Below are 57,671 nucleotides of genomic sequence, written 5' to 3'. Positions count from 1 at the left end.
TCAGAATAGACTTTTCCCCCGTTCTTTCTTTGTTTAATAGAACCTCCCATAACAATGATATTATCGTTATAAGTCATGGATGCAAAGTTTGCTGCTTGATGAGGGTTTGTATGGTCTATAATAACTTCATTTGAACCCATTTTTAAAACCTCAATTTTTTCATCTAAGTATTCATATCTTCCAATTTTTGATAAACGTTTACCTCCTAAGACATAAAGTTCATTTCCGTAGGAATTAACATTGTGATTTGTACGCTTTCTAAATTTGGTTTCAGATACAAACCATGTATTATTTTCTATATCATAAATCTGTAGTAGATCACTGTAAGATTCTCGACTAAAGTCTCTACCTGCTTCTCTAAGGAACCATGCAAATGAAGGCATTTGCATACGACCTGCTTGTATAAGTGCTTTTTTAGATGCATCTTCTTTATATGAAGAATTACCAGCAATGGCATAAATTTGGTTACCGACTAATTCCGAGTCAAAAGCAAAGACTCCAGACTTTAGAGAAGCCAGTTTTTTATATCCTATTTCATCGTTTAATGTTTCGGATGCATTAACAACGACCTCATCAAGTTCTTCGAGTTTTTTAAAAAGTTTAATAGTATTCTTTTTTCTTCTGAATTTGGCAATGGTCATTTTTTTAGTGTAATAGCCTATTCGCGAGAATTGAATAACATCGCTTTTACTCACTTTAGAACTTGGAGTAAACTTAAATTTTCCATTACTATCAGAAGCTGTTCCGCTTTTATTTTTTTGAATATATACAGTGACATTTTCGAGAGGTTCTTTTGTTTTTGAATCTATAACGCTACCAGATATGCTTTGTGCAATCACAAATTGTGAGACAAAAAGAAATAACACAACTATATTTTTCATAGGATGAAATTGCTTAAAAAAGTCAACCTAACTAAGTTCGACTATTTTATTATAAATATCAAAAGCTTTAACTTTATGTATTAGTTTTGTCGTGATGAAAAAAGATATAAATATTCCAGAAGTAAAAGACGTCTACGTTGCTGTAGTGCAAGAAGAACATCCAGAATATAAAACCCAAGATTGGAATGCCTATATCATTAATAATAGTGATACTGATTTAGAAACCGTTCTTATAGTTTCACAAGGTTATAATGATAAAAAAATGACGCCTCCTATGCGTCATACCATTACAATGCTGCCATCAAGAAGTTATGCTAAAATTGAGTACTTACAAGAAAAGGTTTTAGAGCTCAATAACGAGTTTAAAATCACGTTTTTTGTAGGTAACCAAATGTTTGATAAGTCTTATCTATTTAGAAAGAATGCCATTAATGAAAAGGCTTTACAGACTATTTCTTTGATGCAATTAAAAGGTGTTTTGGTGAAGTAGAATTCCTGCGAAGGCAGGAATCTCATAATTAATTGCTACAACCACTAGTGTTGTCATTCTGAACTCGTTTCAGGATCTCAATAGATTGGATTCCGCATCAAGTGCGGAATGACAAACCAAAGTTTAATCCAACTTATCTGTCAATTTCTGAAACACTTTCTTAGGATTCTTATTCTCATAAAGAATCGAATAAACCGCATTGATAATAGGTAATTGCGTTTTCTTAACGTTTTTCTCATTCAATAGGTAAGCACTATTGGTCGCATAATAACCTTCAGCTACCATATTCATTTCCATTTGTGCAGATTTTACTGTGTAACCTTTACCTATCATGTTTCCAAACATTCTATTTCGAGAAAAGACAGAATAACCTGTTACTAATAAATCACCTAAATATGCAGAATTATTAATGTTACGTTTCATCTTATGCATCTTTTTTATGAAGCGTTTCATCTCTCTAATTGCATTACTCATCAATACACTTTGAAAATTATCTCCGTAACCCAAACCATGTGCAATACCAGCAGCAATAGCATATATGTTTTTCAGCATTACAGCATACTCTACACCAATTATATCATCACTGATTTTCGTTTTAATATAATTACTAGATAGATTATCTGCAATAGCTAGGGCTTTTTCAGCATCAGCACAAGAAATCGTGAGATAAGATAATCGCTCTAAGGCGACCTCTTCAGCATGGCAAGGACCAGCAATTACAGCAATATTTTCAAATGGAATATTATATTCATCATGAAAGTGCTCACCGACCAATTTTCCGGTTTCTGGTAAAATACCCTTGACAGCAGATACTATAGTTTTTTGACTTATATCTGTGGTCAATTTTTCTAATTCAGAATGCATAAATGCTGACGGAATTACAAAAATGAGTACATCTGCCCAATCCGCTATTTCGTTAATATCATTACTGAGTTTTAGTTGTTCTGTGTGAAATTCTACCGAACTTAAATAACTAGGATTATGCTGTTCTTTAAGGATGTGTTCCTTGGCATAAACGCTACGCATATACCAACCAACTTCATCTAAGTTCTCGCAAAGCATTTTAACAATAGCAGTTGCCCAGCTTCCGGCACCAAAGACAGCATATTTTGTAGTATCACTCATAGAATTAGTGTGAATTATTTATATCAAAAATACGTAAAATTTATAGATTTTTTTAATTCCTTATTGTCACACTAAGTGTGGTTCAAGCCACTTTAAACTAAGTACTCAGGCGCTTGGACAGCATTTAGCGTGTCTCTAAGTAAAACTATAAAAAATTTTTGGCATACGTTTTGAAACTGTAAAAGTAACAACCCTAAAACCGTTAGATTATGAGATGAGTATAAACAATTAAAATCATTTTTTTAATGATATGATTTTTAGCTGTTTTGCGAATTACATTCGACAATAGTCTTAAATAAATATAGAACAAATGAAAACATTAAAATTATTCTTAGGATTTGCACTTAGTGCAACGTTATTCACCTCATGTTATACAGAGGAAATAAATATAAATGATAATCAAGGAATTTCTTTAAATCAATTATTGAGTTCTTACGATTTGTGGTATGTAGATATTAATGCAACTCAAGGTTATGGTGAAACACCATTCTTACAAATTGCGTTCACTTTAACGTTTGATAATGGTCGTATGTATGCGAATAACAACTTGGTTGGCTTTGGTAGTCAAGGTGGAGGTTATGGTGTACAAATAGGTAATTACGATGCTTATGATATGATATTAGATGTAGATCATGTCATTGATGGCTTTGATAGCTTTGATGTGTATCAGGTAGATAATAATACCATTGAATTATACAACCCTTATAATGACACCTCTTATTTTTTAAATGGTTACCAGCGTTCAACATTTGATTATGATTTTGTGTTCTATGATAATATTCATTATTTCTTACAAGAATACGAAGCATGGGAGAAAGTATATACTAGTGATTTTGGAGCCTTAAATGAATTTGATAACGAAAACTATCTACAGTTTTTATCTGGTGGAAATGATGCTACATTTAGAAGCTCGCAAGATGAAAATATAAGCAATCCAGATAATTTATATTGGGATTATACTGGAGTTTATGGTGTAGGTGATATAACAGGAAATATGTATCTAAAAACATTAACATTAGATTATGATTTCTTTGACAATGAATTCTTCGAACTAAGCGTTATAGATGACGAAACTATAGAATTGTTACATGCAGATTCTGGTACTGTGTATCAATTTACAGGACGTGGTTATATACAATATTACAGAAATTCTGATTCGCAAGGGAAAGTTACTAAGCAAATGGATAAACCTAAAAAACGTAAACAAAAAACAAAAAAGTTAGAAAACAAAAGAACAAATAAAAGAAGCTAAATTTTGGTTGGTTATTTAGTTTCAAAACGCTCAGATGAAATTCTTATTTTACTGAGCGTTTTTCTTTTTAAAAAGAAGAATTTATTTCTACGTTGTTTTTTCGTTTTATCAGTTTGTTTATGACCTCACCCTCTATTCCATATCTTCTGAAATGACCAGTATTTTTATCAACGAAAGTTTTAATAATTCTGTCGCTAATTCTATTAACAAACAAAAAGTTAAGGATGTCTTTAATGATAGTAAATTGTGTTAGTAAAAATCCATGGCCTTGACTACAAGCCTACAAAAAAGGTAATTAAAATAATATTAATTTCCCTTTTTGCCCACAACTTCTGCATAGAATTAATTCATTTTTAGTTGTGTTCGAAACTATTAAGATAGTTTTATTGTATTGGTCTCAAACCCAAAGAGTATCTTTTTTGTTGAGCATTTTGGGATAATTTTGATTTTGTATTTTATTGAGAAGATTTTTGCCCTCAACTCCTTCAAAGGTTTTGGTTTCTGTATCTACCCAATTAATAAGGATTTGATTAAGATTTTGTATAATTATTTCGTCCTTAAGAATCTGAAGAACTTCTTTTCTTGAACCTTTCGATTCATTTTAGCTATGTTTTCGATTTTGGAATCGGAAAATCCGTTATAGTTTTCCTTTATTTCTTCAATACTATACTTATAAGAAACTATAAGTCTTTCAAAACGACTTCCAAATCTTTATAATCATAAGGCTTAGCCATAATAATTTTTGATGAACTCAGTAGAAAATACATTGGTGTGGCGGCAATTCCATAAGTTTTTACCATTGGGTTATCCCATTTTTCTAAACCAATTACATGTGTAAAATTTGGGTAGTTTTTTATTTCTTCAGACCATTTAATGTTATCATCTTCTAAACCGTAAGCAACCACTTTAAGATTTGGTTTGTTTGCAACGAGTTTTTTAACTTTTGGGAGCTCATTTAAACAATGGCTACAGCCACTACTCCAAAATATTACCAAATATTGTTCTGCGCCTTTTAGTTGATGTAAACTGGTTTTGTTTCCTGTTAATGGAATTTCAAAATTTGGAGCTTTTGTCCCAACTGAGGTGTTTTTGTAGGATGTAATGGTTTCTGCCAATACTTTATTATTAGTCTTATTGGCTAAGTCTAATAAGTATGTATCTGTTATGTAGTTTGCAAGATTATGATTTTCTGCAACAACAAAATGCTGCCATAGAATTTCCATAAGACTTGTTTTAATATTTAAATCGTCTTTGCTAATGGAGGTAGCAACATCATTAACATGAGTTTTATAGGTGTCGTCGGTTGGGTTTTGAACGATATTAAACACATAAGACGTGACACGATCTACCAAAAACGAAGAACTCTGTAATAAGTAATTACTAAAGTCAATTTGACTTAGGTATTGGTTTTTTAGGTTTTTAGAGTAAGTGTTTATGTCTTCATATTCAGTTGGAATATACGGTTTATTAGCAGTTATAAAGGCAGAAACCAACTTACTGTTTGCCGATTCTTCGTAAGCCAACTGCGTATCTTTTAAAACTTTAAAAATTGAATTAAAACCATCTTTATCTATAGTCTCTTTTGAGTAGTAATTGCTTATGGTCTGGTTTACCATATCTATACTTTTTAAATAGGAAGCCCAAAGTTTGTTTTCTTCAGATTTAGTAAAAACGACACCTTCTTCGTAATTAAAATTAAAGGCAACGGATTCTTTCCCATCATAAATAAAATCGAAGTTGTTCTCTTCAGGTGGAATAGCATAAACAATCTTATAGATTCCTGGAGTGACTGTTGAGTCTAATGGAATTTCAAAATTTCCTGTAGTATCTAATCTGCCTCTACTAACATAGTTAGCACCTTCTGGTGTGGCCTGATATAGAAAGGCATGCGAAAAATTTTCAGCTGGTGAAAATGTGCCTTTTACAGATTGAGATATTGTAATAGCTGGTATTATGAATAGAATGAAGATTAGTTTTTTCATTTTTTATATGTTTTTATACGCACAATAACCTCAATAATTACGCCATTATTATCCTATTTAATTTTATTGGATCGAATACTCTCAATAACAACTGTTGCTAATATCAAAGTGCCTCCAACAAATGTATGGATAGTTGGTATTTCATTCAAGAAAAAGTAAGCAATTATAATTCCGAAGACGGGTTGTCCACTTCCAATAATACTCGCTGTACTCGCCTTAAAATATTTTAGGCTTTTTACGAACAAGGTATGTCCAATAGCAGTAGTTAGCAACGCTAATAAAATTACATATGGAAATTGAGTTTTTATATTAGATGTATCCATTACGTATAGTACTGGTGCTAAAATAACAGCAATTATCGAAACTTGATAAAACATAAGCATGGTGCCATTATATGCTGTAATCAGGCGTTTAATAATTAGTATGCGTAATGCAAAACATAAGGCGGAAAGTAATCCAAAAAGAATCCCTTGTAGTTGATCGCTTTCTAAATCAAATTCTGGAGCTAAAATATAAATTCCGGTAAGCACCATAAATCCTAATGCGATATGTATTGGATCAAATTTTATTTTTGAAAATAAAGGTTCTAAGAGCGCTATAATAACTGGAAAAGTAAATAATGAGAGCATACCAATAGCTACATTAGATAATTTTAAGGCATAGAAATAAGTAATCCAATGGGCTCCTAAAAACACGGCTCCAAGAAAAAAGGTCCAACGGTCTTTTACAGTATGTACTTTTAGATTAATGCCTCTATAAAGACAAAAAATAAGTAAAAACAAGGCTGCTAGAGCCGAGCGCCACCAAATGACCACTGGTGTTGGTAAATCTATAAACTTTCCTAATGCACCCGAAGTACTAATAAAAATGGTAGCTATTGTAAGCCAAATCACATGTTTTATGTGACTTTGTTCTCTCATATTTGAGAAAGCGAATTAAGTGCTTGTTTTGTGGATCTAATACCTTCGAAAGTAATTAATAATCGTAAACCATTTCTAGTTTTCTTCTCCTTCATTTTGCACTTGCTAGCATTAATTTGTACAAATTGTAAGACTTTAGAAAAGTCATCACTTTGGTAGAATGCACTTTGTTGATCTTGTATAAAATAACCAATCAACTTACCTTGTTTCATTATGAGTTTCTCAATACCCATTTTGGTGGCAATCCATTTTAAACGCACACTATCTAATAAATCTGAAACCTGAGTAGGTAAGTCGCCAAAACGGTCAATTATTTCGCTTTCAAATATATTTAATTCTTCTTCAGTTTTTATATCGTTGAGTTTGGTGTAGAGATTTAACCGTTCTGTAATATTGTTAATATAATCATCTGGGAACAACAATTCAAAATCAGTATCTATAGTAATATCTTTGACATATTGTTTTGGCTTGCCATCGTCCTTATATAAATCCGAGAATTCCGATTCTTTAAGTTCTTCAATCGCTTCATTTAATATTTTCTGGTAAGTATCAAATCCAATATCATTAATAAATCCGCTTTGCTCACCACCTAATAAATCGCCTGCGCCACGGATTTCTAAATCTTTCATGGCAATGCTAAAGCCACTACCTAATTCAGTAAACTGCTCTAATGCAGTAATACGTTTACGTGCATCATTGGTCATTGCAGAATATTCTGGAGTAATAAAATAGCAAAAGGCTTTTTTATTACTACGACCAACACGTCCACGCATTTGGTGAAGATCACTTAAGCCAAAATTATTCGCATTATTAATAAATATTGTATTTGCATTTGGGACATCTAAACCACTTTCTACAATCGTTGTACTTACTAAAACATCAAACTCGCCATTCATAAAGGCAAGCATAAGGTGTTCTAGTTTTTTACCATCGAGTTGGCCATGACCAATACCTATTTTGGCATCTGGTACCAATCGCTGAATCATACCAGCAACTTCTTTAATATTTTCAATACGATTATGGATAAAGAAGATTTGTCCGCCACGTTGAATTTCATAACTCACTGCATCTCTGATGGTTTCTTCGCTAAATCGAATGACATGACTTTCTATAGGATAACGATTTGGTGGTGCTGTAGTAATTACCGATAAATCTCTCGCAGCCATTAAACTAAACTGAAGTGTTCTAGGTATTGGAGTGGCAGTTAATGTAAGAACATCGACATTTTCTTTTATAGTTTTGAGTCGTTCTTTTACGGCTACTCCAAATTTTTGTTCTTCATCAACAATAAGCAAACCTAAATCTTTAAATTTCACATTTTTATTAGCGAGTTGGTGTGTGCCAATGATAATATCTACACTCCCTCTTTCAAGTCCTTCTAGAGTTTTACGTTTTTCTTTTGCTGTCCTAAATCGGTTAACATAATCTACTGTAACTGGGAAATCTTTTAGCCGCTCTTTAAATGTTCTTGAATGCTGATAGGCCAAAATAGTTGTTGGTACCAAAACTGCAACTTGCTTGCCATTGTCAACGGCTTTAAAAGCTGCTCTTATGGCAACTTCGGTTTTGCCAAAACCAACATCGCCACAGACTAAGCGATCCATGGGACGTTCACTTTCCATATCTGCTTTAATATCTGCTGTTGATGAGATTTGATCTGGTGTATCTTCATATACAAACGAGGCTTCCAACTCATGTTGCATGTGACTATCTGGTGCATATTGAAAGCCTTTTCTAAGCTTTCGTTTGGCATAGAGTTTTATAAGGTTAAAGGCAATTTCCTTAACACGCGATTTTGTTTTTTGCTTTAAAGTTTTCCAGGCTTTGCTACCTAATTTATAAATCTTGGGCGGCTTTCCGTCCTTACCATTAAACTTGGTAATTTTATGTAATGAGTGAATACTCAAATACAACACATCACGCTCACCATAGACTAATTTTATGGCTTCTTGTTTTTTGCCTTCTACATCTATTTTTTGAAGTCCGCCAAACTTACCAATACCATGATCTATATGCGTAACGTAATCACCAATTTCGAGATTGGTTAGTTCTTTTAATGTAATGGCTTGCTTTTTGGCATAACCATTTTTAAGATGGAATTTGTGATAACGGTCAAAAATCTGATGATCTGTATAAACCGCAATGTGGTGTTCGGTATCAATAAAACCTTGAAACAGCGAAAGGACTACTGTTTTATAATGAATTTCCTCCTGTTCAGCATCATCAAAAATATCATGAAAGCGCTTTGCTTGCTGTTCACTTACGCATGCAATGTAATTGGTTATGCCATTCTTGTGATTTTCATTTAAATCTTCAATTAGCAAATTGAATTGTTTATTGAAGGCTGGCTGAGGTTTTGTATTGTGTTGAATAGTTTGGTTGCTTAGAACAGCCGAAGTACCAAATTCTACTAAATTATATTCTAAAAATTGACGTTTCAACAATTCTGAATTACAGAATAATTCGTCTGGTGAGGCACGTTTAATTTCAGTAGATAAGGCATTAAACGCATCCACAGCTTTTCCGTAAAACTCATCAATTCTTGCAAATAAAAGTGGAGCATTCTTAGCAAAAATCACTGTTTTATTTGAAATATATTTTAAAAAGCTTTCACGCTCTTCTGCAATAAGCTTATTAGCAACATTTGGTATAATGCTTACCTTTTTAATACGCTCAGTTGAGAGTTGGGTTTCTACATCGAAGGTTCTAATGCTATCCACTTCGTCACCAAAAAACTCAATACGATAAGGTTCATCATGTGAAAATGAAAACACATCAACAATACCACCTCTTACAGAGAAGTCACCAGGTTCTGTAACAAAATCGACACGTTTAAATTTGTATTCAAACAAAACTTCATTTACAAAATCGATACTTAAGTCATTACCAACAGAAATTTTAAGCGTATTCTTCTCTAGCTCTTTTTTAGTAACTACTTTTTCAAAAAGTGCATCAGGATAGGTAACAATTATACAAGGTTTTTTACGCGAATTAATTCGGTTTAAAACTTCTGCTCTTAATAAAACATTAGCATTATTGGTTTCTTCAATTTGGTATGGCCTGCGATAACTTCCAGGGTAGAACAATACATCCTTGTCATTAATGAGTTGTTCTAAATCATTAAGATAATAGGCTGCTTCCTCTTTATTATTAAAAACTAATAAAAAGGGTTTATCAGTTGTTTTAAAAACTTCAGAAATTACTATTGAAAAAGATGAGCCTACTAAGCCTTTTAAATGGACTTTTGTTTCGGCTTGGGTAATAGTCTTTTGCAGATTTTGCAGTTGCAAAGTCTGTAAATAAGTTTGTGCAATGAAGGCTTTACTCAAGTTCCTTTATTTGAAGGTGCAAATATAAAATTTTTGAAGTGTTATTAATTGAAATAATCTATTATTAGATTTATATTTGTCCATACATTAAAATATAATATATGTCATTTTCAGATTTATTCGAAAGCGGATTTAAAAAGCGAAATGAAGAACATTTTGCGGCTATTGTGAGAGTTGCTATGAGCGACGGAATTATTAATGAAGCAGAAAAAGCGTTTTTAGATCGTCTAGCTACCCGATTAGATATTACAGAACGCGAATACAAAGCTATTGTTAAAGATTATAAATGCCATCCAATAAATGCACCACACTCGTACGATTTGCGTTTAGAGCGTCTATATGATTTAGCACGCATGGTTTGGGCAGACCATATCGAAGGTCCTAATCAGGTTGGTTTATTAGAAAGGCTATGTATTGGATTAGGTTTTAATCAAGACAATGTAAAATACATTGTAGATAAAGCATTAACGCTAGTACATTATGAAGTGGACTTAGATGAGTTTACTGAGAAAATGAAAAAGATGAACCAGTAAGAGACTCTTCTTAAGCATAAAAAAAGCAAACAGAAATGTTCGCTTTTTTTATGCTTTTTAAATAGTGTTAGTCTAAATTTATTTCAGAATCTAAACTACTGAATCAAATTCAGCACAGGCAAATTCAAATTAACACATCAAGAGTTATTATGCGTTTTGCATAAACTCCTCAGCTTTTTTTACCATGTTTTTACTACCACAAATAAAGGGCACACGCTGATGAAGTTCGGTGGGTTCTACATCCATAATACGAATAAAACCGTTGCTTGCTCTTCCATTGGCTTGTTCTGCAATAAAAGCCATAGGATTACATTCGTACAACAAGCGGAGCTTACCATTAGAATTCTTAGAACTTTTAGGATACATATAAATACCTCCTTTTATCATATTTCTATGAAAATCTGAAACTAAAGATCCAATATATCTGCTAGTATATGGTCTATTTCCTTCCTCTTGCTGACAGTATTTTATATACTTTTTGATACCTGTTGGGAAATGAATGTAGTTACCTTCATTTACAGAATAGATATTCCCATCTTCTGGAAACTGCATATTAGGATGTGATAAATAAAACGACCCAATTGCTGGGTTTAATGTAAACCCATTAACACCATCTCCTGTTGTATATACCAACATTGTTGATGTACCATAAACTACATAACCAGCAGCAACTTGTTGATTACCTTTTTGTAAAAAATCTTCAAGAGTTACGGGTGTTCCTACAGGAGTTACACGTCTGTATATAGAAAAAATAGTACCAACAGAAACGTTTACATCGATGTTAGAAGACCCGTCTAAAGGATCAATTAAAACCACATATTTATTCTGGTGATTTTCATCTTGGCTGTTTATTGTGATAAAATCATCTTCCTCTTCACTAGCAATACCACAAACAATATTTCGTTTGGTCATTGTTTGAATAAACTTGTCGTTAGCATAAACATCCAATTTTTGCTGGTCTTCACCCTGAATGTTAGTATCGCCTGCAGCACCAATAATATCTACTAAACCAGCTTTGTTCACTTCATGATTCACCACCTTAGCCGCTAAACGAATTGAATTGATTAGTCGAGAAAGTTCACCTGAAGTATATTTAAAAGAAGATTGGTTTTCAATGATAAACTCACCTAAGGTTTGATTGCGTTGAGACATGAGGTATTATATTGATTAGTTGGCACAAATATCGCATTTTTTAACAAACTATAACGTTTTCGTGATCTAAATAAATTGTTGTGTAAAGTGAGTTTAGATTATATTTGATTTCTTTTTTAAACAAGATATGGGCCAACCAAGATTAGCTGCTAAGCAAGATATGCAAAGAGTCTTAGAACTCATTCAAGAGTTGGCAACTTTTGAGAAGGAAACAAATGCCGTAGAAGTTACACTAACTGATTTAGAAAAAGACGGTTTTAGTGAAAACCCAAAGTTTGTTTGTTTTGTTTTAGAAGTTAATAATTCTGTTGAAGGTATAGCATTAATTTACACAAGATATTCTACTTGGAAAGGCGAAGTTTTGCATTTAGAAGATCTTATTATAAGCGAAAAATGTAGAGGTAAAGGGTTAGGAACAAAATTATTAGATGCTGTGGTTAATTATGGAAAAGAAATTGGAGTAAAACGAATAAGTTGGGAAGTATTAGATTGGAATGAAACAGCAATAAAGTTCTACAAAAGTAAAGGTGCAAATGTAATGCGAGATTGGGATGTAGTACAACTAAACGAAAACGGAATTGAAAATTATTTAAAGAATATATAATGCGAGTTTACAAATTTGGTGGTGCGTCCGTAAAAGATGCAGAAGGTGTAAAAAATTTAGTAACTGTCTTAAAAACGACTGGGCACAATAATACATTAGTAGTAGTTTCTGCAATGGGAAAAACGACTAATGCTATGGAATTAGTGATTAAAAATTACTTTGAGAATAAAGCTGAGTTGCAAAGCTCAATTTACGAAGTGATTAAATACCATAATGAAATTCTTTTAGACTTATTTGATAATGAACGCCACAATGTATATGGTGCTCTAAAGGCCCTTTTTGATGAGTTAACTATGTTCTTTAAAAGTAATAAGTCACCAGATTATAATTATGTATATGACCAGACTATAGGTTTTGCCGAGTTAATCTCGACTACGATTATTAGCCATTACCTAAATGAAATAGGCTTAAAAAACAACTGGATTGATGTAAGAGAGTTTATAAAAACCGATAGTTATTACAGGCGCTCTAATGTGAATTGGGAGCAGACTCAAGAAAGTATTTCGTCGAATTTCAATACTTCAATTCTTAATATCACACAAGGCTTTTTGGGTAGCGATGCTAATAATTTTACTACGACTTTAGGAAGAGAAGGTAGTGATTATACAGCGGCAATATTCGCTTACTGTTTAAATGCCAATAGTGTTACCATCTGGAAAGATGTACCTGGTGTGCTTAATGCGGATCCACGTTATTTTGAAAACGCACAGCTATTGCATCAGATTTCTTATAGAGAAGCTATAGAGTTGGCATTTTATGGTGCATCTGTAATACACCCAAAAACATTACAACCTTTGCAGCAAAAGGAAATTCCTTTATACGTAAAGTCGTTTTTAAATCCAAAAGAAAAAGGAACTTGTGTTAGTAAAGGCAAAGCTTTAGAACCAGAAATCCCATGTTTTATTGTAAAGAAAAACCAGATTTTAATCTCATTATCATCTTTAGATTTTTCATATATCATGGAAGAAAATATTAGTGAGATTTTTAGTTTACTACATTTATATAAAATGAAGGTAGATGTTATTCAGAATTCAGCCATTAGTTTTTCAGTTTGCATCGATAATTTATATAATAATCTTGAAAAATTGCTGCAACATCTAAAGGCAAAATTCAATGTAATATGTAACGATAATGTGAGTCTATATACTATAAGACACTATAATGACGTTGCAATAAAAGAGCTCGAAAAGGATAAAATTGTATTGTTGAAGCAGTTAACACAAGGAACTGTTCAGATTGTTACTAAATAAATAGTTATTACATTTGTTCTATGGGGAAATCATCTAATACAGGGCTAGTAACAGCTAAAGAAGTCGCTAAGGCAATCCATGCTGACAAGTACGGATTCCTAGGAACATTCTTTGGTTGGATATTAATGAAAGTCTTGAAGATTTCTACTCTTAACAAAATATATAATCGCAATAAGCATCTTAATAATCTCGAATTTTTAGATGGTATTTTGGATGAGTTTCAGATTAAGTTTGAAATTCCTGAAGCAGATATGAAACGCCTACCTAAAGAAGGGCCTTATATTACGATTTCTAATCACCCTTTAGGTGGTATTGATGGAATTTTACTCTTAAAACTGATGATAGAACAGCGGAGTGATTTTAAAATCATTGCTAATTTTCTATTGCATCGTATAGAGCCTTTAAAACCTTATATAATGCCAGTTAATCCTTTTGAAGACCGAAAGGATGTAAAAAGTAGTATTGCTGGGTTTAAAAATGCGATTTTACATTTAAGAGAAGGGCATCCACTAGGTGTTTTCCCTGCTGGTGAAGTATCAACTTATAAAGATGGGAAATTAGTTGTGGATAAACAATGGGAAGAGGCTGCTATGAAGCTTATTCAAAAAGCAGAAGTGCCAGTTGTTCCTATTTATTTCCACGCAAAAAACAGCAGACTTTTTTATAGGCTTTCAAAAATCAGCGATACACTGAGAACAGCCAAGTTACCTTCAGAATTATTAACCCAAAAAAGACGTGTTATTAAAGTAAGAGTTGGCAAACCTATTTCAGTAAAAGCTCAAAAAGAACATCAAAGCTTACCTGGTTTTTCTGAGTTTTTAAGACGAAAAACATATATTCTGTCACATGCTTTTGAGGAAAAACCAAAGATTTTAGATAATATTCAATCTCAACTAAAAGTGCCAAAACCGCCAAAACGTATTGTAACACCTGTAGATTCAGAAGTTATGATTAAAGAGGTAAAGACACTAAAAGTTAAAGATTGTAGATTGCTAAAAAGTAAAAACTATGAAGTGTATTTGGCTGCTGCGCCAGACATACCTAATATTTTAAGAGAAATTGGCCGTTTAAGGGAGATTACTTTTAGAGCAGTTGGTGAAGGTACAAATGAAGCTATAGATTTAGATACTTTTGATACGTATTATCATCACATGTTTTTATGGGATGATGATAAAAAAGTATTGGCTGGTGCATATAGAATGGGGTTGGGTTCTAAAATTTTTGAACGTTATGGTATAGATGGTTTTTATTTACAAGACTTATTTAGGTTTGAGCCAGAGTTGCATAAAATGATGAGTCAATCTCTAGAGTTAGGGCGTGCTTTTATTATTAAAGAATACCAACAAAAACCAATGCCATTATTCTTATTGTGGAAAGGGATAGTACACACCACTTTACGATACCCTGAGCACAAGTTTTTAATTGGAGGAGTGAGTATAAGTAATCAGTTTTCAAATTTCTCTAAGAGTTTGATGATTGAGTTTATGAAATCACATTATTACGATCCTTACGTAGCGCAATATGTGCACCCTAAGAAAGAGTTTAAAGTAAAGCTGAAAGACGCAGACAAAGACTTTGTTTTTGACGCTACAGAAGCCGATTTAAATAAATTTGACAAAATCATTGATGAGGTAGAGCCAGGAGCATTACGTCTTCCTGTTTTATTAAAAAAATACATTAAGCAAAACTGTAAGCTTATTGGGTTTAATGTAGATCCATTATTTAACAATGCGGTAGATGGTTTAATGTATATTAAAATTGCCGATCTTCCAGAAAGTACAGTACGACCTGTAATGGAAGAGTTTCAGGCCGAGTTGGAGCGGAAATTTATGGATAACCATGATAAATAAAATAGACATATTCGTCGTGTTATTTTTAATTACCATTATCTCTAATGCTCAAACTCTTTCAGGAAAAGTAATAGACGCTCAAACTCAACTACCTTTAGAAACGGTTTCTGTTTATTTTGACAATACAACGATTGGTACAACAACCGATGAAAACGGAATTTTTTCAATTGATTATACAGACGCCGTTCAATCTACACTCGTTATTTCGTATTTGGGATTTGAAAAAGTATTCATTGTAGAATATAGAAGTCAACAGAATATCACCATACTTTTAAAAGAAGCTATTAATGAGCTCGATGAGGTTGTTATTGATGCAGATGATGGTATGCCTAGAGCTCTAAAACTAAAATGGTTTAGAAAAGAATTCTTGGGTAAATCTAAATATGGTAAATCATGTAAAATTTTAAATGAAAAGGATTTAAAGTTTAGGTATAATAAAAGAAATAGAACCTTGATAGCTTGGTCTAATAAATCGATAATCGTAAAAAATAAAAGCTTACAGTACGAAATAAGTTTTGATATTATTGATTTTGAAATTGTTATTGGCAGCTTTAATGCTAGGTCTGTTACTTACACAGGTACGTCCTTTTATAAAGACCTAAATGCCTCAGGCAAAAAACGGATACTTAAAAACAGAAAAGACGTATATGATGGCTCTATACAACACTTTATGAGAGCCTTATATAATAAACAGTTAGAAGAACAAGGTTATATATTTGGTAAGGATGGATTTAAAGTTGATCCCTACGATTTCTTTACTATAGATAATATCAACAAATATGGCTACAGAATTGTGGCATTAAAAGAGAAGCTAGATATCTATTACAAAAATGATACAGAATCAGTTATACAAACCTCAGTCACTGAATTTAAAGTAGATAAATACGGTAATTATACTCCAATACCAGATGTGCTTTTTGGTGGTGAAATGGGTAGTCAACGCGTTGGTGATTCGTTGCCTTTAGATTATGGGCTAAAAGGCTAAAACAAAAAATCCAGAACGCTAATTCTGGGCTATTACTATTATTATAAAGGAGAAAAAATTTATCTAACATTAGATAAAAGTGCATTATACTTTTAAATTTATAAATCATGAGAACAATAATTTTAATGTTAAGCCTAATTTTTGTTGTGAGCTGTAATAATGACGATGATAACGACCCTGAATTTCAACCAACAGAAATAAATTTTTCAGGAGTAGGAAGAGGTTCATTATTAGGAAATGGGGATGAAGGTATAGAACAATACAATTTGCTGATAAACAATGATTCAGATTGGCAATATTTGATGACTCAGATGAATATTACCAATAATGTTACAGCGGGTTTTACAGAAACGGATATTGATTTTGAAACCTATTCTATTGTAGCTGTTTTTTTGGAAATAAAACCTGTAGGTTGGTACTTAGAGATTACTAATATCATTGAAAATGAAGATAACATTGCCTTAACAGTTGAGGAGGTTGAATCGGTAGCAGCAATAATAACCCAGCCTTTCCATATTGTTAAAATACCTAAAACAGAAAAAGAAATAGTTTTGCAATAAGAGCTAGAAGTTAATAAAAATAAAAAACCCAGAACGTTAATTCTGGGCTATTCCATTATTATATCTAAACTAAATGTTTAGAACCAAGGTTTTTTGCCTACTTGATACGTGTTATAGAATTCTTCATCCGATTTTGTTAAGTAGATGATACCTTCTATTAACCCAATTAAACTTGTTGCCCAAACCACTAAGACACCAACACCTACACATGACAAAATGATGCCAACAATTGTAATTCCTAGTAAAATGCCACCTTCTTTATTATAGCCTAAAATAAATTTATGTACACCTAACCACCCAAGAAGAATTCCTAAGATACCAGCCAAAACTTTTTTATTATCTCCCGAAGAACTGTTAAAAGCTTCTTTAGCATTATCTACAAATTCTGTAGCAGTTTCCTTGGCGTCCTCAGCAAACTCGGCTGCTTTTTCTTTAGCATCTCCGGCAAGTTCTTTAGCGTCATCGGCTAATTTACTTGCTTTATCGCTTACTTTGTCTGCAGCTTTTTTTGCTCCTTCTTTAGCATCACCTAACATATCGTTAAGGTCATCCCCTAAATCTTTATTGTCTTCTGACATAGTTTTATAGTTTTGATTAGAATGTTAAAGTTAATAAAAATGCTCTTAATGTTTTTATTTCTTTCCAAATAACTTTTGAAAGAAGCTAAGCCCTTGCTTCTTCGTCTAAACCGTTGTCTTCTATTATAGTAAAGTGTTTAATTTATATGTAGAAAAACCGATTAAATAGTTATAGTCTTACTTAAAAGCTTGGTCAATAGGCTCCCAAAGTTCTATTTTGTTGCTCTCGTTATCGAGTATCCAACCAAATTTACCGTAATCGTATTCTTCCATTTCTCCTACTATTGTAACACCTTCTTCCTTTAAAGTCACTAATAAGTCCTTCAAATTTTCAACTCTATAATTAAACATAAAGTCTTTTTTAGAGGGTTCATAATATTTGGTGTCTTCTGCAAACGGACTCCATTGCGTGGAGCAATCTTTTCCCTCTTTGTCTTTCCACCAAAAGGTGCATCCGTAATCATCAGTATTAAAACCTAGATGTTTTTTATACCATTTTTTTGAGGCTTTTGGGTCTTTGGTTTTAAAGAATAAGCCTCCAATACCTGTTACTCGTTTTTTCATTTTATCCTGAATTTATTTCAGAACCTCCTAAAGAGTTATCCTGAATATTATACATTATTTTTTTAGCGCTTTTTCATAAATATCAATCCATTCTTTCACAGACATTTTGTCCAAAAGCAATTTAATTAAATCATACGGAATATCCTCGATTTTCTTAAAACGAACACAGCTTTTCCCCATATCTAATTTGTATTTAGAATACTTAGGATATTCTGAAACAAACCAGTCGTACAATTCTTTTTTTGCATACATACCAGCATGGTATAATGCAATAAAGTTCTTTTGAGAAGCTAAATTTATAAAAGGTAAAGGAGGAAATGGTTTACAGTGATAACCATCCGGATAAATAGATTTTGGGACATAATACGCTAACATGCCATAGCCCATACCAGCTTCTAAGCCTTTAGGCATGTGCTTTTTAATAAGGTTGTTTAATTTAGTGATTGGTGCTTTACGCTCTTCTGGGAGTTGGGCAATGTATTCCTCGGCTGTTGTAGCTGCTGATGTCATAATTGAGTTAGTTTTTGCCTTGTAAAATTAATCCTGATATTAAAGATACAATAAACCCTAGAATCATTACAGATGAAAACATCATAAAAGCCATAAAACCAGGTGTTCCATAATCTTTCATTTGTTGTGTGAGCTCAGCACTTTTTACTTTTAATTCCATAGGAGACATAGTTGTTTCCATTTTTTTTATAGAATATTCTAAGTAGTCACTTGCAAAGTCTGGATTAATTTGAGCAGTGTATATATAATCAAAAAAAGCGACTCCTATAGCAGAGAATAATGCGATTAGCATTCCAATTCCAATGGCTTTAGCCAAAGATACTTTTCCGTTATTTACGTTGTCTCTGTAATGCTTAATTCCGAAGTAAACAAATAATAAAGAGAGCACCATGGACGTATATCCAATAAGTTCGCCGTAGTCAAAATCTACACCCATTCCAAATAAGAAAGGCAATCCAAAGAATACAAACCCACTTATTAGAGCATAGAGTCCGTACTTAATTACTGTATTATTCATTTTTTAAATTATGTATTTATTAGTTGACCAAAAGTAGGAAGAAAGTGATCTGCAAGTCTCATACTAAAGTACTAAATTGATAATACTTTAGTTGTGAAATTAAAAAATCAAATGATATTTAGACTTTTTGAAATTTGAATGGCTTGTGTTCGTCGTTTGGCATTAAGTTTTAAGAAAAGGTTTGATACATGTGTTTTTATGGTGCTTTCTGAGACAAATAATTTTTCTGCTATCTCTTGATTAGATAATCCTAGAGTGACTTCTTTTAAGACTTCATACTCGCGTTTGCTTAAACCTAATTCTTCAACTTTTTTTAAATCTATTTCGCGATTAGAGACTGGTGCTTGTTTCTGAGTTCTCTTATTTATCAATAGTCCAAGACCTAAAAAGGCAAGGGCAACAAATGCTAAAATGTATTCAATTCGCAAGTCGCCACTAATTATTGTGTATTTACTAAATTGAAATAATAGCAACAACGCTAAAATTAGCAATCCAAAAACGAGAATAGTCTTCTTCATATTTATTTTCCGTGAAAGCGGAAATCTTTTTAAAACCTTTCGACTGTGCTTAAGGTGACATTTACTAACTTAAAATTAGCGAAATTTTGCTTTTATCTTATCTACAATAGTCTGGGCAAGTTTAATCTTACTTTCAATAGTCCAACCAGCAACATGAGGAGATAGCAAAACGTTATCTGCTTTAATTAAATACTGAAAGGCAGGTGGCATCTCTACTTCGCGCGATGTGACAGATGGTTTAAATAAATTCTCAAAAGAAGCCTTTTCATACTCCAAAACATCGAGACCTGCACCGAGAATCTTACCAGATTTTAATGCTTCCACTAAATCTTGAGTCACTACACTTCTTCCACGAGCTGTATTAATCAGCCAAAAAGGGTTTTTAAAATTAGTGATGAAATCTAAATTCACCATATTTAAGGTTAAAGCTGTTTGAGGTGTGTGCAAACTTAAAACATCAGTTTTTTCTTGAAGTTCTTCTAAAGAAACTTGCTTAGCATTTTTATCTCCAACTTTGGGTTTAATATCGTAACATATAACATCAATATTAAAACCTCGTAGTTTATTTGCAAAGGCTTTTCCCATATTGCCATAACCAATAAGACCTACCGTTTTACCGTCGAGCTCTAACCCACGATTAGCTTCTCTCAACCATTTGCCTTGTCGGACTTCGTTATCAGCTTTATTCAGTTTATTAAATAAAGACAGTAGCATTCCTAAAGCATGTTCTCCAACAGCATTTCTATTACCTTCGGGTGCAGAAATGAGATATATACCTTTTTGTTTGGCATAATCACAATCAATATTTTCTAAGCCAGCACCAACGCGTCCTATAAATTTTAGATTTTTTGCCGCATTTAAGAATTGCTTATCAATTGTAAAGCGACTGCGAATAATCATACCATCGTACTCATGAATTCTGGTTTCTATTTCTGATTTTGAAGAGGTGTAATCTTCATGACTTGTATAGCCTAACTCGTTAAGTTGCTTTATGAGTAATTGGTGATTACTATCTAGGTGGATAATTTTCAAATTTTTGGATATTTGGTTTGTGTGCGTTTGTGTTGTACATTACCAGTATGTGCGGTATTTAATTTTTCAAACAAAAGCACGTGTACTTCTTCATCGTTTTTGGTGGTAGGATTGTGCGCTACTCCTTTTGGTACAACAATAAATTCTCCAGGATTAATCACTTCAGTTCTGTCCCTAAATTGCATATAAAGTGTTCCTTTTACAACCTGAAATAATTCGTCTTCATTTTCATGGCTATGCCAAACAAATTCACCTTTTAATTTAGCGAGAATGACTTGCATATCATCAACCACAGCAATTTGATGCGGATGCCAGTTTTTACTAAACTTAGAAAATTTTTCTTTGATGTTTATTGTCTTCATGAAGTAAAGTTAACTATTATGAGATACTCAAACAAGTTCAGTATGACAAAGCAAGAAAGAATGTATAGAAATTAAATGCCTAGAATCAATTTAGAGATCATTAAATAGATAACTATTCCAAAGATGTCATTGCTCGTTGTGATAAAAGGACCTGTGGCAATAGCAGGATCAATTCCTCTTGTATCTAGAAATAATGGAATAAAAGTTCCTATTAGACCAGCAATAATAATTACTGCTACAAGTGATACTGAAATGGCTAGTGCTAATTTAAAATCTTGCTCCCATGCAAATACAAAAAGAAAGAGGAATAATGATAGTATAACACCATTTAAAGTTGCCAATAGCATTTCTTTAATTAGACGATTATTAATACTTCCTTTAACATCGTCATTAGCTAAACCTTGTACTATAATTGCACTAGATTGTACGCCAACATTACCAGCCATTGCTGCAATTAATGGCGCGAATAAAAATAGAATTATAGCTTGTTCTGGCAAGCTTTCTTCGAAATAATACATTATTATAAAAGCGCCAACGCCACCAATTAATCCTAGAAATAGCCATGGTAAACGTGCTCTGGTCAATTCTATAATGCTATCATCGGCTTCTACATCTTGGGTAATACCTGCAGCTAGTTGGTAATCTTTATCTGCTTCATCTTTTAAAACATCTACAATATCGTCAATGGTAATTCTGCCTAATAATGTTTGGTTATCATCAACAACAGGAATGGCTTCCAAATCGTACTTTGCCATAACTTTTGCAACATCTTCGGCATCATCATGTACATTAACCCAATCCACATTATCCTTAGCAATATCTGCGATTTTCTGTTCGCTTTTAGCAACAATTAAATCTTTTAGAGATAAACGACCAATTAATTTTTCTTCTTTATCAACTACATATATGGAATGTACTCTAGTGACTTCTGTTGCTTGCCCTCTAATACGACGTAAGCAACCAGCAACGGTCCATGTTTCATAAACTTTAACGAGCTCTTTTGCCATTAAACCACCAGCCGTATCTTCATGGTAAGCTAAGAGCTCTTGGATTTCTGCCTTGTGTTCTTTATCTTCTATTTGAGAAATTACAGCTTCTTGGCGTGCTTCTGAAAGTTCTGAAATAATATCTGCCGCATCATCTGTTTCTAATTCTTCAATTTCTTCGGCAATTTCCTTCGCAGAAAGGTTTTTAAGTATCCGTTCTCGATTATCCTCATCTAACTCCATTAGGATATCTGAAGTCAATTCAGAATCTAGAAGTTTAATCACATAAACAGCGTCCTCAAGATTTAATTCATCTAAAATTTCAGCAATATCAGCGTAATGAAAATCATTTAAAAGATTTTTGAGGTCGTTGTCATTTTTATCTTCTACAAGGGCTTCTACCTTTTCAATGAGCTCATCTGTAAGTTGAAATTGTATGTTATCTTGAATTTCTTTCACTTGGTATATTTTTGTCATTGCAAGAAAAGCGCGGCAACCTTTCTCTATACTCAACTAAGGTTTAAAGAGATTACCACGACCTTCGTACTCGCAATGACGTACGAATTAATTTTGGTCGTTTTCAATTAACAACGTAAGCTCAATAAATTGCGTAACACTTAATTGCTCTGGTCGTTGCCCAAATATAGTATTTGCTTTTAAATTATCCGACAGATTGAAAGTTTTTAAACTATTACGCAGTGTTTTTCTGCGTTGTTGAAAGCCAGTTTTTACGACTCTAAAGAATAGTTTTTCGTCGCAAGGCAGTTTGAAGTCGGCTTTTCTTTTTAGTAACAACACACCAGAATCTACTTTTGGTGGTGGATTGAAAACTGTTGGTGGTACAGTAAAAAGATATTCAGCATCATAAAATGCTTGTGTTAATACTGATAAAATACCATAGACTTTAGAACCTTCTTTAGAGCAAATACGCTTTGCAACTTCTTTTTGAAACATGCCTGAAAATTCAGGAATTTGATGTCTCAATTCCAAAGTTTTGAAAAGAATTTGTGATGAAATATTATATGGAAAATTACCAATGATAGCAAAAGGCTTATCCTTAAAAACAAGATTTATATCGTATTTTAAAAAGTCTTTTTCTATGATTCTATCGGCTAGATTGAGATAGTTGTTTTTTAAGTATTCAACAGATTCCGTATCAATTTCTATAACATGTGTTGTAATGTCTTTTTTGAGTAAATATTTGGTCAGAACTCCCATTCCTGGGCCAATTTCTAAGATGTCTTTATAGCCTTCTAAAGACAAACTATCTGCTATATCTTGCGCAATGGTTTCATCTTCTAAAAAGTGCTGACCTAAATGCTTTTTTGCTCTTACTTGGTGTTGTTTTGCCACTGATAGGAAGTATTAATTTATAGAGATTCTTCGCTTACGCTCTGAATGACAAACTTAATTGAAATTTACAGAATACTCATCAATAATTTCTAGTTCTGTTCTAAAGGCAAGAGATTTGTCTGCGAAACGTTTTATGCCTTCACTTCTTAATCGTTCAGCATCTTCTGCATAATAAGCATCTAAAGCTTCTCTAGAATGCGCTCTGTATTGAATGGAAAATGTATCTGCTTCATCATCATTAACCAACACTTTGGTCAGTTTAGCTTCTTTAAATTTACCTGTAGATAATACTTCTGGAATGTGTTCTTTAATCCAAACTAACCATTCTTTAGTTATAGTTTTATCGACGTTAACTGTGACGTTGTATATGATCATTTTGTATGCAATTAGTAATTTGCAAAAGTAAGAATAAGTGTCTAATTAATAGCATCTCCACGAAGCATTCTAAACTTCTTCCGAGCTTCAATAAAATAGATGCTATCTTCAAACTCAAAGATAATTTTTTCGTAGAGATGTTTAGCTTTTTCGGGTTTTACCAAATACGTGTTATAAAGTTCAGCTAAATAATAATGAGCATCATCAGCTAAAATGTCTTCTCTATAATCTTTGATGATTAGCAAATAGTTGGCTTCCGCTTTGTTGTACTGTTTTTTCTGTTCGAAAAGTTTTGCTTGCTGATATAATGCTTGGTCAGTGATACTTTCGCCTTTATGTTCTTCTAGTATTTTATTTAGAAGTGAAATGGCATCATCTGTTTTATTCTGAAATGCATACAAATCTGCTTTGGCATAATACTTTAATGCTGTTTGTGTACTGTCTTCATATTTATTATCAGAAATCAGTAGTTTTAAATCTAAGGCATCGTTTGCTATAAGCTGCGAAGTGGAAGACTTAAGAATTTTAAGTTGCGATTCTGCCCAATCAAAATCACCTTTATAATAACTTGTTTTTGCAACCTTGAAGCGAGCTTCTTGAGAAATAGTACTGTTTTTTAGATTAGCTTGAATTTGAGAATAAAAGATTAAGGCTTCATTGAATTTTTCTTGAAGCACTAAAATATCTGCCAATAACAATTTCACTTCTGCTTCCTGAAATTCAGAAATATTCAGTTTTAAACTTTTTCTCAAGAAGGTTGTAGCACTTTTAGTGTCTTTTTGGTTGAAGGCTAAAAATTCTCCATAAGCTAATTGTAACGGTAGGGTTAATTTAGATTTACCATATTCAACAAACAAATTATTATAAGTGTCGTCTATGCGTTTTAACTCTTTTTCATTTGCGCTTTTAGTGTCAATTTCTAAAATATATTGTTGTGCTGTTAAGGCTGTGCTAACATCTTGTGTGGTTTCTAATATATAATTAAAAATATATTTTGAAGTGTTACCATCATTATCATTAAGTGCCGTAACAGCTAATTCTTTGATACGATCTAAACTTTCGGGATTTCGTTTATAAAGGGCTTTTTCTTGAATGAAGGATTTATTGTATGCTTTTTCTTGCACATATAACCAACTGAGCATTTCGTACCAATACGGATTTGGTTCTTGCTGAATTTTTTTCAGCAAGGCACGTCTTAAATAGGTATTGTTTTCGTTAGACCTATTTTCAGAGATGAAATCACTAACGGCTCGCTTTATATTGTTTAAGTAATTTGGCTTATAAGCGATATACTCAATATAGTTAGCAAACATTTTTTCAATATTACCTTGGTCGCCATAAATGCGAGCTAATTGAATGCTATAGTTTTTATCTGGTGTGAGTAGTTTGCCTTTATCATACACACGAATGGCTTGTTCTGACAGTGAATGGTCTTCAAATTTTTTGGCTATACTATAGATATAGTTTGGTTTTTCATCAACATAAGCAATTGCTTCATTGTAGTATTTTACGGCTTTGTCTATACTATCTTTAAGTTGAAAGTTATAACCTAATTCAATAAGTAAGGTAGGGTTTCGTCTTTTTTCTAAGCGCTTAACCAAAATATTTTCGGCTATCTCATACTGTTCTAACTGTTGATGTGTTTCTACAAGTCTATAGATGTATTTGTAGCTATATGGTTTTTCTTTATTTAAATTTTGGTAGATAATAAGTGCTTTTTTAAACGCTCCTTTTTTATAATAGCTATCTGCAAGAACTTCGCTATTTTGAGTAAAGCCATAATTGAGCCCGAATAGTACAAGTATAATTAAAAAGATCCTCTGCATAAAAGCGTTTTTGTAAATATAACAAATGCTATATCTAGATATTGTAAATGTTTTTATAAAAAAAAGCCTAAACTTTACGTTTAGGCATTTTTACCAGCAAAATAAATGTGCTATTAACCATTATTCGTTATAAATATGATTCAATTACTTTGTCTTGGTGTTTTACTATTACTAATTATAGTTAAAACAAAACTTTAGTTACCATAACAATTAATGAAACGAGTAAAACTATTCGTTTTAAATTTTTCATAAATAGGTCAGTTCTAGATTGGGACTACTAACTTGATAAAAATAATTAAAAAAAACGAAGAAATACATAAAAAATCGATAAAAACCCCTTTTTTTTAACAATTCAAACAGTGTGTACAGTAATAATAGTGTTTATGAAATCACATCAAAACCAGTATAAGGCACTAAAACTTTAGGAATTTTGATGCCTTGTTCGGTTTGATAATTTTCTAATATACCTGCTAAAACTCTTGGTAAAGCCAATGAGCTACCATTTAAAGTATGGCATAATTCATTTTTACCTGCACTGTTTTTAAAACGTAGTTTTAAACGATTTGCCTGATAGGTTTCAAAGTTAGAAACCGAAGAAATTTCTAGCCAACGATCTTGTGCTGTTGAGAAGACTTCAAAATCGTAAGTCATTGCAGCAGGAAAACCAGTGTCTCCACCACATAATCTTAATATTCTAAACGGTAATTTAAGTTCGCGTAAAATGTCTTTAACATGCTCTATCATACCATCAAAAGCTTTATATGAATTATCAGGCCGCTCAACACGAATAATTTCTACTTTGTCAAATTGGTGCAATCTATTTAATCCACGAACATGTGCACCATAACTTCCTGCTTCACGCCTAAAACATGGTGTGTAACCCGTAATACCAATAGGCAAATCGGATTCGTTTAATAATACATCTCTAAACACATTTGTGCCAGGTACTTCTGCGGTTGGTATTAAATATAGATCGTCACGAGAATCGTGATACATTTGTCCTTCTTTGTCTGGTAATTGCCCAGTACCATAGCAAGATGCTTCATTTACTAAAAGGGGTAATTGGTATTCTGTATAACCAGCTGCTGTATTTTTGTCTAAAAAATAAGCAATTAATGCACGTTGTAGTCTGGCTCCTTTACCTTTATAAACAGGGAAACCTGCTCCAGAGATTTTATTACCTAATTCGAAATCAATAATATCGTATTTTTTCGCAAGTTCCCAATGTGGAACGGCACCATCAAATAACTTTGGAACTTCACCTTCATTATGAATTTCTTCATTATCCTTTTCTGATGAACCACTTGGAACAGATTCATGAGGCACATTAGGAATTCTATATAGTAATTCTGTAAGCGCATCAATCTTGTCATTGAGTTCTTGCTCAAAAGTCTTTGTCTTTTCTTTAAGTTGTGTCGTTTTTTCTTTTAATAGATTCGCCTTTTGTGCTTCACCAGATTTAAATAAGTTGCCAATTTCTTTAGACAAGGTATTAGATTCTGCTTTTGAATTATCTAAGCTCGTCTGAAGAGCTTTACGATCTTCATCTAATGCAATGGCTTCATTTATCATTTCGGTAGCATCGATATTTCGCTTTGCTAAACGTGCAATGAAATCTTCTTTATTTTCTCTAATAGAAGCAACTTGTAACATATCTTAAATTTTAGATTTTACGCGCAATAGCGTAAGAAAAACAAGTAACAAAAGTAAAAAGATTTTAACCAGATAAAAATAAAAAGAAGTCTATTTTGAAGGTAATATCCAATCGTGGTGTTTATAATGATACCATTCCTCATTTGCGATGTCAACTTTCGGATCTATGAGTTGTTTCGATGGCCTTCCATTAACACTTACGTAGGCTCTTACATATACCCGAACTGTTTTACCTTTTTTTGCGAAACTTTGTTTTAAATACTGAGCGAATTGCCAAATTATATCTGGCTTTGTACTCGCGCCTCGTTGCTGTTTCTCAGTAAGGTAATCGTTTAACCTTATAGGAATAGCACTATTGGTTTCTTCATCAATAACAGAATAAGAGACGTTTCCACTTTTAGCCCGTAGCATCATTCTCCATGATAGCCTGTGACCTTCTTCTGTCCATAATACATCATCTTTAAAAAAATGATGACGTAATGGAAGTGCTATGTGAATTAAAAAATAAACAGAAAATAGACTTATTATAACAGTACTATATTTTGGTGTAATAATTTCGTTAGCATTGTAAAATTCTTTTTTCTTAAGGAATAAATTTCTAATTGAATTAGATTCAAAAAAAAACAAACTAAAAGCTAAAGACAGATAAGGGAATATGCCAATTTGAAAAACAATAGAATTAAAAAGATGAAAGAATATCGAAGCAAAAAAAGCATACTTCCGTGTTGGTTTAAAAAGTAGTAATGGGATTATAAGGCCATCAAACAAAATACCACCATAAGAAATAAAATAGTGTACTGGTTTTTGCTGCATAAGTTCGCCAACTAATGGGTAACTTGCTTTACCTTTCATAAGTATAGCCACAACTGATGTGTCTAGCCAATCTGGATATAATTTTGCAATAGAAGCATAAGTGTAAAGGATAAATAACTGAATTACAAAAATCCACTTGCACCAACTCGGCATAGATAAGCGTTTTAGTGATGGATTAAATTTTACATCTAAGGACGCATAACGATTTGCAGGTAGAAGCACCATTAAAAAACTCAATAACATAAGCAAATAATAATGGTTATTGTAGGATGCTTTTTGCATTAGGTAAGTGGCTGTCCACATTATAGCAAACATTAACATGCTAAATCGGTATTTGTATCCAACCATTATTAACAATCCAAAAATTCCCATGACGATGTAATAGACATACATCCAATCTCCAGACAATGGTTGTAACCATTCAAAGCCAATAAAGGAAAAGGTGAATTCGGGTTCGATTAATGTGCGTCTTACCCAACCTGTAAATAGAGCACCAACGGATTCTAAAAAACACAATAAGCCAAAGATGATTCTAAAAACAATAAGCCCAGAATTATCAATATGTTTAAATAGAAACCTATTCATTTATTGCGTTAGTATAATCTAAAGCATTTACCTTATCTTTTTTAAGTTGAACCTTCAAAGCTTCAAGATTTTCGAATTTTTGTTCACTTCGCAGACGTTTTAGGAATTCGATTTTTAATTCAACATCATAGATATCGTTATTAAAATTAAAAAAATGAACTTCTATAGATCGTGTTTTTCCATCAACTGTAGGATTGGATCCTATGTTCATCATGCCATAAATAATCTCATTTCTAAATCGAGATTTTACCACATAGACTCCGTCATTTGGGATTAACTTATAGGATTCTTTAATATGTATGTTTGCCGTTGGGAATTCTATAGTTCTTCCCAAGCCTTTTCCTTTAATTACAGTTCCAGTAATAAAATAATTGTAGCCTAAAAATGAATTCGCTAAGGCAACCTCACCTTTGTCTAAAGCATTTCTAATTTTTGTAGAACTTACTGTAACGTCTTTAATATCTTGTGCTGAGATTTCTTCTACCTTAAAATCATAGTGTTGAGCAAAAGCTTTTAAGTCTTTTATATTTGCACTTCTATTTTTTCCGAAATGATGATCGTAGCCAATTACAACTTGTTTAGTGTTCAATTCGTTTACTAAGATGTTTTTTACATAATCTTTTGCTGAAAGGTTGGCAAATTCTTTTGTAAATTCTTTTACTATGACCTCTTTAATACCTAATGATTTTAAGATTTCAATACGCTCATTTATAGTATTTAGTAATTTAATAGAATTATTTTTTTGAAGAACCATTCTTGGATGCGGAAACAAAGTTAAAACAACAGGAACATAGTCTTGTCTTTTTGCATGTTTTACGACTTGCATTAGTATTTTTTGGTGACCAATATGGACACCATCGAAGGTTCCTATAGTTGTAACTTTTGCTGAATTCGCAATCAAACCGTGTGTTTTGTTAATTTTTAATATTTTATTAGTATTATAAATCATGTTTGTTAAAAAAATCATAAATTCGGAGAATTTTAATTTTCTACACAAAAACTTATGAAAACAAAGCTACATTTTGTTTTGTCATTATTCATGTTTTTATCGGTATTTTCCGCTTTAGCACAACAGAGCTATTGGCAGAAAACGAATAGAACAGACCTAAATATAAATGGCAACACGACTACTTTAAAACAAAAATTTTATCAAACATATCAGTTAGATATAGATGCATTTAAAGCTGAATTAGTAAATACGCCTTTGCGTTCTACCACTACTACAATCTCTAATTCTAGAGTTTATCTTCCTAATATAAAAGGAGAATTAGAACGATTTAGCATTGTTGAAGCTCCAATTTTATCAGAAGAATTATCGAATCTGTATCCTAATATTAAAACCTATTTAGGTTTTAGTATAGAAAACCCAGGGACTAGAGCACGTTTCAGTGTCACACCTCAAGGATTGCAAACGATGATTACTTACCCAGATGCGCCAATGAATTTTACAGTGCCATTAAGTAAAACTGACAACACCTCTTACATTGTTTATAATAGAGAGGCTAGAACAGAAGACTTAAAGAATTTTGAATGTTTAACAGAAGATGAATTCTTACCTATTGATACTAGTGGTATTGCTAATAGAAATGCCAACGACCAAACTTTGAGAACTTTTAGAATTGCAATTTCTACAACCGGAGAATATACTGATTTTTGGGACGACGGTAATGCAGGTAACGGAAATGCACAAGAAGATGCGTTGGCACAAGTAGTATCAACTCTAAATAGAAGTAATGAAGTATTTGAAGTTGATATGGCGGTAACTTTTACTTTAGTTACCGGAACTGAAATTATTTTCCCTAATGGAGCTACAGATCCTTATAATGGTAGTTTTAATGGTGAGTTACAAAACACATTAACCACCACTATTGGTGAAGCTAATTATGATATTGGGCATTTATTTGTTTTTGGTGGTAATAATGGAAATGCAGGTTGTATAGGTTGTGTATGTGTTGATGGTAATAAAGGAAGTGGATTTTCTGGACACCAATTTACAGATAACGATGGTGGACCATTTATGTCGGACTTTTTTGATATTGATTATGTGCCTCATGAAATAGGTCACCAATTGGGTGGTAATCACACATTCTCTCATGTAAATGAAGGAGCAGGTGTAAATGCAGAACCAGGTAGTGGAACAACAATAATGGGTTATGCTGGTATTACTGGTGCTAATGATGTACAAGACCATTCCGATCCTTATTTTCATTATTATAGTATTGTTCAAATATTAGGAAATTTAGAAAATAGAACCTGCTGGATTGGTACAGCTATAACCAATAATGTGCCAGTTGCAGATGCAGGATCTAATTATACGATTCCTACAGGCACAGCTTTTGTATTACAAGGTTCTGCTACAGATGTAGATGGAGGAGATGTATTAACTTACACTTGGGAGCAAATAGACGACGGAACTACAATTTCAAGTAATTTTGGGCCTGATAAAACTTCAGGAGCAATTTGGAGATCTAGACCACCAAGCACAAATACAGATCGTTATATGCCAATTATAGAGCGTGTTATTTCTGGGCAATTAACAGAAACTAACCCTTTTGAAACAGCTGATAATTCTTCATGGGAAACAGTTTCAAATGTAGGTAGAGCTTTAAATTTTGCTTTAACAATTAGAGATAGAAGTGAAGCTAATGGTGTTGGACAAACGCCTCAGAGCAATTTTGATACAATGACCGTAACTGTAGAAGGTTCTGCAGGTCCATTTGCTGTAACATCTCAATCCACAAATGAAACTTGGGATGCTGGTTCTACTCAAACTGTAAATTGGGATGTTGCTGGAACAAACGGAGGAGCAGTGAATACGCCAACAGTGAATATTCTTTTATCAATTGACGGAGGATTTACATATCCTTATGTTATGGCTTCAGATGTACCAAATGATGGTTCGCATAGTGTTACAGTGCCAATAACTGGCAGTGATTCATCTACAGTGAGAGTTAAAGTCGAAGGGAATAATAATATTTTTTATGCGATTAACTCGACCAATTTTTCATTGCAGGAATCGGAATTTGTTTTGAGTTTGCCTAATAATTTAGTTGATGTTTGTTCACCTGGTGATGCAGTATATAACTTTACATATAATACATTCTTAGGGTTTAGTGATGTTACAACATTTAGTGCAACAGGTTTACCTGCTGATGCTACAGCTGTCTTTGCTCCAACAACGGCAAGTGCTAATGCAACAAATGTAACTCTAACTATATCTGGTACAGGTGCTTTAGCCGTTGGTAATTATCCATTTACATTGGTTGGTACATCTGGTTCAATAACAAAAACAGCCGATGTAGAGTTTAATGTTTATAACACAAACTTGGCAACTTTAAATTTATTAACTCCGAGTGATGGAGCAATTGGTGTTGAGGCAGATGCGGCAATATTTTCTTGGGATGCGGATCTAAATGCTACAGCTTATGAAATCGATGTTGCGACAGATGCTACTTTTACCAATATTGTAGCCGGAACGGTGGTAAACAATCCAAATTTTACAGTAACCACTTTAAATGTTGTAACACAATACTTCTGGCGTGTTAGAGGAATTAATGACTGCGGTACCGGAGCATATTCACAAGCAAGTTTTACCACTGCTAATATTTTGTGTTCAAATTATGATGCTTCAGATACTCCATTAAATGTACCTGATAACAATCCATTTGGAGTTAATTCAGTAATAAATATTCCTACAACATCTACTATTACCGATGTTAACGTCACTGTTAATTTAACCCATACTTGGGTAGCAGATTTAACCATAAAATTAATAGCACCAAATGGTACGGAAATTTTGCTTTCTGCTTCAAATGGTGGTAATGGAGATAATTATACAAATACAGTTTTTGATAGTGATGCAATTGAGCCGATAGGTTCTGGTGCAGCACCTTTTACTGGCACTTTTCAACCAGAGGGAGATTTATCTCAGCTCAATGGAAGTTTTTCTGGTGGTGATTGGACTTTAAATGTCATAGATACGGATTTATTCCTTTCAGGAACTCTAGATAACTGGTCATTAGAGGTATGCGGAGTACCACAAACAGATAGTGATAATGATGGTTCACCAGATGATTCTGATAATTGCCCTGATATAGCAAATGCAGATCAAGAAGATATAGATAACGATAATATTGGTGATGTTTGTGACGATGATATTGATGGTGATGGTGTTTTAAATGTTGATGACAATTGTCCTACAATTCCTAATTCAGATCAATCTGATGTTAATGGTAATGGTATTGGTGATTTGTGCGATACCGAATGCGGACTATTTGATTCTTCAGATACACCTATAGCTATTCCAGACAACTTTGACAATGGTATTGATTCTAGTATTGATTTTACTGATGCATTTACAATAACAGATGTTAATGTAACGGTTAATATTACGCATACATATGATGGTGATTTAACTTTAATTCTCACAAGCCCTTCAGGAACGTCTGCTGTTTTATCAACTCAAAATGGAGGTAATGAAAATAATTTTATTGCTACGGTATTTGATGATGATGCAGACATATCTATTCAAGGTGGAGCAGCACCATTTACGGGTGCCTTCTTTCCAGAAGAGGCATTGGCCATATTTAATGATGAAAGTTCTGGAGGTATTTGGACCTTAAATGTTGCAGATGGATTTGGACAAGATACAGGAACAATTGATAGCTGGTCACTAGAAGTCTGTGGGCTTCTACCACTTTCTGTTGCAGAATATGATGGTTTCAATGCGTTTAGAATTTATCCTAATCCAAATCAAGGAAGTTTTAATGTTGAAATTGATAATCCTATCTCTAGAAATATTGACATTATGGTTTTTGATATTAATGGAAGACAGATTTTTGATAAACGATTTAGATCAGAACCGAGTTTTAATGAGCCTATTAATTTAGGACATATACAATCGGGGATTTATCTTGTAACGATTAAAGATGGAACAAATGTATTAAACCAAAAGGTTATTGTAAATTAGTAACCTTATTATATTACAGATAGAAAAGACTGCGAAAAGCGGTCTTTTTTATTTTCCATTAAACTGATTCATGGTATTATTTACACCAGCTAAAGCAAAAGATTTTATAAGATCTGAAGCCATTTTTAAACGCTCGTCTAATTTTAAATTTTCGTCGTCACTCCATTCTCCAAGTACAAAATCTACTTGTCTTCCTTTACTAAAAATATCGCTTATTCCAAATCTAAAGCGGTTATATTTAGTGGTTTGTAACTTGTCTTGAATATCTTTTAAACCGTTATGACCACCATCACTACCTTTTGTTTTTAATCTGAGAGATCCAAATGGTAAATTAAGGTCGTCAGTGATGACCAAGAGGTTTTCTAATGGTATTTTTTCTTTTTCTAACCAGTATTTTATAGCCTTGCCACTCAGGTTCATAAAGGTACTAGGCTTTAAGAGAATGAGTGTGCGCCCTTTTATTTTTAAAGTAGTTAAGTCACCAAGTTTTAAAGTTTCAAACGGAATCTCTTCAGTTTTAACTAAATGATCTAAAATTTTAAAACCAATATTATGTCTGGTATCAGCATATTTTTCACCAATGTTTCCTAAGCCAACAATTAAGAACTTTTTCATGATATCTATTTCCTCTTTTTCTTCCTTATAACCAAAGCGAAGCCATCTTTTTAAAAACTTACACATTTAATATACACTTTGTGTAAAAATAAAAAAAGCATTCTGTAAAAGAATGCTTTTTTAATATATGAAATAGTTTTTATCTATTCTTGCGCTGCTTCAGCTGCTGGTGCATCTCCGCCTTCGGCAGTTGCTCCTTCTGCAGTTTCCTCACCTTCTTCACCTTCTTCTTCATCTACAATTGCTAATCTACTACGTCTTACTTGACATACAACAGTGTTATCTGGGTGTAAGAATTTGTAATCTTCATTCTCTAATTCAGTGATGTAAAGCTTACTTCCAATTTTCAAAGGAGTAATATCTATTTCAATAAAATCAGGAAGTTTAGAAGGAATAGCTTTTACTCTGAGCTTACGGAATGGTTTTCTTAATGTACCACCATTTAAAACTCCTAAAGACGCTCCTGTAGTGTGTACAGGAATTTCCATGGTAATAGCCTTGTTATCGAAAATCTGATAAAAATCAACATGTAGAATTCTATCTGTTACTGCGTGAAATTGAATATCTTGCATAATAGCATTGTATTCTTCACCATTATCTAGGGTAATCACAACTGTATGCGCGCTAGCTGTATATACAAGTTTTGAGAATGCCAATTCTGGTGCTGAAAAATGCAATGGCTTGTCTCCTCCGTATATAACGCAAGGAACCTGACCAGCATTACGTATGGCTTTTGTTGCCTTTTTGCCTACGCTTTCTCTCTGAGATCCGTTAATTGTAATTGATTTCATTTTTGAAATGTTTATTTAATAAATATTTAATTCCCTCATTTTGAGGGCTGCAAATTTAGAAATAATATATGAAAATACTAGTGTTTAATAGCTATTTTTTTATTCATTGTTTACAACGGACTTTTTAGCACATCATGGTTTTATTTGTGCAATTGTGATCAGCTCAAATTTATGGATTTCAAAGGGCTGTTTTTTGGGTATTTTCTTCCGTTCAAAAATTTACCAATAAAAGTAGCCCTTACTAAATAATGATAACTGAGAAAACAGATAAATGCCGTTAACGATAAAACAATCAGAAATTTAATAACAGCTGGTATCGGTATTTTCCAGATAAATGCAGGAATAAGAGCGGTAATTGGCAAATGGATTAAATATACCCAATATGATGAATCGGATATGTAACGCATTCTTACCGAGTGTTTATTGCCATAACGGATAAAAAGTCCTGTAATTCCAAACAGAAAAAGGCTAACCACTACCGAACTGTACAGAATTATTATACTAGAGTTTGTATTTGGTGCTAAACCTAAACTTTGAATAGTTAAACCTTGTATTATAGCCAAAACGATTGCCAAAATAGTACAAACCAAACCGTAGTGTACAAATGTGTCTAAATGATATTTTGATTTGAATAAAAGCCACCCTGTGAGGTAGAAAAAAAGATAAAATATAAAGGTGTTTAAATCTGGAATCAAGGAAACTGAAGCCTCTACCATAGAAGTTTCTAAAAAGGTTAATATTAAGAATATAGAGCCCGAAAAAACTAAAATTCTGATTAAAGGCCTTTTAATCACCCAATCGAAAACCTTGGTTAATTTTTGGGTTACATACCTTATTTTTTTAAGTGATAATGCTAATAATACTGTGAACGCAGTTATTAAGGCTAAATAATATAAGAACCATAAATGGGATGTTGTTTTGGGCAAAAAAGTTAAAATATTTAATAATGGTTCTAATGCAATTTTTAACGGGTTTTCTTGATTTGAGAAAACCGCATCAGTATAGCCAAATACCAATACAGTAATTGGCCAAAGAATAAATAGAAAAATAAGAAATGGGAAAACTATTCTTGAAATCCGATTTTTTATCATTCGTTTGGGTTGCCTTTCGTAAAATAGCATAGCACCAAAAAAGCCTGCAACTAAGAAAAAAATTGGCATTCTAAAAGCGTGAATCAAAAATACAATTGAATCGCTAAAAATATGTGTTGTGTTTGGGTCTTTCAATGACCAAGCATCTCCGTGATCTGTTACATTATAGGTTAAAGCGGAATGTAAAACCAATCCTAATATCATCATAATCGCACGTAGAGAATCCAAAGCATGAATTCGTTCTGTTTTGTGCGATTTCCGGTTCAATTGTTAAGTCTTATCTTTGGGTTAGCTAAAATTGAGTTCGTAATTTTTTAAGCTAATTATCATCTTTTTTTACATTACAAACTTATTACTAATAGACTTATTGTGATGTACGTTATACATAACTTCTGCAAATAAATCTGCACAACTTAGAACTCTTAATTTTTGGCTCTCTTTTTTTAGAGGAATAGAGTCAGTGACTATTAATTCTTCGAGTTTAGAAGCTTCAAGTTTTTCATAAGCACTACCAGATAAAATAGGATGTGTACAAATAGCTCTTACACTTTTTGCTCCGCGCTCCATCATTAAATCTGCTGCCTTAGTTAAAGTTCCTGCAGTATCAACCATATCATCTACTAAAACCACATTTTTTCCTGTAACGTCTCCAATGAGTTCCATATGAGAAATGATATTTGCTTTAGCACGTTGTTTGTAGCAAATTACGACATCACTTTTTAAAGCTTTTGAATAGGCGTAAGCACGTTTAGAACCTCCCATATCCGGAGAAGCAATGGTTAAATTATCTAGGTTTAAATTTTTTAAATAAGGCAAAAATACAGTTGAAGCAAATAAGTGATCCACGGGTTTCTCAAAGAATCCTTGTATCTGGTCTGCATGCAAATCCATAGTAATAATACGAGTAGCACCTGCTACCTCTAACATTTTTGCAACTAATTTTGCTGCGATAGGCACCCTTGGCTTGTCTTTTCTATCTTGTCTTGCCCAACCAAAATACGGCATAACAGCTGTAATGTGTCTTGCAGATGCACGCTTTGCAGCATCAATCATTAGCAACATTTCCATTAAATTCTCAGGGCCAGGATTTGTAGAACCAATAATAAAAATACGTGTTCCACGAATGGATTCTTCGTAAGATGGCTGAAATTCACCGTCACTATAGGTCGATGTAATAACATTACCTAATTTAACTCCGTAAGCCTTAGCGATTTGTTCTGCTAGGTATCGACTTTGAGTACACGTAAAAATTTTGGCTTCGGTAGTTTCGTATGACATTTGTTATCAGGGATTTAGTGGGTTGTTGATTGATTTATAGCAAAGTTCAAATTTAGAAAATTATTTTACTAGTTAAAGCATAAAACCTACTAATTTTGATTGATTGGGAGAAAATATTTTCTATTTTTGCAGTCCAAAATTGCTCAAGTGGCGGAATTGGTAGACGCGCTGGATTCAAAATCCAGTGACTTCGGTCGTGTGGGTTCGATTCCCACCTTGAGTACTGTTATAAGCCCTAATAATCATTTGATTTTTAGGGCTTATATTATAAACATGTAACTACAGAGTAACATGTTTATGTGATACTATTCAGTATCACAGCATTCTCTCAAATAGAAGTTTTGAGAATTTCAATGAAATTGCTAACAATAAAGTGCCTGCAGGCTATACACTTACTAATAAGGCAGCCACTAGCTATTTTGCTTGCGTTGGAGCTGAAAGCGTTTTTGCTTACACTACTTCTTGTGATACTAGTACCTCGATGGTTCTATTCACTCTGCCTTTCTTGATAACATCTCTATAAGTTATTAGAGCTTTGAGAATCGCAATCTTCCGAAAGAAACAGAAATGAGCAAATTTTATTCACTTTATTTTAACTGAAGCATATTGCTTTTTAATTGTAACTTTGATTTATCCCAAATGAATTAATTATGTTAGAAAATTTTTGGTTCAATGTAAAAATTGGCATTGATCATATATTAGATATAAACGGTTACGACCATGTGCTTTTCTTAATGGTACTTGCAGTGCCTTATGTGTTTAAAGACTGGAAACGAGTTTTGGTTTTGGTTTCGCTTTTTACAGTAGGTCATTCCATATCCTTAGTTTTAGGTGCTTATGATGTTGTTAGTGTTAACGGAGAATTGGTCGAATTTCTAATTCCAATGACTATATTAATTACAGCGATTTATAATGTACTTACTGCTGGTAAAAAGGATAGAGGAAGTAAAATAGGCTTGTTGTTTTTTACAACTTTATTTTTTGGGCTTATCCATGGATTTGGTTTTGCTAGAGAGTTTAAAATGATAGCAGATAACTCTCTAGTCTTTCTTATAGAATTTGCTCTAGGAATTGAGATTGCACAGGTCATCATTGTATTTGTTGTATTGTTTTTTGGCTTCTTGTTTCAAACTATCTTCAGGTTTTCGCGTCGGGATTGGGTGATGGTGCTTTCATCTATCGTTGTTGGGTTGGTGATTACTATGGTAATTTAAAGTGATTTTTTAAAGTAGAATTTAAAGTTTGGTAAAACTTTAACTGATAGTAAATTGGTTATAAAATACTAACCTTTTATATTCGTTGTTAACATTGTACTACAATTATTTTTAATGCCAAAGAAAAAACAGTTACGTTACGATAAAGCTTATTTACGCATTGCAAAAGAATGGGGGAAATTATCTCATTGTAAACGCAAACAAGTCGGTGCACTTATCGTTAAAGACCGAATGATAATTTCTGACGGCTATAATGGTACACCTACAGGTTTTGAGAATTATTGTGAAGATGACGAAGGTTATACCAAATGGTACGTATTGCATGCCGAAGCTAATGCAATTTTAAAAGTGGCATCATCCACACAATCATGCAAAGGAGCAACCCTCTATATTACATTATCGCCATGCAAAGAGTGTAGTAAGTTGATTCATCAAGCAGGTATAATTAGGGTGGTTTATCACAAAGGTTATAAAGATGGTTCGGGCTTACAGTTTTTAGAAAAAGCAGGTATAGAATTAGAATATATTGAAGATTTAAAAGCTTAATGCCAACAAAAGACAAATACATACCACTAATTATTGGTGTTGCAATTGCAGCAGGTGTAGTTATTGGCGGAAAATTAAATTTCACGGATACGTCTGATAATCTTTTTACTACTAATAGTAAAAAAGATAAACTCAACCGTTTAATTGATTATATAGATTACGAGTATGTTGACGATATTAATACCGATAGTATTGTTGATGTTACAGTAAATGGTATCTTAGATAATTTAGATCCACACTCAACTTATATTCCAAAAGAAGATTTACAACGAATCACCGAAAATATGAAGGGTGATTTCGTTGGTATTGGAATTAACTTTTATCCATATAAAGATACAATAGCTGTAGTAAAACCAACTGAATACGGCCCAAGTGAACGCGCCGGAATTATGAGTGGTGATCGCATTCTTTTGGCTGATGGCGATACGATTTTTGGGAGAGATATTACCAACGATATCATAACTCAAAAGCTTAAAGGAGATAAAAACACAAAGGTTAAACTAACGGTTTACAGAAAAGGTGAAGATGACTTATTAGAATTTGAAGTAAAGCGAAAAAATATACCAATAAAGAGTGTAGAAGCTGCTTACATGTTAACCGACCAATTAGGTTACATAAAAATGAATCGTTTTGCAGAAACTACTTATAAAGAATTTAAGTTAGCTCTAGAGGGGCTTCAAGATCAGGGAGCTACAAAATTAGCTTTAGATTTACGTGACAATCCTGGTGGATTTTTGGGTATTGCTGAGCAAATTGCAGATGAATTTTTAGAAGATGATAAGCTGATTTTATTTACAAAAGATAAAAAGGGAAGAGAAGAACGCACATACGCCACCAACAGGGGCGATTTTGAAGAAGGGGAAATTTATATATTAATCAATGAAAATTCCGCATCTGCTAGTGAGGTCATTGCAGGCGCACTTCAAGATAACGATAAAGGTATTATTATTGGACGACGCTCCTATGGAAAAGGTCTTGTACAACGCGAAATGGCTTTGGGAGATGGAAGTGCTGTTCGCTTAACTGTTTCTAGATATTATACGCCTACAGGTCGCTCAATCCAAAGACCCTATACTAATGGGAACAACACAAGTTATTATAATGATTACTACAAGCGTTTAAGAACAGGTGAGTTTGCAGATAAAGAAAACATAGATGTTGATGATTCGTTAAAATTCACAACACCAAAAGGTAAAGTGGTTTACGGAGGAGGTGGTATAATTCCAGATGTATTTGTACCAGTAGATCGTTTGTTTAACAATGAGACTGTTAATTACCTGCGGAGGAGAGGGTATTTTGGTTATTTTGTTTTTGAAGAATTAGATAAAGATAGAAACGTCTTTAGTGATGTTTCTAAGTACGATTTCATTAATAATTATGAAGTAAGTGACGATATCGTTGTTCGTTTTCAGGAATATGTCAACAAAAGAGAACGTACTAACATTACTTTTGTTGCCTACAATGATGAAATAAGACGCTTAATAAAAGCAACACTTGCACGTCAGTTATTTGATGATAATGCCTTTGAAGAGATTATTAATAAGGAAGATGTGATGGTACAAGAAGTAATACTTTTAAGTACCGAGTATCCAAATTTTAAGCAGTAATACTATATTAAATTTTATCGTGAATTTTGGTGTGTTTTCCATCGTTCCAAAGTGTTAGAATATCAGTAGCAACTTGAGACCCACTTCCACAAGCCATAGCAAATTGACTTCTCCAGCCAGCTAAAGTACCAGCAACGTATAGATTGTCTTCAATTAGATGATCTGTATTTTTTAACCAAATTCTATCTTTTTCTACGGCTGCTCTTGGATGAGTTTCTATGTAATTTCCCAAGCCTTTTATGGTAATTAAACTGGTGTAGCCAACTGCAATGATTACAATTTTTGATTGATAAGTGTTTTTATTAGTAGTGACAACGAATCCTTCAGAATGCTTTTTTATAGCTGTAACTTTTTCGTTTTCAAGTAGAGTTACATGAGGATATAAGTCATTGAGTTGTTGCTTACCGTCTTTTAAAACATCTCTACCCAAAGTGCCTGGTGCCAATCCTAAAACATTATTAAATAATGCGTTTTGAAGGTGCGAGGTTTTTTGATGCGTTATAATTGCAACCTTCTTTTCTTTTGCAAAAGCTTTATCTTTTGCAGAGCCCAAAACTAATGCACAAGATAAACCAGCTGCTCCACCACCAATAATTAAAACATCAAAAATCATTAACGTCTTTTATCTAATTTTTCAATTTTTTTTGAAATCCTAAGAATTTGTAATAAGATGATAGCGCATAGTGCTACAATTATAGTGAGTATTGCAGTATAACTTTCATCTTCAAAGAGCGCTTCAAAATTTAATTTAGTAGCGTTGAAAATGATAAGAGCTATAGCAATAATCGTTAAAGCAATTGTAAATATCTTCATGGTTTAAATTTTTAAGCTAATAGTTCCTTTATGTTATGAGCAAATAATTTAACAGCAATGGCTAACAAAATTACGCCAAAAACTTTTCTTATAATGTTAATTCCATTCGCTCCTATTATGCGTTCAATTTTTGCAGAGGTTTTTAGCACAACATAAATTACCACAACATTGCTAATTACTGCCACAATTATATTTTCTGTAGCAAATTCGGCACGTAAGGATAGTAAGGTCGTTAAACTTCCTGGTCCTGCAATAAGTGGAAATGCTAATGGAAAGACAGAAGCCGTTATAGCGTTATGGCCATCATCCTTATAAAGCGTAATGCCTAGAATCATTTCTAAAGCAATAAAGAATATAACAAAAGCACCAGCAACTGCAAAAGAGTTGACATCTATACCAATTAGATTAAGTAAACTTTTACCTACAAATAAAAAAACAATCATAATAACACCTGCAATTAGAGATGCTTTCTCACTTTGTATATGACCAACTTTTTTGCGTAAATCTATAATAATCGGAATATTTCCAATAATATCTATTACGGCAAAAAGAACCATAAAGGCTGTAAATATTTGTTTAAAATCTAAATTCAGTTGCATTTTTAATCATTTAAAATAATTGCAAATTAATTACGGAGCTTTAAAAGACAGGTGTTTACTAGCGTTACTAGCCAAATAGTCTTCATAGACTCAAAATTCGCGGCAAAGATGCGACTTTATTGCAGATTTTCAATATTAAATAATCGTAAAGTTTAACTATTTTTGCGACATGTTTCAACTCGGAAAAACCATAGTCTCAGAAGATATTATTGAGAAGGATTTTGTGTGTAACCTTTCAGCTTGCAAAGGAGCTTGTTGTATAGATGGTGATGCTGGTGCTCCTCTAGATGAAGATGAGACAAAAATCCTTCAAGATATCTATTCAAAAGTAAAGCCATTTCTTCGTAAGGAAGGTATTGATGCCATAGAAAAACAAGGTACGTCAATAATTACATCTTTTGGTGATTTTGAAACTCCATTAATTAATGGTGCAGATTGTGCCTATGTAATTTTTGATGATAAAAAAACGGCACTTTGTGCTATAGAGGAAGCTTATAACCAAGGGGAAATCTCTTGGAAAAAACCTGTATCTTGTCATTTGTATCCAATTAGAGTTAGAGAATATACAGAATTCTCTGGCGTAAATTACGATAAGTGGGAAATTTGTGATGATGCCTGCTCTTTAGGTAAAGAATTGCAAGTCCCTGTATATAAATTTGTGAAAGAAGCACTTATTAGAAAATTTGGTGAAGATTGGTATGCTGAATTGGAAAAGGTGGCTGAAAAAATGAAATAGGTTTAGTTCTAAATTTTTTTCATAGTCTGCATACAATTTTTAGAACCAAATATGCATTGCATCCGAGTTCTATAAACTCAAATTGTAAGCTATTGTTTTGCAGTTAGTTAATTATTAAAAATTAAAAACGAAAATTCAATATTTAGTAAAGCCGTTTTTTTAACGTTACTAATTGGCTTTAAAAAACTCGTAATCTCAAAAAATATCAAAAATTAAATTACCTTCTACTTACGATTTTAACAACATATATAACTCAACATTATTAATGATGCTCCGTTGAGTTTTAATCAAGTTTTAGGTGCAAACTTTATAAACCTACCCAAAGAATTTAATGTGTCTTTCAATGAAAATATATGCTGATAATGGTTTTAATGATGAAGATGATTTATGAAAAAAAGATAAGAAGAAATCTAAAAATCACATAACTATAGCTTGTTTGTTGGGATTTGCAATACCACCTTGGTGCCAGAAGGTGTTTTGTTATTATATAAATCTTCAATCTCTAAATTGTAAGAATTAACGAAAGCTTCAGAGAAATTGGCAAGTCGTGCTTTAGTAATGTCTATACCTACAGATTTCTGTTTTAATTTTTTAAGGTCTTTTATTTTTCGTGAAGCAATTCTGCCAATACCATTGTCTATAATCTCTACAGTTATATAATCTGGCGATTTTTTAATTACGTTTAATTCCACCTTTTTATCTTCAGATTTTGAAGACAAGCCATGCCATAGAGCGTTTTCTAAAAAAGGCTGTAGTACTAAGGAAGGCACTTTAATGATTTCTATATTTATAGATTCATCTACATTAATACTAAAATCTATTTCGTTAGAAAAACGAATGTTTTCAATATTCATGTATAGCTTCATAGTCTCAAGTTCATCTTTGAGAGATGTTTCTTTCTCTTTTGAAGCCATTAATATTTTTCGAATTAATTTCGAAAATTTATTTAAGTAATACACCGCGTTTTCCTTCTCATTGTTAATAATATATAGCTTAATTGAATTTAAAGAATTAAAGATAAAATGCGGATTCATTTGGCTTCGTAACATATCTTGTTCTAAGGTTAAAATATGTTTATCTCGTTTTAAAGCTTTGGTTCTATTTATAATAAACAAAGCAATACTCAAAACTACTAATGATAGTGAAGTGTATAACAATATTTTTTTATTTTTCTCTAAGCGAAGCCTTACAGCTTCATTCTCTAAAGCCAAGGTCTTTATCTGATTGGTTTTATTTTCATTTTCATATTCTATGGCAATATCATTAACATACTGAAGATTTTGCTCAGTCAGAATGGTGTTCTCAATCTCAACAGCTTTTTGGTAATAGTCTAATGCAGATTTAAAATTTTTGTTTTCCTGGTTAATTTCTGAAAGAAGTTTGTTGGATTCTGCCACAGAAGATTTTAAATTATAGGCGGTTGCAATTTCAAGCGCTTTGTTTAAGTTTTTTTCTGCTGATGAAAGTTGATATAATTTAATTTCTAATTGCCCAAGATTGAGATAAGTTGAGGCAATATAGAATTGATCATCTAATTTTAGTGCTTTTTCCAAAGCCTCTTTTATAATAGGTTCTGCTTCTTTATAATTTTCTTTTTTTAGGTAAATCCCTCCAATGCTATTTTCGCAAATGACGCGACCAATTTCTGAGTCAATAGCATTATTATAGTCTAATGATTTTTCATAATTTACTAGAGCTGAGTCTAAATTTCCTTTTGCTTCTTCTGCATAGCCGATATTATGATAGTTAATCGCTAAGCCGAGTTTATTATCTGCTTTCTTCTCAATTTCTAGTGACTTATTAAATTGGGATATGGCTAAATCGTATTGCTTCAAAGCCAAATAAATGTTGCCAATACTGTTTTGTGATACTGCAATACTTCGGTTTACCGTATTGGAAGGGTTTATAACTGAATAGGCTATTTTTAAAGCTTCCGAATGATAGTCTAAAGCTGGCTTAATAACGTCCATGCGTCTGTAAGCCACGCCAATCATATTAAGACTTATAATTCTTAATTCCTCACTATTTGCTTTTTCAGCATATTGCTTGGCTTCTTGATGAAACTTAATTGATTTGTCGTAATTAGAAATATTTCTATTAATAACACCTAGTGCATTTAAGGCATAACAAGAGCCTTCATTATAAGCATTTGCTTTAGAGGTTGCTAATAAAAGCTTCATCTTGGCACTATCTCTTTCAAACGGTTTTAAAACGGAGTCTATACGTATATATTTTGAAGGCTTTATGCTTTCGATAAAAGTTAATGCATTTTCAAAATCTCCTTTTTGTGCATTGCTTTGAGAAGTATATAAAAATAACAGAATGGAAAGACTAAAAATCTTATGTAAAAAAAGATAATTCATGTTTTATAGCTTTTCAAGAAAATCAGATTTTCGTTGTCTAGCAACAGGGATTTTATGGTCACTATCCATAATTACATAACCTTCGTTTTTTATAAATACTTTTATTTTATTCAGGTTGATTATGAATGAATTATGAATTCTAAAAAAATAATGTTCGGGCAAAATGGCATCGACTTCCTTTAATTTTTTTGTCACCACTATTTTTTTCTGGTCTTGTAAAAACAATGTGCTATAGTTTCCGTCTGACTCTATATAAATAATATCGTCAACATCTAAGAAGAGTAATTTTCCGTCTGTGTTAATAGTAATTCGTTTTTTGTCGAATTTAGAATTGAAATTAGACAACACACGTTCAAATTTTATTGAATTAACAGTGCGGTCGCTATGCTTTTTAATTTTAGTAATAGAATCTCTTAAATCATCAGAATCAATAGGCTTTAAGAGGTAATCAATAGCTTCGTGTTTTAAGGCTTTAATGGCATATTCATCATAAGCCGTGGTAATTACAACTGCAAAATCGGTATGTTTTAATTGCTCTAAAAACTGAAACCCACCCATAGTTGGCATTTGTACATCTAAGAACAAACAGTCGGGTGTATTTAAATCTAAATACTTTAAGGCTTCATCTGGGTTTGTAAAAGAGGCCATAACCTCAATCTCTTTACTAAAATTACTTAGCTCCCAAATTAAACCTTGAATAGCCTTAAACTCATCATCAACAATTACAGCTTTTAACATTGTAAATAATTATAGATTATAAATATATGTATATAATAAATATCTAACATGTAAATATGTGTACGATGTATGCTTTTGTGTATAATGTGCTTTAAAAAATAAATCAATTTTACTCATAGCTAGTTATACACTTTTTTTTACCAGTTATACATTACGACAAAAAAAATAGAGATGTTATATAGATATTTGGTAAACAAAATTGATCAAATAAAGTACAAATTAGGGTTTGTCTTTAAGATTAAATATTATTAATAAGAAAAAGCTAGAATTTATAAAATTCCTAATTTTTTTTAAATATTAATATATTTTTGAGCAATTTTAAAAATTGCTTTTCATTAGTTTAGTTAGTTATTAGGGAAAAAAGAGCGTTACTAAAGCGCTCTTTTTTGTTTAGTAATTTCTTTTAAATTTTAAGTTGAAATTATCAATAAGCACGGTTGCTAACGTATTATTTTATGCGATAAAACCTACAATAATTTATTAATTAACATTATAGTAAATTACTGATTATCATATATTTGTATATAATTTTATTCAATTTACCGTTTTATGGGTATTACAAGAGTTTGTTAAAAACTTGTTGACAATGTTTATAACATTGTCTTTCTTTTTCCTCTACATTTTTGAATCTTTGTAAGTCCCAGACCATACCAAAATATATATGTGTAATTTTCAATAAAAGCCCAAAATAATGTCTCAAAAAGTAGAACCAATTTTAGCAGAAAACAAAGATAGATTTGTTATTTTTCCAATTCAGCATCACGATTTGTGGGAATGGTACAAAAAATCTGAAGCTAGTATGTGGACTGCAGAAGAAATTGATTTACACCAAGACATTACAGATTGGACGACTAAATTAAATGACGATGAGCGTTATTTTATAAAACACGTTTTGGCATTTTTTGCCGCTAGTGATGGTATTGTTAATGAAAATTTAGCAGAAAACTTTGTAAACGAAGTGCAGTACAGTGAAGCTAAGTTTTTCTATGGTTTTCAAATTATGATGGAGAATATTCATAGTGAAACATATTCATTATTAATTGACACTTATGTTAAAGACGAAAAAGAAAAGGCAGGCCTTTTTAATGCTATTGAAACATTTCCGGCAATTAAGAAAAAAGCAGATTGGGCATTAAAATGGATAGAATCTCCAAGTTTTGCAGAGCGTTTAATTGCTTTTGCAGCTGTAGAAGGGATTTTCTTTTCAGGATCGTTTTGCTCTATTTTTTGGTTAAAAAAACGTGGTTTAATGCCAGGATTAACCTTTTCTAATGAGTTGATTTCTAGAGATGAGGGTATGCACTGTGATTTTGCAGTTCACTTACACGAAAACCACTTAGTAAACAAAGTACCAAAAGAGCGTATTACAGCCATTATTGTAGATGCTTTAAATATAGAGAGAGAGTTTATTACCGAATCACTTCCTGCAAGTTTAATAGGAATGAATGCTAACCTAATGTCTCAGTATTTAGAGTTTGTAACGGATTGTCTATTGGACGATTTAGGTTGCCAAAAAGTATATAATACTGCTAATCCTTTCGATTTTATGGATATGATATCGCTTCAAGGTAAAACAAACTTCTTTGAGAAGAGAGTTGGCGATTACCAAAAAGCAGGTGTTTTAAACAAAGAGGTTGACGAGGATAAATACAATATGGATTTCGATTTTTAATCAAAATCAACCAAAAAACTTTTTATTGGAAAATCCCAGCCCTTAACTGAGTATGTTATTGCCCAATTTTAAAATTAACTAACAACTTATTGTAATTGTCTGCTTAAAACCAATCAATTACATAAATAGAATGACTAACTAACCCCTTTTCTGAAATGGCGATTTCAGAAAAACTAACTAAAAGTGTAAAATATGTTTGTACTAAAAAGAGACGGAAGAAGAGAACAAATTATGTTCGACAAAATTACGGCGAGAGTTCGTAAATTATGCTATGGCTTAAACGAGCTAGTAGATCCTTTAAAAGTAGCCATGCGTGTTATTGAAGGTTTGTACGATGGTGTAACTACGAGTGAGCTAGATAATCTGGCTGCTGAGATTGCTGCAACAATGACTACTGCACATCCAGATTATGCACGTTTAGCGGCACGTATTTCTGTTTCTAACTTACACAAAAACACTAAAAAGACCTTTAGCGAGGTTATGGAAGATTTATATACGTATGTAAACCCAAGAACAGGTAAAGATGCTCCTTTACTTTCGGATGAGGTATATAACGTCATCATAGAAAATAAGGACAGATTAGATTCTACAATAATCTATAACCGTGATTTTGGTTATGATTATTTTGGATTTAAAACCTTAGAACGTTCTTATCTTTTAAAATTAAACGGACAGATTGCAGAACGTCCACAGCACATGCTTATGCGAGTTTCTATTGGTATTCATCTAAATGATTTAGATGCAGCTATTGAAACTTATGAGTTAATGTCTAAAAAATATTTTACACACGCAACGCCAACATTATTCAATTCCGGAACTCCAAAACCACAAATGTCTTCATGTTTTTTATTAGCCATGAAAGATGATAGTATCGATGGTATATACGACACATTAAAGCAAACTGCTAAGATTTCGCAATCTGCAGGTGGAATTGGTTTATCTATCCATAACGTAAGAGCAACAGGGAGTTATATTGCAGGTACAAATGGTACAAGTAATGGCATTGTGCCAATGCTAAAAGTATTTAATGATACGGCTCGTTATGTAGATCAAGGTGGTGGAAAACGTAAAGGCAGTTTTGCGATGTATATTGAGCCTTGGCATGCAGATATTATGAGTTTCTTAGATCTTAAGAAAAACCATGGTGCTGAAGAATTACGTGCTAGAGATTTATTCTACGCCATGTGGATGCCAGATTTATTCATGAAACGTGTGCAGGAAAACGCAGAATGGACTCTAATGTGTCCTAACGAATGTCCTGGTTTATCAGATGTACACAGTGAAGAATTTGAAGCACTATACCTAAAGTATGAAAGTGCAGGAAAAGGTCGTAAAGCGATTAAAGCGCGAGAGCTTTGGGAGAAAATTTTAGAATCTCAGATTGAAACAGGCACACCTTACATGTTGTACAAAGATGCAGCTAACCGTAAGTCTAATCAGAAGAATTTAGGAACTATTAAGTCGTCTAACTTATGTACTGAAATTATGGAGTACACCTCTCCAGATGAGGTTGCTGTTTGTAATTTAGCGTCTATTGCCTTACCAATGTTCATTAAAAATGGAGAGTTTGATCACAAGGAATTATTCAGAATTACTAAGCGTGTAACTAAAAACTTAAACAGAGTCATAGATCGTAATTATTACCCTGTAATTGAAGCTGAATACTCTAACCTTAAGCACAGGCCAATTGGTTTAGGTGTACAAGGTTTAGCAGATACTTTTATTAAGTTACGTTTGCCTTTTACAAGTGATGAGGCTAAGACTCTAAACCAAGAGATTTTTGAAACTTTATATTTTGCAGCAGTTACTGCAAGTATGGAAGAAGCAAAAACAGACGGAGCTTACGAAACTTACGAAGGGTCGCCAATAAGCAAAGGTGAGTTTCAGCATAATTTATGGAATGTGCAAGAAGATACTTTAAGCGGTCGTTGGGATTGGGATAAATTACGCAAGCAAGTTAAGAAACATGGTGTGCGTAACTCATTGTTAGTAGCACCAATGCCAACAGCATCAACATCTCAAATCTTAGGGAATAACGAGTGTTTTGAGCCATATACATCTAATATATACACACGTCGTGTATTGTCAGGTGAATTCATTGTTGTGAACAAGCATTTGTTAGAAGATTTAGTAGATTTAGGACTTTGGAATGAAGGTCTTAAAAACGAAATCATGAGAGCTAACGGTTCTATACAAGGTGTAGATAATATTCCTGATGATATTAAAGAACTTTATAAGACGGTTTATGAAATGAGTATGAAAGACATTATCGATATGTCTCGTCAAAGAGGTTATTTTATTGACCAATCTCAGTCCTTAAACTTATTTTTAGAAGGAGCAACGATGGCAAAGTTAACGTCTATGCACTTCTATGCATGGAAGAGTGGTTTAAAAACTGGTATGTATTATTTACGTACAAAGTCTGCTGTAGATGCTAAGAAATTTACGGTTACTAAAGAAGTTAAAAAAGAGCCAGTAGCGGAAGTGGTTGAAGAACAAGAAGAAGTTGTTGTAACGCAACAAAAGCAAAAAGCAGCTAAAACTGCAGCGAAGTTTGTGCAAGAAACATCACCAGAGGCAGAACCAATGAGCGCAGAAGAAATGAAAGCATTAATCTCACAAGCTAAAGAAGCAGAAGGGGATGATTGTTTAATGTGTGGTTCTTAATCTGAATAATTGTAAATTTTGGTTGCCAAAAGTAACCGAAGCAAATTGTTATAAAAAGCATCTCTATTCAGAGATGTTTTTTTGCTTTCAGACACATTATTTGTATAGTAAAGCATATTCATTTAAATAATTTTAAAGCAATCATTTTGTGTTTACAATAAGTTTGCATTAATTTAACATAACATCAATTATGAATTGTACCATACATGTTTAAAAAGTCTGTTTTTATAGGCCTCCTAACTGTTCTAGCCGTTTTACTCTATTTATACTCTAATTTTAAAACGATAGTAGCAGGTGTTGCTATTTTATTATTTGGCATGGTTTTGCTGGAGGAAGGCTTTAAGGCATTCACTAAAGGACCACTTCAAAATGTTTTAAAAAAGGCAACAAATAAATTGTACAAAAGTATTTCTGCAGGTGCTTTTGTAACAGCGATTATTCAATCTAGCTCTTTGGTTTCTGTTATAGCTATTTCTTTTATAAGCGCTGGCCTTATTTCATTATCTGGTGGTATTGGGTTAATTTTTGGTGCAAACATAGGGACTACAGCAACAGCTTGGTTAGTTGCAGGCTTTGGTTTAAAAATAAAAATAGCAGCTTTAGCAATGCCTATGCTAATTTTTGGGATTATTTTTTCTTTTCAAAAAAAGTCGTCAATAAAAGGTATTGGAAATGTATTGGCTGGACTAGGCTTTTTCTTTCTTGGTATCCATTATATGAAAGAAGGCTTTGATGTTTTTAAGGATTATATAGATTTATCTCAATATGCAGTATCAGGATTTCTAGGAGTACTTATTTACACAGGTCTCGGTATAATTATCACAACTATATTACAATCTAGTAGTGCAACACTAGCATTAATTTTAACTGCTTTGGCGGCTGGTCAAATAGAATACGAAAATGCATTAGCTCTTGCTATTGGAGCAAATGTAGGTACTACTATTACTGCTATTTTAGGATCTTTGGGTTCTAATGTTGCTGGTAGGCGATTAGCAGGTGCGCATTTTATTTTCAATGTAGTAACCGGAGTTGTGGCTTTAGCTTTAATTTATCCATTGGCAAATTTAGTTAATAAAATATCTCAATTCATAAACATTGGAGCTGCAGATTACACCTTAAAATTAGCAATGTTTCATACCATATTTAATGTTATTGGTGTGATTATCATGATTCCGTTTATTAAAATAGTAGAACGTGTTTTATTAAAATTCTTCAAAGATCGAGAAGACAAGGATATTGATGAGCCAAAATATCTTAATAAACAGGTTTTAAAATTTCCAGATTCTATTATTTCTGCATTGATAAATGAGTCGAAATATTTATATAAAAATGCCGTTTTCGAAATTGTTGCCCATGCCTTAAATATTCATAGAGATGACATAAAATCTGACAAAAAAGTTAAAGATATAGTTAAGAAATCTCATAAAGACTTGAACATAAATATTGAAGATATTTATTACAAAAAAGTAAAAAATATTTACGGTGAGATTATAAAATATGCTACAACCGCCGAAAATGAATTAAATCTAAACGATAAGGAAATAAATACGATCTTAGATATTAAAATTGCTAATCGTAGAATGATCGAAATGATTAAACATGTAAGAGAGTTAAATAAGAATATTAACTTGTCTTTAGGTGTAGATAATAAATATATGTTGAAAGAATATGATGGATTTAGAAAAAAAATAACCAAAGTATTACGTATTATATATTTATTTAGAAAAGCGGAAGATTCTGAAGTGTATGCAAATAAGTTAGCTCAATTAAAAGAAGAAGCTAAAGAAAACATTAGACATAGCAATAAATCTATAGATAAGTTAATTAGAAAAGATTTAATTAATGCAGAAATGGCGTCGTCTTTATTTAACGATTTCTCTAATGTAAATGAAATAATTAAAAAATTAATTGAAGTTGCAGAGTTACTATATGGAGAAAAAGACACCTTACTTGATAATGCTAACTAGTGCTCTAAAGTATCTGTACCCAAATATTTATCACCTTTATTATAATACCAAGCTCTCACTTTTGGCATTTTAATACCATTTACAACAGCTTCTTTAGAAAGTAATATATATTCACCACTATCTGATTTTTCTTTACCCTTGTTATCCGTTTTAAAGAACTGATAAACTTCCATAGCATAGTTTTTTGGGTTAAAATAAAAATACCAAACATCGCTGCCTACTGTTTCATCGTATGTTATTTTTAATACTAAATAATCTTTGCCGTTAAATATTTTCTTTTCAACCTTGTCGGTAAGATTTGTGCCAGAATCTTTAAGCTTCATTGGTAACCCATATAAATAGGTGTAATAATTTTTATAAAGTGTAGCTCTATCGCAAGTCATGTTTTTTTCTTTCGCTTTTTGGTTATCTAAAATAGTTCTGTTATAGGTTATTTTACATTTTCCTTTATCTAAAGTATATGTTGTAGTAATTGTATCTTTTGTGGCTTTAACGCTAAAATATTGTTTGGGCAAATTAATAGAAATAACACTAGTGCGTTTTGAAGATTTTGGCGTTGTCATAACCACAGTAAATTCATCATTAAATTGTTCCCAGTTTCCATTTGGGTCGTGGTAATTTATAGATTTTTCTAATAGTTGGCTAGAGGTGAGGTCTTGGCCAAAGCAATATAGAGTGAAGCATAAAAAAATGATTGCTAAGACTGATTTCATTTTGTTTGAATTTTTCTACAAATTACGAAACAAAAAAAAGCACCCAATGCCGAATTTTACGGGAGGATGCTTTTTTTAACTTGCCGTTTTAAAGTACAATGAATTATTTAGCCTCCATTAAAGCAAAAAACTTATCAATATTTGGCATTAAAATAATACGAGTTCTACGATTTTTAGAACGGTTCTCACGAGAATCGTTTTCAACTAAAGGCTGGTGACTACTACGTCCAGACGCAATTAATTGTGCAGGATTTACCCTGTATTTGTTTTGAAGCTTTCTAACAACAGAAGTAGCACGTAAGACACTTAAATCCCAGTTATCTGAAACCTTTTCAGTGTTTATAGTTCTAGAGTCTGTATGACCTTCTACCATAACATCTATACTTTCTTCAGAATTAATTACATCTGCTAACTTCTGTAATATCTTATTGGCTTTGTTACTAATTCTATAACTACCTGAGTTGAATAACATCTTATCAGAAATAGAAATCATTACTACAGTTTCATTTATGTTTACTGAGATATCTTCATCTTCGTTAAGATCACTTGTATTTATGGTTTTTTCAAGATTGTACTGAACAGCTAAGTTCATAGAATCTTTTAATGTTTTTGCTTCTGCTAATTTCGTAGAATCTACATTTTCTAATGTCGCAAGCATTCTGCGTTTGCTTTCGTTAGAAATTACTGTTCCGTCTGCATTAACGTTTAACTTAATGTCATTTTCTATTTTTAAGCCTTCTACATCTTCGTTTAAAGAGCTGATTTTAGAATTATAAACAGTTACTCTCTCTTGGATTTTAGCAAATTTAGATTCTAATTCTTCTTTGGCTACAGTAGTTTTAGTTAGTTGACTTTTAATTTCACCATTTTCTTGTTCTAAGGCTAAGTATTTCTTTTTTGAAACACAAGAACTTAATACAATTGCAGCTATTAAAAGAATTGAAATTTTTTTCATTTTTTTTAATTTGAATAAATTAGTTTTATAGTTCTATATACGATTAAATGTATTTTTTAGACGTTGAGCGTTTAAATTTTTAAAAATAGATGCTCTATTTAATGCTCTAACGCAACAAACCTAAATTAAAATAAGTTACTCTGGTATTTTTTAATTTAGGTTGATTTACCTTTATTGTCCTAAGACAATAATTACAGTAGTATTAGCTATTAAAGCCTCTGCAATATTAAAACTTAGAAAGAGGCTTTAAAGAGTTTGGCGTTTATTGTTAGATAAGTATTTGTTGTAAGCCTTTTGGGTGTAAGCAAGGTTATAGCAACATTTATAGCCTTTATTATAAAGGTTAGTACCATCTAGACGATTATAATCGGAGCTATTTTTGGATTTGATTTTTTGACTTTTTTTTTAAAATGTTCAATAAAAAAAGCCCTAATTTTAATTAAGGCTTTAGAGCTTAAGAAGCTTTATTTATAATTCTTCTTCTTTATCATTAGATCCAACAATAGTTTCATCTGTAACTGTTATAGTAGCAGGTTCAACAGAGCTATCAAAAGAGTTATGATACTCTTCTAACAAATTCATTGTAGCATTAAGTAAATCTTTTGTTTCAAGTAGTAAGCTAAAATAAAGTGTTGTGTTTTTAGGACTCGACTCTTCTGTTCTTGTTCGCTCTACTTGCTTATGAATTTTTTCCTTAACCAAATCGTAAACTTCTTTCTTTTCGTTTAGAATATTTTCGATGAGTTCAAAAGATTCAGACTTAAACGCTTTTTCAGTATCGCTAAATAAAACTTCAAGTTTATCATCAATTTCTTTTAGCTCTTTAATTTGACTGAACTTTAGTTTCTTGTGGTTATTGTTAATGTGCTTATGGCTTGTTTTAGAAATGTATTCTAAAGACTGCGTCATATCCTGCAAATAACCTAAGATATTAATATAAAAACTACTCGCTCTTAAGCTCGTTTCGTCTAAGTTTTTAATAAAGTAGAAAATATTATCACGTAAATCATCTACTTCTTCAGACAGCTTATCTATTTGCTTTTTATTCTTTTTTAATAAAACTAAATCTTGTTTTGCTAAACCTTTTACAGCATTTGTATAGATTCTATTTCCACGTTTTACAACATTTGCAATATTACTAGCGCTTTCAATAATTACACCTTGTACAGAACTACTGCCAGTTTCTTTAAGACTATCCTCATCGATAGTTTTGTTAGACTCATCTTTATGAGTTTTGTAGTTTCTATATAACAGAATTCCTGTTAATAGTAATAAAATTGGTGTCATTACTGAAGGGTTCCATTGTATTAGGAATACTACGAATCCAGCTGCTATAAAAGCTCCAATTGCAGTACCAAACCAGCCTCCAATTACATTTAATACACCAGCAACTCTATATACTGCGCTTTCTCTTCCCCAAGCTCTATCTGCAAAGGAGGTTCCCATAGCAACCATAAAAGTCACATAAGTAGTAGAAAGCGGCAATTTCATTGATGTTGCAATGGCAATTAAAACACCAGCAACCATTAAGTTCACTGCAGCTCTAATCATATCAAAAGCTGGTGCATCAATACTTTGATCTTTAGTAAATGCAACTTCATTTGGCTTTTCAAAGCTTCTACCTATTTTTTCTTGAATTGATTTTGGTACAATAACACTAAAATAAGATGATAATGCAGAAGATCCTTTAACAACACTTCTAGATAAAGCGTTTGGCTCAAACTTTTCGTGAGTATCTCCCTGACGAGATAAACTTAATTCCGTTTCAGCAACAGTTTTTGCTTTCTTAGAAAACCATAATGTCAATACCATAATTCCACCAGCTATAAATAATAATAGTGGTTCTGCAGGTACCTTTTTATCTAAAACTTCCATTGAGAACATTGAAGGATCTACACCCGAAACTACCCATGCTTCGTAAGAATGGTAAGCAGCCATTGGTACTCCAATAAAGTTTACTAAATCGTTACCAGAAAATGCTAATGCTAAACCAAATGTTCCAACAGCGATAACTACAAGTAATATTGTCTTTTTTGTTATGGCCTGAAAAGCAAATGAAACGCCTAACCACAGCACAAAACTACCAAGGATAATATATAATTCATTTCCTTCTACAATACTTTTAAGATCTTTGTAATAAGGAGTTCCTTTTAGTCCTTTTAAGAAGATGAAATAAGTAATAGCTGTTAAACAAACTGCACCAAATATAGCGCCGAAATTCTTGATTTTATTTTCATATTGAAAGGTGAAGATTAATCGCGAAACCCACTGTACCAATGCACCTACTGAGAATGCTATAAATACAGACATTAAGATTCCCTGAATAATTTCAATAGCTTTTTCAGTATTAATATAACTACCTAAATCACTAAGAGTTTGAGAGTCAGAAGCCGTTATTTTAATTACCGACATTACGACTGCTGCGCCTAATAAGTTAAAAACAATAGATACAGTTGTAGAAGTTGGTAAACCAAGCGTGTTAAAGAAGTCTAATAGTAATATATCAGTAATCATTACGGCCATAAAAATGTACATAATGTCCTCAAAATTAAACATGGCTGGTACAAAGATGCCTTTACGTGCAACCTCCATCATACCACTAGAAAATACGGCTCCAATAAAAATACCTAAACTAGCTACTATCATTATAGTTCGCATAGAAATAGCCTTAGAACCAATAGCAGAATTTAAGAAATTAATAGCATCATTACTAACACCAACTACAAGATCAGCAACAGCTAAAACTGTAATGGCAATCAACATATATAAGTAAATATTATCCATAATTTTTATTTAAAATAAGTTTGCAAATATCATTAGAAATTTCAATTAGAATGTTACCTAATTGTTATTTGTTAAATTTAAAAATGAATATCAAATCCAAGTCTAAACGTTATGTTGCTGTCATTTCCATCTAAGCTTGTATAGCTAATATCGGACTGCACTTTTAATTTGTGACCAACTACATATCTTGAACCTCCTAAAGTATATTGAGCTGTTGGTAATGCTCCAGTTTCAGATTCGTAATCTACTGTAGTAAAACGAGCCGCTATTTCGTAATTGCTTTTAAATAAATAACCAGCTTGTAAATTTAATGCGTTACCTGTTAAAACGATATCTCCTGTTGGTGTTGTGCCATCTGTTTCAGTGGCAATAGCTTCATCTGCTGTTCGTTTAGCATATTCTCCCATAAAAGAAAAGCCCTTATACTTAAACATAGCATCAGCGAAAATAGTAATTTGGTCTGTTTCGTAGATAGAGCCATCTGTTCTAATCATATAATCACCAGCAAATCCTCTTTCTCTCACAGCATTTTGGTTGAGGTTATATGTAAAACCAATCATTAATTTTGGTTTAGCTTCGCGTTTTAAATCCGATTGACTGTAATCTCCTTTAGATTTGAATGTTCCGAATGGTAAAAACTCTAGTCGAGCTGTATATTGAAGACCTCCTATATTACCTTCTGAAACGTTTCTTCCTTCTCCTTGGGATACGGAAAGCTTTTCACGCATTAAAAAATCACCTCCTAAGTTAGATTTATGACGTAATTGAATACCTAAATCTCGGTCAATATTAAAACGACTGTTTAATAATGAACGATCTATTAATTGAAGATTAGCTGAAGACACAACTCGTTCTACATTGCCAGGCAGTTTTGTTTGCCCTGCCCATAATTCCCAGTTGTCAGCAAAATTCCACATAATTACTGCATCTAGAATATATCGTGGTGTATTTCTATTAAATTCATTAGC

General features: G+C 32.4%; 49 protein-coding genes and 1 tRNA gene (1 of these 50 running past the window's edge). 17 read left to right on the top strand and 33 right to left on the bottom strand.

All coding sequences use genetic code 11. The features are described 5' to 3' along the window. Positions 1-881, bottom strand: the 5' portion of a protein-coding gene (locus AAC053_RS00250) for a carboxypeptidase-like regulatory domain-containing protein (RefSeq protein WP_339751354.1). It extends 478 nt beyond the left edge of the window; the window shows 881 of its 1,359 coding nt (coding positions 1-881); its start codon is at positions 879-881; the stop codon falls past the left edge of the window. Positions 882-975: 94 nt separating this feature from the next. On the opposite strand from AAC053_RS00250, the gene AAC053_RS00245 reads away from it, so the two are divergent. Further along, positions 976-1,371: a hypothetical protein gene (locus tag AAC053_RS00245; RefSeq protein ID WP_339751351.1), complete on the top strand. Its 396-nt coding sequence runs from the start codon at positions 976-978 to the stop codon at positions 1,369-1,371. A gap of 123 nt (positions 1,372-1,494) precedes the next feature. Here AAC053_RS00245 and AAC053_RS00240 read toward each other — a convergent pair whose 3' ends face one another. Next, positions 1,495-2,496, bottom strand: coding sequence for an NAD(P)H-dependent glycerol-3-phosphate dehydrogenase (locus AAC053_RS00240; RefSeq protein WP_339751349.1), 1,002 nt, complete (start codon positions 2,494-2,496; stop codon positions 1,495-1,497). A 310-nt stretch (positions 2,497-2,806) separates the two neighbouring features. Between AAC053_RS00240 and AAC053_RS00235 the strand changes: the two genes are divergently transcribed. Then, the gene (locus AAC053_RS00235) at positions 2,807-3,748 is read left to right on the top strand and encodes a nicotinic acid mononucleotide adenyltransferase (protein ID WP_339751347.1); all 942 of its coding nucleotides are present in this window, start codon (positions 2,807-2,809) and stop codon (positions 3,746-3,748) included. Positions 3,749-4,428: 680 nt separating this feature from the next. On the opposite strand, the gene AAC053_RS00230 is transcribed toward AAC053_RS00235, so the two are convergent. From AAC053_RS00230 to mfd, 3 genes are read right to left on the bottom strand one after another with little or no spacing between them, the layout of a single operon-like run. Further along, positions 4,429-5,730: a redoxin family protein gene (locus AAC053_RS00230; RefSeq protein ID WP_339751344.1), complete on the bottom strand. Its 1,302-nt coding sequence runs from the start codon at positions 5,728-5,730 to the stop codon at positions 4,429-4,431. A gap of 53 nt (positions 5,731-5,783) precedes the next feature. After that, complete coding sequence (locus AAC053_RS00225; protein WP_339751342.1) at positions 5,784-6,650, bottom strand: DMT family transporter; 867 nt, start codon at positions 6,648-6,650, stop codon at positions 5,784-5,786. Next, on the bottom strand, positions 6,647-9,979 hold the full coding sequence (gene mfd, locus AAC053_RS00220) for a transcription-repair coupling factor (RefSeq protein WP_339751340.1): 3,333 nt from the start codon (positions 9,977-9,979) through the stop codon (positions 6,647-6,649). Before mfd ends, AAC053_RS00225 begins: the two co-directional genes overlap by 4 nt. Positions 9,980-10,080: 101 nt before the next feature. Between mfd and AAC053_RS00215 the strand changes: the two genes are divergently transcribed. Next, on the top strand, positions 10,081-10,512 hold the full coding sequence (locus AAC053_RS00215; protein WP_339751339.1) for a TerB family tellurite resistance protein: 432 nt from the start codon (positions 10,081-10,083) through the stop codon (positions 10,510-10,512). A gap of 147 nt (positions 10,513-10,659) precedes the next feature. Here AAC053_RS00215 and fbp read toward each other — a convergent pair whose 3' ends face one another. Continuing rightward, the gene (gene fbp / locus AAC053_RS00210) at positions 10,660-11,664 is read right to left on the bottom strand and encodes a class 1 fructose-bisphosphatase (protein ID WP_339751337.1); all 1,005 of its coding nucleotides are present in this window, start codon (positions 11,662-11,664) and stop codon (positions 10,660-10,662) included. Between the two features lie 127 nt (positions 11,665-11,791). Here fbp and AAC053_RS00205 point away from each other — a divergent pair, with 127 nt between their 5' ends. From AAC053_RS00205 to AAC053_RS00185, 5 genes are all read left to right on the top strand, one after another. Further along, complete coding sequence (locus AAC053_RS00205) at positions 11,792-12,268, top strand: GNAT family N-acetyltransferase (protein ID WP_339751336.1); 477 nt, start codon at positions 11,792-11,794, stop codon at positions 12,266-12,268. Further along, complete coding sequence (locus tag AAC053_RS00200) at positions 12,268-13,518, top strand: aspartate kinase (RefSeq protein ID WP_339751334.1); 1,251 nt, start codon at positions 12,268-12,270, stop codon at positions 13,516-13,518. Before AAC053_RS00205 ends, AAC053_RS00200 begins: the two co-directional genes overlap by 1 nt. A gap of 20 nt (positions 13,519-13,538) precedes the next feature. Next, positions 13,539-15,368 carry a lysophospholipid acyltransferase family protein gene (locus tag AAC053_RS00195; RefSeq protein WP_339751333.1) on the top strand — a complete coding sequence of 610 codons (1,830 nt, stop codon included), beginning with the start codon at positions 13,539-13,541 and terminating at the stop codon, positions 15,366-15,368. Further along, complete coding sequence (locus tag AAC053_RS00190) at positions 15,358-16,353, top strand: carboxypeptidase-like regulatory domain-containing protein (protein ID WP_339751332.1); 996 nt, start codon at positions 15,358-15,360, stop codon at positions 16,351-16,353. Before AAC053_RS00195 ends, AAC053_RS00190 begins: the two co-directional genes overlap by 11 nt. Positions 16,354-16,460: 107 nt before the next feature. Continuing rightward, positions 16,461-16,913, top strand: a complete 453-nt coding sequence (locus AAC053_RS00185) for a hypothetical protein (RefSeq protein ID WP_339751330.1) — start codon at positions 16,461-16,463, stop codon at positions 16,911-16,913. Positions 16,914-16,990: 77 nt separating this feature from the next. Here the strand turns inward: AAC053_RS00185 and AAC053_RS00180 are convergent, their stop codons facing one another. The 14 genes from AAC053_RS00180 to AAC053_RS00115 all read right to left on the bottom strand — a co-directional run bounded on the left by AAC053_RS00180 (position 16,991) and on the right by AAC053_RS00115 (position 29,552). Continuing rightward, positions 16,991-17,491 carry an NINE protein gene (locus AAC053_RS00180; protein WP_339751327.1) on the bottom strand — a complete coding sequence of 167 codons (501 nt, stop codon included), beginning with the start codon at positions 17,489-17,491 and terminating at the stop codon, positions 16,991-16,993. A 177-nt stretch (positions 17,492-17,668) separates the two neighbouring features. After that, positions 17,669-18,055 (bottom strand): VOC family protein, encoded by a 387-nt coding sequence (locus AAC053_RS00175; RefSeq protein ID WP_339751324.1) that lies wholly within the window; start codon positions 18,053-18,055, stop codon positions 17,669-17,671. Between the two features lie 54 nt (positions 18,056-18,109). Beyond that, positions 18,110-18,565: a DUF1801 domain-containing protein gene (locus AAC053_RS00170; RefSeq protein ID WP_339751321.1), complete on the bottom strand. Its 456-nt coding sequence runs from the start codon at positions 18,563-18,565 to the stop codon at positions 18,110-18,112. A gap of 7 nt (positions 18,566-18,572) precedes the next feature. Then, on the bottom strand, positions 18,573-19,082 hold the full coding sequence (locus tag AAC053_RS00165; protein ID WP_339751318.1) for a DUF4199 domain-containing protein: 510 nt from the start codon (positions 19,080-19,082) through the stop codon (positions 18,573-18,575). A gap of 107 nt (positions 19,083-19,189) precedes the next feature. Then, positions 19,190-19,600, bottom strand: coding sequence for a LuxR C-terminal-related transcriptional regulator (locus AAC053_RS00160; protein ID WP_339751315.1), 411 nt, complete (start codon positions 19,598-19,600; stop codon positions 19,190-19,192). Positions 19,601-19,675: 75 nt separating this feature from the next. Beyond that, on the bottom strand, positions 19,676-20,632 hold the full coding sequence (locus tag AAC053_RS00155; protein WP_339751312.1) for a 2-hydroxyacid dehydrogenase: 957 nt from the start codon (positions 20,630-20,632) through the stop codon (positions 19,676-19,678). After that, on the bottom strand, positions 20,629-20,994 hold the full coding sequence (locus tag AAC053_RS00150; RefSeq protein WP_339751309.1) for a cupin domain-containing protein: 366 nt from the start codon (positions 20,992-20,994) through the stop codon (positions 20,629-20,631). Before AAC053_RS00150 ends, AAC053_RS00155 begins: the two co-directional genes overlap by 4 nt. Before the next feature lie 71 nt (positions 20,995-21,065). Next, on the bottom strand, positions 21,066-22,457 hold the full coding sequence (mgtE, locus tag AAC053_RS00145; RefSeq protein ID WP_339751306.1) for a magnesium transporter: 1,392 nt from the start codon (positions 22,455-22,457) through the stop codon (positions 21,066-21,068). Positions 22,458-22,544: 87 nt separating this feature from the next. Then, positions 22,545-23,333, bottom strand: a complete 789-nt coding sequence (gene rsmA / locus AAC053_RS00140) for a 16S rRNA (adenine(1518)-N(6)/adenine(1519)-N(6))-dimethyltransferase RsmA (protein ID WP_339751303.1) — start codon at positions 23,331-23,333, stop codon at positions 22,545-22,547. 54 nt (positions 23,334-23,387) lie between these two features. Continuing rightward, entirely contained in the window at positions 23,388-23,708 is a 321-nt protein-coding gene (locus tag AAC053_RS00135) for a DUF4286 family protein (protein ID WP_339751300.1), read from the bottom strand. A gap of 41 nt (positions 23,709-23,749) precedes the next feature. Continuing rightward, a complete protein-coding gene (locus tag AAC053_RS00130) occupies positions 23,750-25,534 on the bottom strand; it encodes a tetratricopeptide repeat protein (RefSeq protein ID WP_339751297.1) in 1,785 nt (594 codons plus the stop codon). Positions 25,535-25,915: 381 nt separating this feature from the next. Next, the gene (serS, locus tag AAC053_RS00125) at positions 25,916-27,187 is read right to left on the bottom strand and encodes a serine--tRNA ligase (RefSeq protein WP_339751295.1); all 1,272 of its coding nucleotides are present in this window, start codon (positions 27,185-27,187) and stop codon (positions 25,916-25,918) included. 90 nt (positions 27,188-27,277) lie between these two features. Continuing rightward, positions 27,278-28,585 carry an HTTM domain-containing protein gene (locus tag AAC053_RS00120; protein WP_339751292.1) on the bottom strand — a complete coding sequence of 436 codons (1,308 nt, stop codon included), beginning with the start codon at positions 28,583-28,585 and terminating at the stop codon, positions 27,278-27,280. Next, positions 28,578-29,552: a bifunctional riboflavin kinase/FAD synthetase gene (locus AAC053_RS00115; protein WP_339751290.1), complete on the bottom strand. Its 975-nt coding sequence runs from the start codon at positions 29,550-29,552 to the stop codon at positions 28,578-28,580. Before AAC053_RS00115 ends, AAC053_RS00120 begins: the two co-directional genes overlap by 8 nt. A 36-nt stretch (positions 29,553-29,588) precedes the next feature. Between AAC053_RS00115 and AAC053_RS00110 the strand changes: the two genes are divergently transcribed. Then, positions 29,589-33,554 (top strand): proprotein convertase P-domain-containing protein, encoded by a 3,966-nt coding sequence (locus AAC053_RS00110; protein ID WP_339751288.1) that lies wholly within the window; start codon positions 29,589-29,591, stop codon positions 33,552-33,554. A gap of 48 nt (positions 33,555-33,602) precedes the next feature. On the opposite strand, the gene pth is transcribed toward AAC053_RS00110, so the two are convergent. The 4 genes from pth to AAC053_RS00090 form a co-directional block, all read right to left on the bottom strand. Then, on the bottom strand, positions 33,603-34,235 hold the full coding sequence (gene pth / locus AAC053_RS00105) for an aminoacyl-tRNA hydrolase (protein WP_339751286.1): 633 nt from the start codon (positions 34,233-34,235) through the stop codon (positions 33,603-33,605). A gap of 77 nt (positions 34,236-34,312) precedes the next feature. Next, positions 34,313-34,960, bottom strand: a complete 648-nt coding sequence (locus tag AAC053_RS00100) for a 50S ribosomal protein L25/general stress protein Ctc (RefSeq protein ID WP_339751284.1) — start codon at positions 34,958-34,960, stop codon at positions 34,313-34,315. 158 nt (positions 34,961-35,118) lie between these two features. Beyond that, a complete protein-coding gene (locus tag AAC053_RS00095) occupies positions 35,119-36,318 on the bottom strand; it encodes an acyltransferase family protein (protein WP_339751282.1) in 1,200 nt (399 codons plus the stop codon). A gap of 69 nt (positions 36,319-36,387) precedes the next feature. Beyond that, positions 36,388-37,329, bottom strand: coding sequence for a ribose-phosphate pyrophosphokinase (locus AAC053_RS00090; protein WP_339751279.1), 942 nt, complete (start codon positions 37,327-37,329; stop codon positions 36,388-36,390). Positions 37,330-37,470: 141 nt separating this feature from the next. Between AAC053_RS00090 and AAC053_RS00085 the strand changes: the two genes are divergently transcribed. From AAC053_RS00085 to AAC053_RS00070, 4 genes are all read left to right on the top strand, one after another. After that, positions 37,471-37,552, top strand: a tRNA-Leu gene (locus tag AAC053_RS00085). 427 nt (positions 37,553-37,979) lie between these two features. Further along, complete coding sequence (locus tag AAC053_RS00080) at positions 37,980-38,543, top strand: HupE/UreJ family protein (protein ID WP_339751277.1); 564 nt, start codon at positions 37,980-37,982, stop codon at positions 38,541-38,543. A gap of 114 nt (positions 38,544-38,657) precedes the next feature. After that, positions 38,658-39,089, top strand: a complete 432-nt coding sequence (locus AAC053_RS00075) for a dCMP deaminase family protein (RefSeq protein ID WP_339751275.1) — start codon at positions 38,658-38,660, stop codon at positions 39,087-39,089. Next, on the top strand, positions 39,089-40,696 hold the full coding sequence (locus tag AAC053_RS00070; RefSeq protein ID WP_339751273.1) for a S41 family peptidase: 1,608 nt from the start codon (positions 39,089-39,091) through the stop codon (positions 40,694-40,696). Before AAC053_RS00075 ends, AAC053_RS00070 begins: the two co-directional genes overlap by 1 nt. A 7-nt stretch (positions 40,697-40,703) precedes the next feature. Here the strand turns inward: AAC053_RS00070 and AAC053_RS00065 are convergent, their stop codons facing one another. The 3 genes from AAC053_RS00065 to AAC053_RS00055 are packed head-to-tail and all read right to left on the bottom strand — an operon-like array spanning position 40,704 to position 42,102. After that, positions 40,704-41,309, bottom strand: a complete 606-nt coding sequence (locus tag AAC053_RS00065; RefSeq protein ID WP_339751270.1) for an NAD(P)-binding domain-containing protein — start codon at positions 41,307-41,309, stop codon at positions 40,704-40,706. After that, positions 41,309-41,509: a hypothetical protein gene (locus AAC053_RS00060; RefSeq protein WP_339751268.1), complete on the bottom strand. Its 201-nt coding sequence runs from the start codon at positions 41,507-41,509 to the stop codon at positions 41,309-41,311. Before AAC053_RS00060 ends, AAC053_RS00065 begins: the two co-directional genes overlap by 1 nt. Before the next feature lie 11 nt (positions 41,510-41,520). Further along, complete coding sequence (locus tag AAC053_RS00055) at positions 41,521-42,102, bottom strand: MarC family protein (protein WP_339751418.1); 582 nt, start codon at positions 42,100-42,102, stop codon at positions 41,521-41,523. 175 nt (positions 42,103-42,277) lie between these two features. On the opposite strand from AAC053_RS00055, the gene AAC053_RS00050 reads away from it, so the two are divergent. Beyond that, the gene (locus AAC053_RS00050; protein WP_339751266.1) at positions 42,278-42,844 is read left to right on the top strand and encodes a DUF3109 family protein; all 567 of its coding nucleotides are present in this window, start codon (positions 42,278-42,280) and stop codon (positions 42,842-42,844) included. Positions 42,845-43,269: 425 nt separating this feature from the next. Here AAC053_RS00050 and AAC053_RS00045 read toward each other — a convergent pair whose 3' ends face one another. Then, positions 43,270-45,207, bottom strand: a complete 1,938-nt coding sequence (locus tag AAC053_RS00045) for a tetratricopeptide repeat protein (RefSeq protein WP_339751263.1) — start codon at positions 45,205-45,207, stop codon at positions 43,270-43,272. A gap of 3 nt (positions 45,208-45,210) precedes the next feature. Further along, positions 45,211-45,945 carry a LytTR family DNA-binding domain-containing protein gene (locus tag AAC053_RS00040; protein ID WP_339751260.1) on the bottom strand — a complete coding sequence of 245 codons (735 nt, stop codon included), beginning with the start codon at positions 45,943-45,945 and terminating at the stop codon, positions 45,211-45,213. A gap of 691 nt (positions 45,946-46,636) precedes the next feature. Here AAC053_RS00040 and AAC053_RS00035 point away from each other — a divergent pair. From AAC053_RS00035 to AAC053_RS00025, 3 genes are all read left to right on the top strand, one after another. Next, entirely contained in the window at positions 46,637-47,617 is a 981-nt protein-coding gene (locus AAC053_RS00035) for a ribonucleotide-diphosphate reductase subunit beta (protein WP_339751257.1), read from the top strand. A 192-nt stretch (positions 47,618-47,809) separates the two neighbouring features. Then, positions 47,810-50,284 (top strand): ribonucleoside-diphosphate reductase subunit alpha, encoded by a 2,475-nt coding sequence (locus tag AAC053_RS00030; protein ID WP_339751254.1) that lies wholly within the window; start codon positions 47,810-47,812, stop codon positions 50,282-50,284. Between the two features lie 206 nt (positions 50,285-50,490). After that, positions 50,491-52,251 (top strand): Na/Pi symporter, encoded by a 1,761-nt coding sequence (locus AAC053_RS00025; protein ID WP_339751251.1) that lies wholly within the window; start codon positions 50,491-50,493, stop codon positions 52,249-52,251. Here AAC053_RS00025 and AAC053_RS00020 read toward each other — a convergent pair. The 4 genes from AAC053_RS00020 to AAC053_RS00005 form a co-directional block, all read right to left on the bottom strand. Then, positions 52,248-52,964: a DUF6503 family protein gene (locus AAC053_RS00020; RefSeq protein WP_339751249.1), complete on the bottom strand. Its 717-nt coding sequence runs from the start codon at positions 52,962-52,964 to the stop codon at positions 52,248-52,250. The genes AAC053_RS00025 and AAC053_RS00020 overlap by 4 nt on opposite strands. Positions 52,965-53,067: 103 nt before the next feature. Beyond that, positions 53,068-53,919 (bottom strand): OmpA family protein, encoded by an 852-nt coding sequence (locus tag AAC053_RS00015; RefSeq protein ID WP_339751246.1) that lies wholly within the window; start codon positions 53,917-53,919, stop codon positions 53,068-53,070. 468 nt (positions 53,920-54,387) lie between these two features. Then, the gene (locus AAC053_RS00010; protein ID WP_339751243.1) at positions 54,388-56,703 is read right to left on the bottom strand and encodes an inorganic phosphate transporter; all 2,316 of its coding nucleotides are present in this window, start codon (positions 56,701-56,703) and stop codon (positions 54,388-54,390) included. Between the two features lie 77 nt (positions 56,704-56,780). Further along, the coding region (locus AAC053_RS00005; protein WP_339751242.1) for a porin at positions 56,781-57,671 on the bottom strand (891 nt) is incomplete at its 5' end.

Source organism: uncultured Winogradskyella sp. (assembly GCF_963975125.1).
GTDB lineage: Bacteria > Bacteroidota > Bacteroidia > Flavobacteriales > Flavobacteriaceae > Winogradskyella.
The sequence above is the reverse complement of the archived record's forward strand: the minus strand, read 5'-3'. Positions and strand labels throughout refer to the sequence as shown.

Coding starts and splice junctions, on each gene's coding strand:
- AAC053_RS00245 (WP_339751351.1), top strand. CDS start 976: ATGAAAAAAGATATAAATATTCCAGAAGTAAAAGACGTCTACGTTGCT.
- AAC053_RS00240 (WP_339751349.1), bottom strand. CDS start 2,496: ATGAGTGATACTACAAAATATGCTGTCTTTGGTGCCGGAAGCTGGGCA.
- AAC053_RS00235 (WP_339751347.1), top strand. CDS start 2,807: ATGAAAACATTAAAATTATTCTTAGGATTTGCACTTAGTGCAACGTTA.
- AAC053_RS00230 (WP_339751344.1), bottom strand. CDS start 5,730: ATGAAAAAACTAATCTTCATTCTATTCATAATACCAGCTATTACAATA.
- AAC053_RS00225 (WP_339751342.1), bottom strand. CDS start 6,650: ATGAGAGAACAAAGTCACATAAAACATGTGATTTGGCTTACAATAGCT.
- AAC053_RS00215 (WP_339751339.1), top strand. CDS start 10,081: ATGTCATTTTCAGATTTATTCGAAAGCGGATTTAAAAAGCGAAATGAA.
- fbp (WP_339751337.1), bottom strand. CDS start 11,664: ATGTCTCAACGCAATCAAACCTTAGGTGAGTTTATCATTGAAAACCAA.
- AAC053_RS00205 (WP_339751336.1), top strand. CDS start 11,792: ATGGGCCAACCAAGATTAGCTGCTAAGCAAGATATGCAAAGAGTCTTA.
- AAC053_RS00200 (WP_339751334.1), top strand. CDS start 12,268: ATGCGAGTTTACAAATTTGGTGGTGCGTCCGTAAAAGATGCAGAAGGT.
- AAC053_RS00195 (WP_339751333.1), top strand. CDS start 13,539: ATGGGGAAATCATCTAATACAGGGCTAGTAACAGCTAAAGAAGTCGCT.
- AAC053_RS00190 (WP_339751332.1), top strand. CDS start 15,358: ATGATAAATAAAATAGACATATTCGTCGTGTTATTTTTAATTACCATT.
- AAC053_RS00185 (WP_339751330.1), top strand. CDS start 16,461: ATGAGAACAATAATTTTAATGTTAAGCCTAATTTTTGTTGTGAGCTGT.
- AAC053_RS00180 (WP_339751327.1), bottom strand. CDS start 17,491: ATGTCAGAAGACAATAAAGATTTAGGGGATGACCTTAACGATATGTTA.
- AAC053_RS00175 (WP_339751324.1), bottom strand. CDS start 18,055: ATGAAAAAACGAGTAACAGGTATTGGAGGCTTATTCTTTAAAACCAAA.
- AAC053_RS00170 (WP_339751321.1), bottom strand. CDS start 18,565: ATGACATCAGCAGCTACAACAGCCGAGGAATACATTGCCCAACTCCCA.
- AAC053_RS00165 (WP_339751318.1), bottom strand. CDS start 19,082: ATGAATAATACAGTAATTAAGTACGGACTCTATGCTCTAATAAGTGGG.
- AAC053_RS00160 (WP_339751315.1), bottom strand. CDS start 19,600: ATGAAGAAGACTATTCTCGTTTTTGGATTGCTAATTTTAGCGTTGTTG.
- AAC053_RS00150 (WP_339751309.1), bottom strand. CDS start 20,994: ATGAAGACAATAAACATCAAAGAAAAATTTTCTAAGTTTAGTAAAAAC.
- mgtE (WP_339751306.1), bottom strand. CDS start 22,457: ATGACAAAAATATACCAAGTGAAAGAAATTCAAGATAACATACAATTT.
- AAC053_RS00135 (WP_339751300.1), bottom strand. CDS start 23,708: ATGATCATATACAACGTCACAGTTAACGTCGATAAAACTATAACTAAA.
- AAC053_RS00130 (WP_339751297.1), bottom strand. CDS start 25,534: ATGCAGAGGATCTTTTTAATTATACTTGTACTATTCGGGCTCAATTAT.
- serS (WP_339751295.1), bottom strand. CDS start 27,187: ATGTTACAAGTTGCTTCTATTAGAGAAAATAAAGAAGATTTCATTGCA.
- AAC053_RS00120 (WP_339751292.1), bottom strand. CDS start 28,585: ATGAATAGGTTTCTATTTAAACATATTGATAATTCTGGGCTTATTGTT.
- AAC053_RS00115 (WP_339751290.1), bottom strand. CDS start 29,552: ATGATTTTTTTAACAAACATGATTTATAATACTAATAAAATATTAAAA.
- AAC053_RS00110 (WP_339751288.1), top strand. CDS start 29,589: ATGAAAACAAAGCTACATTTTGTTTTGTCATTATTCATGTTTTTATCG.
- pth (WP_339751286.1), bottom strand. CDS start 34,235: ATGTGTAAGTTTTTAAAAAGATGGCTTCGCTTTGGTTATAAGGAAGAA.
- AAC053_RS00100 (WP_339751284.1), bottom strand. CDS start 34,960: ATGAAATCAATTACAATTAACGGATCTCAGAGAGAAAGCGTAGGCAAA.
- AAC053_RS00090 (WP_339751279.1), bottom strand. CDS start 37,329: ATGTCATACGAAACTACCGAAGCCAAAATTTTTACGTGTACTCAAAGT.
- AAC053_RS00080 (WP_339751277.1), top strand. CDS start 37,980: ATGTTAGAAAATTTTTGGTTCAATGTAAAAATTGGCATTGATCATATA.
- AAC053_RS00075 (WP_339751275.1), top strand. CDS start 38,658: ATGCCAAAGAAAAAACAGTTACGTTACGATAAAGCTTATTTACGCATT.
- AAC053_RS00070 (WP_339751273.1), top strand. CDS start 39,089: ATGCCAACAAAAGACAAATACATACCACTAATTATTGGTGTTGCAATT.
- AAC053_RS00065 (WP_339751270.1), bottom strand. CDS start 41,309: ATGATTTTTGATGTTTTAATTATTGGTGGTGGAGCAGCTGGTTTATCT.
- AAC053_RS00060 (WP_339751268.1), bottom strand. CDS start 41,509: ATGAAGATATTTACAATTGCTTTAACGATTATTGCTATAGCTCTTATC.
- AAC053_RS00050 (WP_339751266.1), top strand. CDS start 42,278: ATGTTTCAACTCGGAAAAACCATAGTCTCAGAAGATATTATTGAGAAG.
- AAC053_RS00045 (WP_339751263.1), bottom strand. CDS start 45,207: ATGAATTATCTTTTTTTACATAAGATTTTTAGTCTTTCCATTCTGTTA.
- AAC053_RS00040 (WP_339751260.1), bottom strand. CDS start 45,945: ATGTTAAAAGCTGTAATTGTTGATGATGAGTTTAAGGCTATTCAAGGT.
- AAC053_RS00035 (WP_339751257.1), top strand. CDS start 46,637: ATGTCTCAAAAAGTAGAACCAATTTTAGCAGAAAACAAAGATAGATTT.
- AAC053_RS00030 (WP_339751254.1), top strand. CDS start 47,810: ATGTTTGTACTAAAAAGAGACGGAAGAAGAGAACAAATTATGTTCGAC.
- AAC053_RS00025 (WP_339751251.1), top strand. CDS start 50,491: ATGTTTAAAAAGTCTGTTTTTATAGGCCTCCTAACTGTTCTAGCCGTT.
- AAC053_RS00020 (WP_339751249.1), bottom strand. CDS start 52,964: ATGAAATCAGTCTTAGCAATCATTTTTTTATGCTTCACTCTATATTGC.
- AAC053_RS00015 (WP_339751246.1), bottom strand. CDS start 53,919: ATGAAAAAAATTTCAATTCTTTTAATAGCTGCAATTGTATTAAGTTCT.
- AAC053_RS00010 (WP_339751243.1), bottom strand. CDS start 56,703: ATGGATAATATTTACTTATATATGTTGATTGCCATTACAGTTTTAGCT.